The 50225-nt window shown below is 57.3% G+C and carries 43 protein-coding genes and 1 pseudogene (1 of these 44 running past the window's edge); 20 read left to right on the forward strand and 24 right to left on the reverse strand.

The features are described from left to right. Nucleotides 1-1569, forward strand: partial view of an NAD(P)/FAD-dependent oxidoreductase gene (locus tag DK254_RS01245; protein WP_058490435.1) — the 3' portion only. Its footprint begins 15 nt before the window's first position; only the last 1569 of its 1584 coding nucleotides appear in the window; its start codon lies off the left edge, out of view; its stop codon occupies nt 1567-1569. Between the two features lie 24 nt (nt 1570-1593). After that, nucleotides 1594-1836, forward strand: a complete 243-nt coding sequence (locus DK254_RS01250; RefSeq protein ID WP_058490436.1) for a hypothetical protein — start codon at nt 1594-1596, stop codon at nt 1834-1836. Nucleotides 1837-1874: 38 nt separating this feature from the next. On the opposite strand, the gene DK254_RS01255 is transcribed toward DK254_RS01250, so the two are convergent. From DK254_RS01255 to DK254_RS01275, 5 genes are all read right to left on the reverse strand, one after another. Further along, nucleotides 1875-2225, reverse strand: a complete 351-nt coding sequence (locus DK254_RS01255) for a nuclear transport factor 2 family protein (RefSeq protein ID WP_058490438.1) — start codon at nt 2223-2225, stop codon at nt 1875-1877. Continuing rightward, nucleotides 2222-3556, reverse strand: coding sequence for an MFS transporter (locus DK254_RS01260; protein ID WP_058490441.1), 1335 nt, complete (start codon nt 3554-3556; stop codon nt 2222-2224). The genes DK254_RS01255 and DK254_RS01260 overlap by 4 nt, the downstream gene beginning before the upstream one ends. Nucleotides 3557-3605: 49 nt before the next feature. Beyond that, nucleotides 3606-4394 (reverse strand): SDR family NAD(P)-dependent oxidoreductase, encoded by a 789-nt coding sequence (locus DK254_RS01265; protein WP_058490443.1) that lies wholly within the window; start codon nt 4392-4394, stop codon nt 3606-3608. 71 nt (nt 4395-4465) lie between these two features. Beyond that, entirely contained in the window at nt 4466-5497 is a 1032-nt protein-coding gene (locus DK254_RS01270; RefSeq protein ID WP_058490445.1) for a hypothetical protein, read from the reverse strand. A 57-nt stretch (nt 5498-5554) separates the two neighbouring features. Beyond that, nucleotides 5555-6835, reverse strand: a complete 1281-nt coding sequence (locus DK254_RS01275) for a cytochrome P450 (protein ID WP_058490447.1) — start codon at nt 6833-6835, stop codon at nt 5555-5557. 261 nt (nt 6836-7096) lie between these two features. Between DK254_RS01275 and DK254_RS01280 the strand changes: the two genes are divergently transcribed. After that, nucleotides 7097-7732: a TetR/AcrR family transcriptional regulator gene (locus DK254_RS01280; protein WP_058490449.1), complete on the forward strand. Its 636-nt coding sequence runs from the start codon at nt 7097-7099 to the stop codon at nt 7730-7732. Between the two features lie 36 nt (nt 7733-7768). On the opposite strand, the gene DK254_RS01285 is transcribed toward DK254_RS01280, so the two are convergent. From DK254_RS01285 to DK254_RS01320, 8 genes are all read right to left on the reverse strand, one after another. After that, entirely contained in the window at nt 7769-9385 is a 1617-nt protein-coding gene (locus DK254_RS01285; RefSeq protein WP_058490451.1) for an NAD(P)/FAD-dependent oxidoreductase, read from the reverse strand. Nucleotides 9386-9851: 466 nt separating this feature from the next. Next, a complete protein-coding gene (locus DK254_RS01290; protein WP_058490453.1) occupies nt 9852-10673 on the reverse strand; it encodes an SDR family NAD(P)-dependent oxidoreductase in 822 nt (273 codons plus the stop codon). Between the two features lie 36 nt (nt 10674-10709). Next, nucleotides 10710-11528, reverse strand: a complete 819-nt coding sequence (locus DK254_RS01295) for an enoyl-CoA hydratase/isomerase family protein (RefSeq protein ID WP_058490455.1) — start codon at nt 11526-11528, stop codon at nt 10710-10712. Further along, on the reverse strand, nt 11525-12496 hold the full coding sequence (locus DK254_RS01300) for a hypothetical protein (protein ID WP_058490457.1): 972 nt from the start codon (nt 12494-12496) through the stop codon (nt 11525-11527). The genes DK254_RS01295 and DK254_RS01300 overlap by 4 nt, the downstream gene beginning before the upstream one ends. Before the next feature lie 72 nt (nt 12497-12568). Beyond that, a complete protein-coding gene (locus DK254_RS01305) occupies nt 12569-15064 on the reverse strand; it encodes an RND family transporter (RefSeq protein ID WP_058490463.1) in 2496 nt (831 codons plus the stop codon). 32 nt (nt 15065-15096) lie between these two features. Beyond that, nucleotides 15097-16254: a YCF48-related protein gene (locus DK254_RS01310; protein ID WP_082816377.1), complete on the reverse strand. Its 1158-nt coding sequence runs from the start codon at nt 16252-16254 to the stop codon at nt 15097-15099. A gap of 103 nt (nt 16255-16357) precedes the next feature. Beyond that, nucleotides 16358-17725 (reverse strand): DUF1329 domain-containing protein, encoded by a 1368-nt coding sequence (locus tag DK254_RS01315; protein WP_109931692.1) that lies wholly within the window; start codon nt 17723-17725, stop codon nt 16358-16360. 24 nt (nt 17726-17749) lie between these two features. Further along, nucleotides 17750-19414 (reverse strand): DUF1302 domain-containing protein, encoded by a 1665-nt coding sequence (locus tag DK254_RS01320; protein ID WP_371921087.1) that lies wholly within the window; start codon nt 19412-19414, stop codon nt 17750-17752. Nucleotides 19415-19849: 435 nt separating this feature from the next. Between DK254_RS01320 and DK254_RS01325 the strand changes: the two genes are divergently transcribed. Together DK254_RS01325 and DK254_RS01330 are read left to right on the forward strand one after the other, a co-directional pair. Then, entirely contained in the window at nt 19850-20692 is an 843-nt protein-coding gene (locus DK254_RS01325; protein WP_058490467.1) for an SDR family oxidoreductase, read from the forward strand. A 41-nt stretch (nt 20693-20733) separates the two neighbouring features. After that, nucleotides 20734-21282, forward strand: a complete 549-nt coding sequence (locus DK254_RS01330) for a glutathione peroxidase (RefSeq protein ID WP_058490469.1) — start codon at nt 20734-20736, stop codon at nt 21280-21282. Nucleotides 21283-21352: 70 nt separating this feature from the next. Here DK254_RS01330 and DK254_RS01335 read toward each other — a convergent pair whose 3' ends face one another. Continuing rightward, nucleotides 21353-22264, reverse strand: coding sequence for a LysR family transcriptional regulator (locus DK254_RS01335; protein WP_058490471.1), 912 nt, complete (start codon nt 22262-22264; stop codon nt 21353-21355). A 161-nt stretch (nt 22265-22425) separates the two neighbouring features. On the opposite strand from DK254_RS01335, the gene DK254_RS34685 reads away from it, so the two are divergent. Continuing rightward, nucleotides 22426-22752 carry a hypothetical protein gene (locus tag DK254_RS34685; protein WP_225617173.1) on the forward strand — a complete coding sequence of 109 codons (327 nt, stop codon included), beginning with the start codon at nt 22426-22428 and terminating at the stop codon, nt 22750-22752. Then, nucleotides 22749-23342 (forward strand): AraC family transcriptional regulator, encoded by a 594-nt coding sequence (locus tag DK254_RS34690; RefSeq protein WP_225617174.1) that lies wholly within the window; start codon nt 22749-22751, stop codon nt 23340-23342. The genes DK254_RS34685 and DK254_RS34690 overlap by 4 nt, the downstream gene beginning before the upstream one ends. Nucleotides 23343-23428: 86 nt before the next feature. Here DK254_RS34690 and DK254_RS01345 read toward each other — a convergent pair whose 3' ends face one another. The 4 genes and pseudogenes from DK254_RS01345 to DK254_RS01360 all read right to left on the reverse strand — a co-directional run bounded on the left by DK254_RS01345 (nt 23429) and on the right by DK254_RS01360 (nt 26392). Continuing rightward, complete coding sequence (locus tag DK254_RS01345; RefSeq protein WP_058490473.1) at nt 23429-24355, reverse strand: zinc-binding dehydrogenase; 927 nt, start codon at nt 24353-24355, stop codon at nt 23429-23431. Nucleotides 24356-24530: 175 nt separating this feature from the next. Beyond that, nucleotides 24531-25001: pseudogene (locus DK254_RS01350) on the reverse strand (MFS transporter); the annotation flags it as partial. A 33-nt stretch (nt 25002-25034) separates the two neighbouring features. Continuing rightward, the gene (locus DK254_RS34075; protein WP_158546392.1) at nt 25035-25211 is read right to left on the reverse strand and encodes a hypothetical protein; all 177 of its coding nucleotides are present in this window, start codon (nt 25209-25211) and stop codon (nt 25035-25037) included. 131 nt (nt 25212-25342) lie between these two features. Further along, on the reverse strand, nt 25343-26392 hold the full coding sequence (locus DK254_RS01360) for a DUF1302 domain-containing protein (RefSeq protein ID WP_225617176.1): 1050 nt from the start codon (nt 26390-26392) through the stop codon (nt 25343-25345). A 293-nt stretch (nt 26393-26685) separates the two neighbouring features. On the opposite strand from DK254_RS01360, the gene DK254_RS01365 reads away from it, so the two are divergent. From DK254_RS01365 to DK254_RS01375, 3 genes are read left to right on the forward strand one after another with little or no spacing between them, the layout of a single operon-like run. Next, nucleotides 26686-30252, forward strand: a complete 3567-nt coding sequence (locus DK254_RS01365) for an indolepyruvate ferredoxin oxidoreductase family protein (protein WP_058490477.1) — start codon at nt 26686-26688, stop codon at nt 30250-30252. 47 nt (nt 30253-30299) lie between these two features. Then, nucleotides 30300-30923 (forward strand): hypothetical protein, encoded by a 624-nt coding sequence (locus DK254_RS01370; protein WP_058490479.1) that lies wholly within the window; start codon nt 30300-30302, stop codon nt 30921-30923. 2 nt (nt 30924-30925) lie between these two features. Further along, on the forward strand, nt 30926-31597 hold the full coding sequence (locus DK254_RS01375; RefSeq protein WP_082996347.1) for a TetR/AcrR family transcriptional regulator: 672 nt from the start codon (nt 30926-30928) through the stop codon (nt 31595-31597). Nucleotides 31598-31780: 183 nt separating this feature from the next. Here the strand turns inward: DK254_RS01375 and DK254_RS01380 are convergent, their stop codons facing one another. Both DK254_RS01380 and DK254_RS01385 read right to left on the reverse strand, forming a co-directional pair. After that, complete coding sequence (locus DK254_RS01380; RefSeq protein ID WP_058490483.1) at nt 31781-32218, reverse strand: MarR family winged helix-turn-helix transcriptional regulator; 438 nt, start codon at nt 32216-32218, stop codon at nt 31781-31783. Nucleotides 32219-33088: 870 nt separating this feature from the next. Further along, the gene (locus DK254_RS01385) at nt 33089-33460 is read right to left on the reverse strand and encodes a histone-like nucleoid-structuring protein, MvaT/MvaU family (RefSeq protein WP_082816379.1); all 372 of its coding nucleotides are present in this window, start codon (nt 33458-33460) and stop codon (nt 33089-33091) included. Between the two features lie 395 nt (nt 33461-33855). Between DK254_RS01385 and DK254_RS34080 the strand changes: the two genes are divergently transcribed. After that, nucleotides 33856-34782, forward strand: coding sequence for a hypothetical protein (locus DK254_RS34080; RefSeq protein ID WP_064987638.1), 927 nt, complete (start codon nt 33856-33858; stop codon nt 34780-34782). 715 nt (nt 34783-35497) lie between these two features. On the opposite strand, the gene DK254_RS01395 is transcribed toward DK254_RS34080, so the two are convergent. Continuing rightward, nucleotides 35498-36085, reverse strand: coding sequence for a hypothetical protein (locus DK254_RS01395; protein ID WP_141679809.1), 588 nt, complete (start codon nt 36083-36085; stop codon nt 35498-35500). A gap of 15 nt (nt 36086-36100) precedes the next feature. Further along, on the reverse strand, nt 36101-37027 hold the full coding sequence (locus DK254_RS01400; protein WP_058490489.1) for a site-specific integrase: 927 nt from the start codon (nt 37025-37027) through the stop codon (nt 36101-36103). A gap of 172 nt (nt 37028-37199) precedes the next feature. On the opposite strand from DK254_RS01400, the gene DK254_RS01405 reads away from it, so the two are divergent. Further along, entirely contained in the window at nt 37200-38216 is a 1017-nt protein-coding gene (locus tag DK254_RS01405; protein WP_061562293.1) for a DNA-binding protein, read from the forward strand. 22 nt (nt 38217-38238) lie between these two features. Here DK254_RS01405 and DK254_RS33685 read toward each other — a convergent pair whose 3' ends face one another. Continuing rightward, nucleotides 38239-38961 (reverse strand): hypothetical protein, encoded by a 723-nt coding sequence (locus DK254_RS33685; protein ID WP_146219547.1) that lies wholly within the window; start codon nt 38959-38961, stop codon nt 38239-38241. Nucleotides 38962-39366: 405 nt separating this feature from the next. Between DK254_RS33685 and DK254_RS01410 the strand changes: the two genes are divergently transcribed. The 8 genes from DK254_RS01410 to DK254_RS01440 all read left to right on the forward strand — a co-directional run bounded on the left by DK254_RS01410 (nt 39367) and on the right by DK254_RS01440 (nt 49173). Next, on the forward strand, nt 39367-39996 hold the full coding sequence (locus tag DK254_RS01410; protein WP_082816380.1) for a TnsA endonuclease N-terminal domain-containing protein: 630 nt from the start codon (nt 39367-39369) through the stop codon (nt 39994-39996). Then, on the forward strand, nt 39993-41912 hold the full coding sequence (locus DK254_RS01415; protein ID WP_082816381.1) for a DDE-type integrase/transposase/recombinase: 1920 nt from the start codon (nt 39993-39995) through the stop codon (nt 41910-41912). Before DK254_RS01410 ends, DK254_RS01415 begins: the two co-directional genes overlap by 4 nt. After that, a complete protein-coding gene (locus DK254_RS01420) occupies nt 41899-42840 on the forward strand; it encodes a TniB family NTP-binding protein (protein ID WP_109931694.1) in 942 nt (313 codons plus the stop codon). The genes DK254_RS01415 and DK254_RS01420 overlap by 14 nt, the downstream gene beginning before the upstream one ends. Before the next feature lie 2 nt (nt 42841-42842). After that, nucleotides 42843-44783 (forward strand): TniQ family protein, encoded by a 1941-nt coding sequence (locus tag DK254_RS01425; protein ID WP_256595806.1) that lies wholly within the window; start codon nt 42843-42845, stop codon nt 44781-44783. A 484-nt stretch (nt 44784-45267) separates the two neighbouring features. Next, entirely contained in the window at nt 45268-46305 is a 1038-nt protein-coding gene (locus tag DK254_RS01430) for a ParA family protein (protein WP_109931696.1), read from the forward strand. 4 nt (nt 46306-46309) lie between these two features. Continuing rightward, nucleotides 46310-47002, forward strand: coding sequence for a hypothetical protein (locus DK254_RS33690; RefSeq protein ID WP_146219548.1), 693 nt, complete (start codon nt 46310-46312; stop codon nt 47000-47002). 379 nt (nt 47003-47381) lie between these two features. Beyond that, nucleotides 47382-47846: a Bro-N domain-containing protein gene (locus tag DK254_RS01435; protein ID WP_109931698.1), complete on the forward strand. Its 465-nt coding sequence runs from the start codon at nt 47382-47384 to the stop codon at nt 47844-47846. Between the two features lie 268 nt (nt 47847-48114). Further along, nucleotides 48115-49173, forward strand: coding sequence for a hypothetical protein (locus tag DK254_RS01440; RefSeq protein ID WP_146219549.1), 1059 nt, complete (start codon nt 48115-48117; stop codon nt 49171-49173). Nucleotides 49174-49672: 499 nt separating this feature from the next. Here DK254_RS01440 and DK254_RS01445 read toward each other — a convergent pair whose 3' ends face one another. After that, the gene (locus tag DK254_RS01445) at nt 49673-49960 is read right to left on the reverse strand and encodes a helix-turn-helix domain-containing protein (protein WP_089394610.1); all 288 of its coding nucleotides are present in this window, start codon (nt 49958-49960) and stop codon (nt 49673-49675) included. Between the last annotated feature and the right edge of the window lie 265 nt (nt 49961-50225).

Here is a 50225-nt window from a genome sequence, read left to right on the forward strand (position 1 = left end):
GACATCGTCATCGCCGGCGGCGGCCACAACGGTCTGGTCGCCGCCTGCTACCTGGCCAAGGCCGGGCGCAGCGTGTGCGTGGTGGAGAAGAACGACAAGGTCGGCGGCGGGGTCATGACCCGCGAGCTGACCATTCCCGGCTTCAAGCACGACGTCTGCTCGGTGGCGCACACCCTGCTGCAGGCCAACCCGCTGCTACGCAACGACGAGCTGGAGCTGAAAGCGAAGTTCGGCCTGAAATACATCAACCCCGACAAGATGACCGCGATCTTCTACGACGACGGCAGCACCCTGGAGTTCTACACCGACCTAGAGCGCACCTGCCAGGCCATCGCCAAGTTTTCCGAGCGTGACGCCGACGCCTACCGCCGCTTCAACTACCAGGTGTTCCAGAACCTCGACATGCTGGTCATGGGCATGTTCAACACGCCGCCTAGCGCTTCGCACCAAGCACTGATGATGGAACAGAGCCAGGTCGGCCAGGAACTGATGCGCACCCAGGCGATGAGCGCCTGGGACTACATCAGCGAATGGTTCGAGAACGACAAGGTCAAGATCGCCCTGGCCCGCTACGCTTCCGAGGCGATGATGAACCCGTTCGACAACGGCACCGGCTTCGGCTTCTACATCATCCTGCCGCTGATGCACCGCTACGGCGTGGGCATCCCGGTCGGCGGTTCCGGAGCCTTCGCCGACGCCCTGCGCGCCTGCCTGGAACACCATGGCGGCGAGGTGCGCACTGAGGCGCCGATCAAACAGTTCAAGATTGACGGCGGCAAGACGACCGGCGTGATCCTCGACAGCGGCGAGGAAATCCTCGCTCGCCAGGGCGTGATCTCCACCCTGCATGCCAAGCAGGTATTCCCCGCCATGGTCCCCGGCTGCGAGTTGCCCGAAGGCTTCGAGCAGCGCATCCGCACCCTCAAGCACAGCAGCTTCCAGCCGTTCAACATGCACGTCGCCCTGCGCGAGGCACCGCGCTATAAGGTCGGCCCGGCGGTGGACGACTTCTTCTGGGTGGAACGCTCGCATTCCGACCCCGAGGAATTCGCCCGCGCCTTCCGCGACCTGGAGTACGGCATCCCGCGCCGCGACTTCATCGCCTACGTGACCCAGGACACCTACGATAAGACCCGCGCCCCTGAAGGCAGTCGCGTGCTCAACATGTACGCCTTCTGCCCCTACCACCTCAAGGGCGGCGCCCAGCGCTGGGACGAGATCGGCAAAGAGGTGGCCCACGCTTTTCTCGATGATCTGCGCAAGCTCACCACCAACATGGACGACGACAACATCCTCGGCTTCTCGTGGATGACCCCGCTGGACATCGAACGCCACAACAACGCCATGATCGGCGCCGACATCCTGCATTTCGGCTCCTACTCCTGGCAGATCGCCGGCAACCGCCCTGCTCCCGGCTACGCCCAGTACAAGTCGCCGGTGGCGGGCCTGTACCTGGCCGGCGCCAGCACCCACCCCGGCGGCGGTGTCACCGCCGCCTCCGGGCGCAACGTGGCGCGGGTGCTGCTGGAGGAATCCGGCCTGGACTTCGACGAACTGGTCGGGGCCTGAGCCCCAGGCAGGAGCAAGCGCAGCATGAAGATGTTCAGCAAGGAAGGCGTGGAGATGGTGGACGTCAAATCCATCACTCGCGAGGGTCAACGACTGGTGATCAAGGGCAAGGTCATGGGTGCCATGAGCACCACCATCCTGGTCCACCCGCAAGACTGCTGGCAGGCCGCCCAGCTGCTCGGCATCGGCGTGATCCTACGCCTGCCGCTGCTCCTGTTCCAGGGCTGGCGGGCAGCGCGCAGGCAGGAGCGGGCCGCTCGCGGCTGAGCGTCAGGGGCGCGCGCCTGCGTGCCCCGTGGCTTCCTTCACGCCTTGATGAAATATCGCACCCACAACCTGCCGTCCTGGAAACGGTACAGCTCGATGGTCTCGATACCGCCATTGCCGTCACGCAACGCATTGCGATGATGGCAGGCGGCTTCCTCGCCGTTGATGATGGTTTCCTTGACCTCCACGCGAAAACGCGGCTGCTGGTTTTCCCACATGCCTTCGAGGATCTGCCATGGGTCGGTCGGCAGAGCACGGCCAACGTACTCGATGTTCAGGCCAGCGGGCGACATCCGCCGGTAATGCTCGAAGAACCCCTCCTTGTCGCCGTTGTTCCAGCAATCGATCTGGCCATGCAGGAAATGCTCGATGGTTTCTTGCGCACTCATTGCTTACTCCTAGTATCCGCAGACGGGCAGGCCCGCCGGACGTTCGCACACCGCTTCAGGCATGCCGTTGCTTGGACCGCGACCACCGCTGCCGGCCGCAGCCAGAGCAGGATCGACGGCCCGATGAGGGAACAGGCCAGGCAGCACAGCAGCACCGCCGAATAGCCCTGGTACGCCTCGTAGAGATAACCGAAGAACACCGGCATCAAGCCGGACATGACTGTGACCAAGGCCAGGTGCAGGCCGAAGATACGCGCGTAGTCGCGCAGCCCGAAATAACGCGCTATGAGGAATGCCGCCAGGTCGAATTCAGCACCGGCGCTGACACCGACGCACAGGGTGGCGAACACCAGCAGCGCGGTACTCTGCACACCAGCGAACAGAAAGACCGCGCAACCGATGGCCGGTAGCGCCAGGCTCGTCACTGCGACCAGGACCGGAGGGTAGCGGTCCAGCAGATAGCCTACCAATAGACGCCCGGCGATGATGGAAATGCCGAAGCTGCTGAAGATCTGGCTCGCTACTTGGGCGGAAAGCCCCTTGCTCTGCAACATGGGCACTATATTGGTGACCATACCGACGGTAAGGCACACCGATAGGATCAGCGCGACATTGAAACTCCAATATACCGGCGAGCGCAGTGCCTGGCGGAAGCTGAAACCGTTCAGTTGTGTAGCCAACGCACGCTCCGTCGAGGACATGGACTCGACCTCCGTTGGCAAACGCATCCATGCCAAGGCCATAGGCAAGGTAAACAGCAAGGGCAGCGCCGCTAGGGCGAAAAAGCCAGCCTGCCAGCCGAACCGGGCGATCAGGCCGGCCAGTAATGGCGGCAGCAGCAGCGCCATCATCCCAGTGCCGCAGAGGATAGCCGCCAAGGCCAAACCACGGTTGCGCTCGAACCACAGGTTGACCAGTTGCGTCCAGGTAATGGCAATAGTGCCTGCACAGACCAACGGCATGGAGAAGAACGCCAGGTACAGCCAACCGATGGAATGCTCGATCCGCGTGATTGCCACATAGCCGACCACCTGCAGCAGGATCGATACGATCGCCACCCGCCGCAGGCCGAAACGGTGATACAGCGGGCCGACCAGTTGGGTGGAAACGGCCACACCGGCAAACAGGAAGGTGATAGACGCTTGTAGCTCGCCCCGGCTCCAACCAAAGGCCTGCTCAAGGGGAATGACCAGGGTGCCGAAGCCATAAAGCAAACCGGCGCTGATACTGGTGCAGATCCCCACGAGACCGAGTAGCAGGATGCGCCAGCCACGCCTGAACTCAGCAATGTCGAAAGCTGAGCGCCAGTATGAATTGGAGGTATCGGACATACAGGGACTCCTGACGCAATCGCCCGTTGGCAGCCTGCGCAATCCGGGCTCAATGCCCCTTGAGGATTTCTTCGACCTTGGGCATGGCCACCATAGTGGCGCCGCCGTCGACCAGCAGGGAGGTACCAGTGATATAGGAAGCGTCGTCGGAGGTCAGGAACAACGCAGCGGCGGCGATATCCGCCGACTGCCCCAAACGGGGCACAGGGAAGCGCTCGGCCAGGCGGTGCGGTAGCTCTTCCCCCAGGGACTCGAACATGTGATCGGTGCCTATCAGCCCCGGCTCGATCACGTTGACCAGAATGTTCAGTGCGCCGAACTCCACCGCCAGCCCACGGGCAAAGGCGTTCATGAACGCCTTGCTGGAACTGTACGGGATCAGCGTTGGCGTGTACTTGCGATTGGCCTCGCCAGAGGAGATGAATACGATCCGGCCCTTGTCCTGCGCCTTAGAAAGATGGGGTGCCGCATCCTTGGCCAGCCAGAACAGCGACTGGATATTGCTGCGCACCAAATGATCGAACGTCTCGTCCGTCATCTCGACGACCAACCCGGATGATGTATCCGCGGCACAATGGACAAGGATGTCCAGTGCGCCAAAATGCTCCACACCACCCTCGATCATGGTCTTGACCGACGAGCGGTCGGCAATGTCACCACCGACCAGGTGAGCCTCGCTGCCCAGTGCCGCGATCTGCGCGACGGTTTCCTCGCCATGGCGTGGCGTACGAGCAGACACTATCACCTTTGCCCCTTCGCTCGCGTACGCCAGCGCGATGGCTCGCCCCATGCCTCGCCCGGCACCGGTGACCAGCACCACCTTGTTCTTGAACCTCATCGGCTGTTTCCCCTGTTCTTGTACGGAACACTCCCGCGGAGCTTGGGCCGCACGGAGCCCGAGCGGCCAGATCAGATATCCCGGCCCGGCATGTTGCGCGCCGAACCGTTGCGCCGGTCGGACTCTCCCCAGCCTAGCCAGTGCGAAGGCTCTCGGGTGTCTCCGACACGGCGCCAGCGCCCCTCCTGCTGTGCGGTGATCGGGAAGCCACCGACAAAGTCGATCATTTCACCCCTGGTGTCGGGAAGAAACTCCCACTCCTCCTCACCTTCGAGCACAATTCGAGCCGACTCAAGGAAGTAGCTACCTTCCTTGTGCCGGGTTTGTCCTTCGATATCGGTGGTCACACGCACCTCACCTTTATCGTTGGTGAAGATCGCATAGCCCAGGTGATCGTGGCCAACCATGAAGGAACCGGCGTCCCAACTGCCGTCCTTGTAGACAGTGACAAACGACCACCAGAGCACGTGCTTGTTGTTATTGACTACAAGGTCCTTCTTGAAGTGGATTGCACCGCCCTCTGCCATGTAGAACTGGTCCAGCGCCATCGCCCCCTTCACCGGCCGTCCTTCGCAGATGCCGGCCAGTTCCCAGAGTTGGGACACATAGAAGGTGCCCCATTCCACTCCCGGCAGATACCACTGCAGGCCCGGGCCGAGCAGCCGTCCTTCCAGTTGGAACAGGCCGTCCTCGCGCCAGCTCAGGCGTTCACTGTTGGCCGTGATTTCCCAACCATTACCGGCCTCGCCGGGTTGGCTGGTCCAGCGCACGGTGTCGCCCTCCAGGGTCTGCACCGGCATCGGCGTCGACGCCTGGCGAGCCATCTTCTCGTGATCCATGCGCAGGTTGATACCGTCGACATGGTTGTTCAGGTAGAAGAACTTGGTCGGGTTCGGCGTACCGCCCGGCGCCATCAGCGAACGCACGAATGAATAGATGTTGCCCTCCTCGTCACGCACCGAGCCGAACGGCGAGGATTTGCTCAACTGCAAGCCGAAATAACCCCGGATACCACCCATCGAGGCACCGCTGACTTGATGCGGGCCGACCAGTTGCTGGAAACCAAAGTCACCACGCACGGGAATCGTCTTGAAAGTTCTCATGGGGATTCTCTCTTGTCGTAATTGTCGAGGGCACGCAAGGCAAAGGGGCAGCGAGGCTCAGTCCCAGATCACCGGGAGCGACGAGGCACCGCGTAACTGTGCACCCTCGATGACCGGCACCGACTTCGACGGATCCAGACGGATATTGGGGAACAGGTCGAGGATGGCGTTGATCGAGCAGTTGATCTCGACCTTGGCAATGAACTGACCAATGCACATATGCGGGCCAAAACCGAAGCCGAAGGAAGGCTTGAGCTTGCGGTCGATGTCAAACACGTCAGGGTTCTCGAAAGCGTCCTCGTCGCGGTTGGCGGAAACCACCATGCATTGAACGAAGGAGCCCTTGGGAATTTTCACCCCATGGAACTCCACGTCCTTTGCTGTCTCACGAACCTTGAAGGTCGCCACCGGCTCAAAGCGCGCGGTTTCGTCCATCAACTTGGGAACGAGTGAGCGATCTGCCTTCACCCGCTCCAGCAAGCCCGGAGTGGTGAGCAACAGGGCCATCACCGAGCTGAACATGCGCGTGGTGGTTTCACCAGCAGCGGGCAATAGCGAACGGGTGAAGGTGACTACCTCATGATCGTCCAGAGTGCGTCCTTCGAATTCGGCACGCAGCAGGCGGCCGACCACATCGTCGCCGTGGCTGCCCTCGGCACGCCGCTGCACCACGACGGCGTGGATAGCGTCGTAAAGTCCCTTTACTGCGATGCCGGCACGCTTACGCGCTTCGTCCATCTTCGCTGGGTCGATCTGATTGCCACCAACCATGGCCAGTGCCCAGGCAGCGTATTGCTTGTATTTCGACGGATCGTCTGTGGGGAACCCCATCAGCGCGTACATGATGCGAATCGGCAGCTCCAGGCCGAACTCCATCAGGTCGGCGCTCTTCTTCGATACCAGCGGCTCAAGAAACTCCCTGCGAATCACCTCGTCGATCTGTCCACGCCACTTGTTCACATTCTCCGGCATGAATGCCGGTTGCAGCAGGGCACGCACCTTTCGGTGCGGCTCGCCGTCCATGGCCAGGATCACCAGGCCGTCGAAGAAGGCGCCCAGGCCTTCGGCGATGAAGCCGTTGGTGAAGGTGCTCCCGTCGCGCAGCACCGCCAGCACGTCCTGATACTTAAACAGCGCGAAAGTTGGCCGGGTACCTTGCTGGATACCCGCATTGGTCGGCACCCCGAACTGAGTGATGAAGTCACCTTCGTAGATCGGTGACTTCAACCGCTGCTCTCGGCAAACGGCATGGATGTCCAGGTCGGTACCACGATAGGTTTCGGAGACTGCGGAGTAGTTTTCCTTGAGATCAAGGGCAGAAGCGCTATTAGTGCTCATGAGATTAAACACTCTAAATTGTTGTTGTCGAAGTCGACCGACGCCGGCACGGTGGCAGGCCATCAGCATCACGGGGTAAGGGTCCCGCTGCGATATTTCATTTGGAAACACCCCGGCTTGCTCGCCAGGCCGCAAGTAGCGGTATCCTTTCGGAATCACCAACTTGGGATACTAACGAGCTGCCTCTTTTCTGCGACTCGATTCGTTTTACCCAAGGTCAAACGAAGTACGTCAGCCCATCGCTGCCATAAGGAGCCCAGGGTGAAAACCGCGGTGCAGAATGAACCCGGAAAACGCAACACGATCCGCCGCCTGATCGAGGTAGCCCGCTTGGAATTCGCGAAGAAGGGTCTCACCGGCGTGCGCATGGAGGAGCTCGCCCGCGAAGCGGGGATCACCAAACAGTTGGTCTACCACTACTACGGCTCCAAGGAAGGTCTGTTCATCGCCGTGCTGGACGAATGCTCCGAGCGCGTCATGTCCGAGCTGGTGGAGTTGGATGTCGACTTACTACCACCGATGCAAGCCATGCAGGGAATGCTCAACCACTTTTTCGACCAGTATCGTCACGATCCGCTGCTCGGCGCACTAGCCCTGGAGGGCATCCACTACCACAACACCCACGAGACACCGCGCAACCGCTTCCTGGAGCTGACGCCAAGGCTGATAGACAAGCTCGACGGCATCCTGCGACGCGGCGCCGAGGCTGGGGACTTCAAGGCCGGGATCAACCCCCGGCTGTTTCTCGCCACCGCCGCGCTGGTTACTACCGGCTGGTTCACCAACCGCTATTCGATGTCGGCGCTGGCCGGCCTGGACACCACCTCAGAGGAAGGCATGACCACCTGGCGCCAACATTCTGCGGACTTCATCCTCGCCAGCATCGCCCTGCACTAGAACGACCGTGCCAGAGGACACCTACACGGCCATCGGCTACTTTCTTCCGACTTGCGCCAAGTAGCGCTTCACCCGGCCGGCCGCCAGCCGCCCGGCCATGCCGTTGACGCCACCGCCTGGGTGGATACCGGCGCTCCCCAAGTACAACCCTTCGACCGGGAGAGTCTCTCCACCGAGGCCATAGGCTGGCCGCATGGCACTGGAGCGCATGGACGTGGTGTCGATATGCACCACGCAACCGTTCACTGTATTCAAGCGTGCAGTGAAATCCGGCGCCGCCTCGATCCAGCGCCCAATTACATGCCCCTGAATACCCTCGACGTATTCGGACAGTTGTTCGACCACTTGGTCAGCCACTCGCTCCCTGAGCGCATCCCACCCTTCAAGAGGAGCGACCGGCATTACCGGCGGGTAGATATAGAGCACGTCCTGTCCCTCCGGCGACTGCGAAGGATCCACCGAGTTGGGAGCTACCATGGTGATGTAGGGCAGGCGCGGCACTTCTCCCCGGGCGCTAGAGGCGAAGTTCTCCAGTACCGCCTCTTCGGTACCTATCATCAGGCAGGCCTTGCGCAGGTCGACACCATCGCCTCTGGCAGCCTCGAAACGAGGTACTGCGATCTGTCCATCAAGTGCCAGGTCCACCTTAAGCGGCCCAGAGCCCCTGGCGTTGGCCGGTGCCATGGCGATACGGGTCAGCAGGTTGCGTGGCATTTCTCCGGCGCTGACCATTTCCAGCGCGACCTTGGGATGGCAGCCGGCAACAACCGCACGGGCCGTGAACTCACGTCCATCAGCTAACCGTACACCCCGAACCTTGCCCCGGCTGGCGAGGATTTCCTCGACACGGGCCAGGGTCAGGACCTGGCCACCAAGCTCCTCCAGGCGCGCGCGCATGGCGTTACTGAGCTGCTGCATGCCACCGATCACCCGACCAACACCGAAGCGATGGAGGAAACCCAGCAGGGCGTAATAGATGCCACCACCATCGGCACTGATGTCGCCGGCCAGGCCAGTGAGCGCACACATGGCAGAGATGGTCACCGGGTGCTCGAAGCGCTCCCGCGCGGCCTGGTGTGCCGAACCGGTCATCAGCGCCATCAGCTCGGGCTTGAGCTTGCGGTGTTTGAGTGCAGTACCTACGACCTTCAGCTTGGTCATGATGTTGGTCCGAGCCGGGTCGATCCGCATCATCGGCAAAGCGATGTCGAGGAACAGGTCGATGACCGCCATGAACTCAAGGAATGCCTCAGCGTCCCTGGTGCTGTAACGGCGGATTTCCGCGGCCGTCTTTTGACGATCACGCCAGAACACCAGCGAGGTGCCATCCGGGTGCAAGTACACGTAGCCCGGCGACAGCTCGATCGACTTGAACCCATGCCGTTCGAGCTGCAGCTCGTGGGGTACGTGGGCATGAACGCGCATGGACATCATATCCATCGCGCAAGGGTGTACGAGGTGTTGCGGCGCCTCGGGAATCAGGTAGCCCGATGAGGCCATTCCGCCAACCTTGTCCAGCGCCTCAAGCACCAACACCTTCTTGCCATCCATCCCTAGGTAGCAACCCGCCGACAGGCCGTTGGTACCACCACCCACGATAATTACATCGAAATCCGTGTTGTCATTTTTCATGGCTTGATTGTTCTTGTTCATCGCTGTTTTGAGTAAGTGCCTGGTGGCTCTGGCAATCTCTCACCAGACCACTACTACCTGCTTGGCAGAAGGCTAGGGTCCTGCCTTTCACCGGGAAGGCAACGCTAGCAACAACCAACCGGCAGTGGTTGGGCATCGTTTTACCGGCGGTCAAACAATTCTCCAGCGACTCTTGCGGCGCAAGGCACAGCCCTCGCCGATATCGACATCGGTGACCACGAATAAAAGTTTTCTAAAGGGAACGGTCGATGCGGGCGCAAGGGCATGACTATCGGCAGCTACAAGGGCTGCTCATCCAGGTGGCCAGCAAATTGCCAAGCTACAGCAGGTAGTGGCCAGTCGGGGGAATGCTTGGCGTCTCCGGGCACTGACGACCACACTTCTCGCCCGGGTCCATTCGGATTGGTGCGGATTGAGCTTCAGCACGCAGGCGTGAGGCCTGACCGCCCCTACCGGCCCGCTTCGCTCACATGCTATTGCGCCCCATCTGGTCGAACAGCTTGCGCACCGCTACCAGTGACGGAGTGTGGCTACTGAAGCCGCCATCGGCCACCACGGTACTGCCGGTGATGAACGAGGACTCGTCGGAGGCCAGGAAAGCCACCACGTCGGCGATCTGCCGAGGGGTGCCCAGCTCCGGCGTGCAGTGGTTGTCACGCATGATGTCCAGCAGGGCGTCAGGCAATGGGTGCTGCGGCGCAAGACCGATCTGTACAGCGTTGCCGCGAACCCCCTGCTTGCCGTACTGCGCAGCAACCAGCTTAGGCAGCATCAGCAGCGCCGCCTTGGAGGTGGCGTAGCCTGTCAGCGACATATCCCCCTGCACACCCAGACCGGAGGTGGCGAAAATAATCGAGCCGCCACCTTGCTCCAGCATCACCGGAACGACGTGTTTGGTGCATAGCACCGCTCCACGTAGGTTGACAGCGATGGCCCGGTCGAAAGCGTCCATGTCGAGATTAGCCAGGTCGCGATCGCGCTGTCGCTGCCCGGCATTGAGCACTGCAGCATTGTTATGCAGCACGTCAATGCGACCGAAATGCTCCTTGACCTGGCCAACCATGGCGTGGACGTCCTCTTCCGACGAGACATCGGTGCGGATGCCCAGCGCGTCGTGACCAGAAGATATCAAGGAGGCCGCCACTTCCGCGGCAGCCTCTCCATTGATGTCGACTACGGCAATGGAGGCCCCATGGGAGGCCAAAACCCGCGCGCATTCGGCCCCCAGTCCGCCACCGGAGCCAGTGACGATCGCAACGCGTCCAGATAGTTTTCCCATACTGGTCATAACCTTGTTCTCCACACTACTTTCAACTCATTCCCGTCATTCACCGGTGAAGCGCGGTACACGCCGCTCGGCAAACGCTAGCGCGGCCTCTCGGCGGTCCTTGGTTGGTGCCAGGAGCGCAAACAGATCTAATTCAAGATCCAGTCCGCGCTTGATGTCCAGCTCCAACGCAGCCCGCGCGGCCTGCTTGACGTAAGCAGAAGCGGCAGGCGGCTTGGTGGCTATCAACCGGGCGAGTGCCGCAACCTCATCAAGCCAGTTGGTCTCGTCGCTCGCCAGGCGGGTGATCAGACCAACCCGGCGGGCTTCATCCGCTCTAATCCGCTCACCAGTCAACAGGAGGTCCATGGCTAGCCCCGGAGCAACGACTCGCGCCAAGCGCTGGGTTCCGCCGCCACCGGGAATGAGGCCGAGCCCGGTTTCCGGTAGGGCAAATACCGCACTTGGCGCGGCGAAGCGGATATCGCAAGCCAGAGCCAGCTCCAGACCTCCCCCCATGCAGTAGCCATGGATGGCGGCTATCACTGGCTTGGAGATGCGGTCCAGGGACTCTATCCAGCGGGAATGCTCCATACGCTGACGAACCTGTATGGCCGACTCATCACCACGTTTTTCCTTGATGTCCGCACCGGCGCAAAAACCTCGGTCACCCTCGCCGCGAATTAGGATGACCCGCACCTGCGGGTCGGTCTCCAGCTGCGCCAAAGCCTTCGGCACGCCGATGCGGATATCGTCATTAATAGCGTTGATCTGTCCGGGCCGGGTCAGCACGATCCAACCCAGGGTGGAATCGCGCTCGATGCGAACAGCTCCATTGATCACCAGCGGATCCAATACCTCCGAACTGGAAGTCATACAAGCACCTCCTCGAACTCGAACACCTGGCCGTCCAGTTCCTTCGGGTCGACCTTGATCAGTGGCCGACCACCAACAGCTTCGCTCGACTCGATCCACTGGAAGGCAGTCCCCCGCGCGCGCAACTCCTCAGCCTTCGCAGCCAAGTCGTTGACACCAATGCGGATGTAGTACGGGCCCGGGCCCCAGTTGTTCAAATAGTGACCGGCATCGGTGTTCCAGTGGGTCGCTTCGAGCACATCGAGAGTCGCGCTGTTGGCCACAGTAAAGCCCATGCGCGCTCGGCGATAACCTTCCTCACGCAGTTGCTCCACCGGACCGCTGGGCTCCCAGTCAAGATTGGCGGACACCTTGCGCAAGGTCTCGTCCAGATCACGCACCAGGAAGCCGCGGGCAGTCACCCGCACCATACCGCCGGGCGCCAGGTCACGGGGCTGCACCGGCGGCAGCGCGTAGGTTTCCGCCGGCATCTGCAGCGGCTCGGTCTCCATGATCTCGATGCATAGGCCTCCGTCGACCGAAGGCTGGTAATACGGCTGCTCCGGCGTGGCACCGAGCCATAGGCGATCAAACGGCATCTCCGGCGTGCGCTGCGCCATGCGGAACGGCAGGCGGCGGCGCATCAACTTATCTACCAGCACAGAGAACTTCTCGCGGTGCAGGGCCAGGACAATGGAGTGGGTCATCATCGGCCGATGATGCCCCTGATAGTCCTTGAGGCTTTCTAGGAAATCGTGGAACAACGGGTCTCCGGGGTTCGGCTTGTCGAGGTGCCACTGCGGCTCGATGCGCGTAGGCGCCACCGCCAAGGATTTGTGCACCCGCAGGAAATGCGCGATGTAGGGGTGGTTATCGAACGCCTGCCGCCAGCGCTCATGCTTATAGACACCGAGCTTGTCCACTAGCTTCTCGGTCATCCCGTCGGGGTCCGGCACCATCATGTCGGCGCTCATCAACAATTCGAACATGCAACTTTCCTCTAGTCGTCGGCCAGGCGCGGAGACATACCACCGAGCATCCGCCCCTGTAGGCCGGGTTGATCAATGGGCGGTAGCAACGTGGACGTTTACGTCCGTGCCTTTCCCGAGAGGGCCGGGCACAGTGTTGCCAGCCATCAAGGGTTCTGCGGGACGAGCTTTCGGGTTGAGCAGGAAATGGGACAGGGCCGGTATGAGCACAAGAGCGCCGAGCATGTTCCAGAGGAACATGAAGGTCAGCAGGATGCCCATGTCGGCCTGGAACTTGATGGGTGACCAGGCCCAGGTAACGACGCCCGCCGCCATAGTCAAACCGATCAGGGCTACCACTCTGCCAGTGAAGTCTAGGGAGCGCCGATAAGCCACAGTCAGGCTGCCACCACGCTCCTGCACCGCCAACTGCACGCTGAGCAGGTACAGGGCATAGTCGACGCCGACGCCGACGCCGACGGCGATGACCGGCAAGGTCGCCACCTTCAAGCCAATACCCAGCCACACCATCAGGGCCTTGCAGATGATGGTTGTCATCAGCAACGGAATCAGCGCTACCAGCGTGGCACGCCAGCTACGGAAAGTGAGCAGGCAAAGTAATGCTGTGGCGCCATACACCGCCAGGTACATGGTGACGATACCCCGCTCCACCTCGATGTTTGTAGCAGCCTCGATACCGGCGTTACCGGCGGCAAGGAGGAACTCGACCGGTTGCTCTCCGGTACTGATGTTGTTCTGCCTGGCGAACTCCTCAGCAACCCGCAGCACGCGGTTGAGCGTGTCGGCCTTGTGATCGGCCAGATAGGCAATCAGCGGTGTGATCGAGCACTTCTGGTTGGTGATCCCCGGCGAGGAGATCATCGCCGAGTCTACCGAGGAATTAGTGATCGCCTGGTCACGACTGATGGTCAGCCACTTGCCGCTGCCTTCGGCCATGCCCGCAGTGAAGAAACGCACAGTCTCGGCCAGCGAACTGGTGGTCTGCACGCCCTCGGTCTGACGCAATTGCCAGGCCAGCCGGTCCATAGTCTGCAACGGCTGATAGAGGCGGCAGTTGTCCTCGTTGGTCTTCATGATCACCACGAACTGGTCGCTGGACAGGCCATAGTTGGCGGTGATGAACGCGTTGTCCTGATTGTAGCGCGAGTCAGCGCGCAACTCCGGCGCCCCAGGGTCAAGGTCACCGACCTTGAGATGAAGCATTACCACACTGCATGCAGCGGTAACGATAACGGACAGGGCGATCACCCCTATCGACCAGGGACGTTCGGTGAAGCGGTCAAGACCGTGCCAGATATGGCCGAGGAAACCGCGGTTGGCTTCCCCGGCGCGATCCTTCTCGATGGCGATCCGCGCGGCCTTCTGACTGACCCCGAGATAGGACAGCGCTACGGGGATCAGCAGCAGTTTGGTGAAGATCAGCACAGCCACACCGATACTGGTGGTCAAGGCCAAGTCGCGGATCACCGGGATATCGATGATCACCAGGACGGCGAAGCCGACGATATTACACAGCAACGCTGTCAACCCGGTCAGGAACAAACGGCGGAAGGTGTAGCGGGCAGCAATGTACTTGTGTGTACCACGCCCGATGTCCTGGAGAATGCCGTTCATCTTCTGCGTGCCATGGGAAATCCCGATGGCGAAGATCAGAAACGGCACCAGGATCGAGTAGGGATCCAGTTCGTAGCCGAGTAGCTCCATCAGGCCGAGCAGCCAGATTACGCCAGCCACGGCGATGCCAACCAACAGCAAAGTGCTGCGCAGGCAGCGGGTATAGAAGTAGACGAAGACTGCGGCGATGATCACCGACGCGCCGAAGAACAGCATTACCGCGTAGAGACCATCGATCAGATCACCGACCAGCTTGCTGAAACCAACGATATGGATACCAACCGAGTCGTTCTCCATCGACCGTAGTTGGGTCTCCAACTGGCGGGAGAACTCGCGGTAGTTCAGCGGCTGGCCAGTCTGGGGATTGGTCTCCAAGAGGGGGGCGACGATCATGCTGGAGCGACTGTCGTTGGCCACCAAACTTCCCAGAATGCCTGCGCGCGCGATATTGCGCCGAAGCTTGTTAATGGACGCCTGGCTACCGTTGTAATCGGCGGGCATCACCGCACCACCGTCGATGCCTTCCTCGGTAACCTCCTTCCAGCGCACGATCGGCATCCACAGAGACTTCATCCAAGAACGATCGACCCCGGGAATCAGGTACAGGGTGTCATTCACCTTCTGCAGCGCGGTCAAGTAGTCATGGTCATAGATGTCTCCCTTCTTGTTCTCCACCACGATCCGCACGCTGTTACCGAGCCCAGGCAACTCGCTCTTGTAGGCAAGATAATTCTTGATATACGGGCTGGCGCTAGGAATCATCTTTTCGAAGCTGGCGTTAACCTGCAATCGAGTCGCATGGAAGCCCAGTACCAGGGTGGCAACAAGGCATGCCAGCAACACCAAGATGCGATTGTTGAAGATCACTCGCTCGAGAAACCCGCCGGAGGTCATGTCGAAGTCCCGAAGGTCAGGGATCACCGGCATTCCACTGTTGTATTTCTGCTCGACCATTTCTACGTTCTCTCTGGAGGGGAGCCGCAGGCTCATTCCGCTGTGGCGATCTGCACGACCCGTGCGCCGGCGTAGGTAGCCACAAGCAAGCGGCCATCTCGGCCAGTTCGGCTCGCCGCATAAACTTCGCTGGAGCGTACCGGCTCAAGGGCCCGTACCAGCAATGAACTCGGGGCCAGTACCGCCAGTTGCCCGCTCTGGCTGACCAGCACCAGCGAACCAGCCTCATCAACCAACCCCACCACACTACTGTCCAACCCGGTTTCGACCTTGCGCCAGTCCCGGCCATCATCCTGGCTCGCATACAAGTTGCCGCGCAGGCCATAGGCAAGCAGAAGACCGTCACGAGCGGCGATACCAAAGAAGGTACCGCCATAGGGCGTCTCAACCTTGACGAAATGCTGCGACTCGGGGTTCAGGCGCAGCAGCAGTCCCTGCTCGCCACAGGCGTAGAACTGACCATGGTCCTGGGCGAGTCCATAGAGGTGCATACGCCGCTCGTTATCCGAGCGCTCAATCCAGGGCTCCCAAGTGGCGCCGGCATCCGTGCTGTGCAGCATCAGGCCGAAAGCGCCCACTACAAAGCCATTACCCTTGTCATCGAAGGCAACATCGAGCAACGGCGTGGGCAAGACATCCGACGTTGCCGAGGTTTTCATTGCCAGGTCGATTTCACGCAACAGGTCGCCAGCCTGCTGATCTCCAGCTTTCTCTGCTCGCGAGTAGTGCTCGCGCAGGAGCACCAGTACCTGCCTTCCATCCAGGCGTATCTGCCAACTCCGGCCGCCATCGCCACTGTGCAATAGCAAAGCGTCGTGGCCGACGATCCAGCCATTCTTCGTATCGGTGAAGCGTACTTGCACCAGATCGCTGGAAACCGGACTGGGAACCTGGCTCCAATTCTGGCCATTGTCTTCCGAGCGTAGGATCACACCATGTGGACCGACACCGAGCAGTGCCTCGCCAGAGTGGGTCACAGCAACAATTGGAGGGCGTATATGAGGACTTACCTTCGGAGCAGGCTTGCTCAGGACGTCATTCCCGACAATCGTCGCCGCGCCAGCGAACAACGGGGCGAACAGCAACAGAGGAGTCGAAGCCACAGCCAACAACACCTGCCGGCGAACTTGCCATCTGCCAGTCAGCAGGCAGTGCATCGAATGGATCAGGTCACGGCAAGGGCTTGTCATTGTTATTTTCCTCAACCACCGGGCGCGTCCGGCCAAAGCAAGCACACCGACGCGCCCATTTCTTGTCATCTGCCCACGCAAGCAATGTCGCGCGGGCTCACAGTCAACGCTGGGTGACGCGGGAGACGATCGCCTCCGGGTTCATCTGACGCTCCGAATAGGGCTCGTCAGTGAAGCGATAACCACCTTTCAGCGCATCGTTCAACAGTGCCCACATCCCCTTGTTGAAGTCGTACACGACGTTCTTCACGTTGTAAGGGATGTTCTTGTCGTAAATCTGCACGCCGCTGAGGAAGATCGCCCGGTACAGCGCACCGCTCTTGTCCCAGGCGTCGTACAGGCCGATGCCGAAGGTGTCTTCATCGAGGTAGTAGGTCCGTTTGCTGTAGACGTGGCGCATGCCAGGCTTGAGAGTTGCCTCGACCACCCAGACACGGTGCAGTTCCCAACGCTCGCAGGCAGGATTGGCGTGGTTCTTGAGGAATTGCTCGTCCTGCTTGCAATCGAAGTAGAACTTGTACGCGTTATAGGGAATGTACATTTCCTTGCGGCCTACCAGCTTGTAGTCGAAGCGGTCCTGGCTGCCGGAAAACATCTGCAGTTCGTCGAACAGAGTTACCCCGCCCTGGCTGGCAACGGGGGTGTCGAAGTTGAACTCAGGAGCCAGCTTGACCCGGCGCTGCCCTGGGGTGTAGCTGAAGGAACGACGTGGCTTGGCTTCCGGGTCGAGGTAATCGTTGAGGACGATCACCTCCCCCGCCCGCCGCGCCGGGAAGTTGTTCAGCGAGAACACCCTGGAGTACATCATCGGATCACGATCGGTCTGGCTGGTCTGGTAGAACGGCGTTTCCTCGAAGGTCGCCTGCTCGGCAGTCTTGGTCACCTGGCCATTGGTATCGATCACCCAACTGTTGGAAGAACTGGTAGTGGAATAGCCCGGACCGATCTTGTAGCGCAGCTGCTGGTTCCACATCACCTCGTTGCCGTTTTTCGGGATAGGGAACGGCAGGCCGCCACGACAGGCGGGGTCGACCGCTAGGCCATCCTTTTGCACCTGGCAACCGGTGGCATTGCGTAGCGTCGCGTTGACCACGGCGTCGGGATAGGCGGTTGTCCGATGACTCGGGTAGACGTCCATGTACCAGGTCTCGGGATTGCGCTTGAGGAGGGCCTTTTGCCCCTCGCTGAGCTTGTCTGCGTATTTGTCGGCATTCGCAGCGGTGATGCGGAACAGGGGCTTCTCATCCTTGAAGGGATCGACCCAGAATCCGCTGTCCGGCTGGAACCCTGGCGGGGCCTTCTTCAGGCCACCCTCATAGGCAGGGATGGTACCATCGGCATTACCAGCTTTGATCGCCCCCCAGGGCGTCAGGTCCTTGCCGAGTTCGGCGGCCTCCTGCTGGCTCACGGCAGCCAGTACCGGCAAAGAGAGTCCACCCAAGGCAAGGGCTAAGGCGAGTCGAAGTTTCATGACCAGTCTCCGTTCTTGGAATTATTAAAAGGAGGTTTTGTAGGTGAAGACCAACCAACCACGGTCGGTACCGCCAACGTTACCGTTGCCATTGACCATCCGCTCTCCATTGGCATTCAGGGAATTCTTCTCCTGCGCGGATACGTCGGCGTAGCGCAGGCTGAATTCGTGTTCCTGACGGTAGGTCATCTTCGCACCGACCGACCAGGAAAGCGCGCCCTCGCTACCACCACCGGCGCTGGCAGCATTACCGTGCAGGCCATAGTTAATGGTCAGCGGCACATCAAGAGTCCATGACGGCAGGATCTCGACATATTGCGGGGTGTAGTTCACCGCCACGGCGTAGTAGTCACGGGTAGAGCAGCCATCGGATTTGTCACCCTTGCCGCCGGTTTGGACATCCACGCAGTTGTAGCCTTCGCCTTTGTAAAGCTCCTTGTGCTCCGTCACCTTGTCCAGATGGCTGTAGGCGAACTCAGTGACCAGCGTTGCGTTATCGGCGATGAAGTTGCGCGGTACGCCGTACACGGCGTTGGCCACGAAGTGGATGGTGTCACCACGTGGCCCCTCATCGTCCAGCAAGCTGACGCCAGTAGCATTGAGCGCCCCATCCTTGCGATAGGACAGTTCTGCACCTACTGCGGCGCTGCCAATGGCCCGGGAAGCGCTGACGCCCACCAGCTTGACGTCACGCGGATAAACCAGTCGGTATTGGCGATGGGCAGCATCAATCTGTGGCGATAGCCAGGGTTGGTAGTCGTCGAATTGGCGATAATAAGCACCAAAGGTAGTTTCGATAGCCTCGACATTTAGCTTGGCCATCACTCCCCAGTTCTCACCATCGCGCCCACGCTTAGAAGACGCATGATTGAGGTTGAAGCCTGGAGCCGCAGGCAACCTATCAGGGCCTTCGAAGAAGGGATCTGCTGCGCCGAAGTAAGTTCCACCATAAGGGAAGCGGGTATTGTCCCACTCGTAGAAGTACTGACCGGCAATGGAAAGGTTGTCGGTGACCTGGGCTTTCGCGGAAATCTGCCCGATCGGCAGGAAGACTTCCTTGGTCTCGATACCGGGGCTAACTACTGCCTTCATACCATCGGTTGGTGCCTGGGAGTAGGACACAGCATGGGCACCGAACAGCAGCCCCTCCCCCCAGTAATTGGTGTGCCGGCCGACCTTTACGTTGATGGGCGTCTGCCCCAGCTGGAAGTTGCTCCACACAAAGGCATCGAGGATTTCACCGGAGGGTCCGAGCGCATAGCGCTTGGTTTCGGAACTGTAGCGATCCCGGTTGTAACTGGTCGAATAGCCCGGGACGTTACTCTTCACATCAGTATCGTGGTAGGCATCGTCGTACCAGGCCGCGGCGCTCAGGCGTGCGCCGTACTGATCGCGGAAGGAGAGGTCAAGTTCACTGAGCAAATCCAGGCGATTGGTGACGACATCGCCCTTGTCGAATTTGCCGTCGGACTCGTCGTAGTTCGGGTTGTTCATGATCTTGTGGTCCTGACCCTCGGTCCGAACCCCGAGGTTGTACCGCACAGTGTTGTCCCATCGCAGCCGTAGGTCGGGATTGCCGACATCGATGTCCATCGCCATCACACCACCGACCTGCCCCATGACAGCCAGGGCCAGACCACTGAGAACGAGGGACTTGCGCCCAGACCTCTTCATTGCCATCGCGTTCATCTCAGATCCTTTTATTTTTATTTTCAAACACTTAGGAGAAGAATCGTACTAATACTCCCATCGGCCTCGCCTGGGGCCCCTTGGCAATTTATGCACACCAATCGCAGAAACGTTCCATCAAACCTATCAGCACCCTAGCCGATCAGCGCAAATAATTCCATATGCAGATTTCAATTCTATATTCAGAATCATGTGCACAGACTGAGGTCCCTGCTTAGAGGCGCCCCACGCTCCCGGAATGCGCGCAGTTTGGCCCCATACGGGACCTTCACAGACACCGGGTCAGGCAGAATGCGAGAGGCGAATCCAAAATAAACACAAACATATTTTTTGTTCAATATTTTCTTTAAAAAACCCGCTCTCTGGGATTTAATGCGGCGCAACAGGCCGGCATCCATCGGATACCCCCGGCCATCGGCCACAGCAGGAGGCTCCATGCACATCGATCTCAGAGGTAAACGAGTCATCATAACCGGCGCGTCACGAGGCATTGGCAAGGCAATCGCCCAGGCATTTGCCAACGAAGGCGCGAAAGTGGCTATTTGCGCCCGTACCCTGGAAGCTGTGACGACCGCTGGCCAGGAACTGGAAAGCACCGCGCAGGCAGTCATTGCTCGTGCCGTCGATGTCACCAATACAACAGGGGTCAAAGCATTTGTCACCGAGGTCGCCGAGACCTGGGGTGGCGTGGACGTCCTGGTCAACAATGCAGGTCAGGGCAAGGGCGGCAACCTGGACACCCTGACACCAGAGGCCATTCTCGAACACGCCAATATCCTGCAGCTGGGTCACTATCGTTTCGTCCAGGCAGTGGTTCCATACATGCGTGCTCAACGCTGGGGACGGATCATAGAAATCAACGCTCTCGCGGGGAGCGTGCCCACCCCGGACGGCATCCCCTCGGTGATCAACCGAGCCTCCTGCATCGCCCTCTCGCGCTCATTAGGCATGTCCCTGGCGCAAGACAACATCCTCGTCAACAGTCTGAACATGGGCTGGATCGACACCGGGCAGTGGGAGCGCCATTACAAAGAGATGCCGCCCGGCGTAAGCCGCGAGGAGTTCAACGAGATGGTGCTCAAGGTGGTTCCACTCGGTCGCTTCGGCAAGCCCGAGGACGTCGCCGGCATGGCTCTGTTCCTGGCCAGCGAGTACGCTTCGTTCATCAGCGCCGCGTCCATTGACATCAGCGGTGGCATGGGTGGGCAGATAGCCTATTTCCCTACCCTCAAACGCGATTTCGTCGAAACAGCCCGGAAGCGCAACGAACAAGCCTGAAAGAGTCGACTCCCCGTCCCAAACGAAAGGAGCAGAACAACATGACCCAGACGATCTACGACATCCCACTCAAGAGCATCGAAGGCGATGCCCTGACGCTCGAGCGCTTCAAGGGCAAGGTACTTCTGGTGGTGAACGTTGCTTCGAAGTGCGGGCTCACCCCCCAGTATGCCGGTCTGGAAAAGCTCTACGAGGACAAGGGGCCGGCCGGGCTCGAGATCCTGGGCTTCCCAGCCAATGACTTCAGGGAACAAGAGCCCGGCAGCGACGAGGAAATCAAGGCATTCTGCGAACTGAACTACGCCGTCCGGTTCCCCCTGTTCTCCAAGATCGCGGTGACCGGCGAATACCGCCATCCCCTGTACCGACTGCTGACGGAGGCGCAACCACACACCGTAGGCGAAGGTCCGATGCGCGAACGCCTCAAAGGCTATGGCATAGAAGCGGGACCGATTCCCGCGGTACTGTGGAACTTCGAGAAGTTCCTGGTCAGCCGTGACGGACAGGTGGTTGGCCGCTTCGCCCCGGATGTGGCGACGGACGATTCGCGTCTACTTCAGGCCATCGAAATCGAACTGGACAAGCACTAGAAACCGCCCCTGATCTCATCGAGCCGGGGTGGGCTGTGCATTCCCTCTCGGCCGATGCCTATCAGCGCGTTTAGGAAGCACATGCCATGATCAGGAACTGCCGGAATGCCTGGGCGGGCTCCGGTAGGTCGGCGTCGGGACGCCAAACCAATCCGAGTTCCATGGGCGGAATGGCATCGGCCAATGGACGTGCCTCGATTTTCTTGCCCTCCAGGGACCAGGCGCGATAAAGCATGTCGGACAGGATGGCGACGCCAAAACCGTGCGCCACCAGACCACGCAGAGCTTCCATCGAAGAGGTACGGAACGCCACCTGTGGCGCTAGCCCCTGCGCCTCCCAGTAACGGTTAGTGGAGACGTCACCCTCGTCCACTGTTGCCAGAATATAGGCGTGCCCGGCGACATCCTCGAGAGTGACCGAGCTCGCCGTCATTAGAGGATGCTGACTAGCAAGCCAGAGCTGGCGCCGAGAACGGATCAGTACATGATGCTCGAAGCGAGACAGGTCCTGACTATTGGAGGTGATCACCAAACCCAGGTCAAGGCAACCGTCGGCCACTGCAGCCTCGATGCTCGAACGGTCCATGTCAATGAGGTCGATTTCCACCTGAGGGTAACTGCGTTTGAAACGCGCCAGAAGCGCCGGTAGGAAGTAGCCGAGCACCGTGTAAGACGCACCGACCCTCACGACTCCCTGCATCGAATGACCGAGTAACAGCGGCTCACTAAGGGCGTCCTGCAGGGTATCCAGAATATGTCGGGCATGCAGGGCAAACTTGTGCCCCTCGGCAGTCAGTGCCACTCCATAAGGTAAGCGCTCGAACAGACTAGCCCCCAACGTTTCCTCAAGCTGCAGGACGGCCGCAGTGATTGCCGATTGCGACACATGCACCTTGAGTGCGGCCTGGGAGAACTGGCCGGCGTCAGCTGCCGCTACAAAGTAACGGAGTTGCCGCATGGAAATGTCCTTACCTCTCGCCATCTGCTTTTCCGATACCTGCCTCTTATTTTTATGAATCGCCTTCGTGATCTCCCTGGGTAGACTCGGGCTTAGACGAAAGCACCACCGAGCGAGCCTGCGCTCGGTGCTCCTGCGACCGTTCGCATTTCAGCGCCAATAACAAGAATTGCTGAAGGTTGAAGATGAACGCGATCAATTACTGCGAGTACGAATCCGAGCAATCGGGGGCTTTCGTGACAGAAGCATCGCTTTGCAAGAAAGGCTTTGACGTGCGCCAGGAACATGCCTTCTGGCCTAGCGCCGGAACTGCACTGATCGAGACCCGCAAGGGCTGTCTGATACGCATGCACTCACCCCTTCGGGCTTCGGGTGCAACGAAAAAGCGCACAACCTCGGTAGCTTCCGCGGCCACATTCAGCACGAATTCAAACCACTCGGCCAACTTCTATTCATTCCCCATGGTACCGAGTTCCATCTCAAACATGACGCCTGCCAGCAAAAAGCCGTGATCTGCCTATTCGATCCGGCAGACCTCGGTGACCTGGCAGCCTACCGTTGGGATTGGGCAGGCCGCACCGACGAGAACATGCTCGACCTACAGAGTCACTACCTGCAAAGCACACTGCAACGCCTGGCCGAAGAAGTTGTCGCACCGGGCTTCGCCAGTGAGCTGCATACCGAATGCTTGCTAACCAGCATCGCCTTGGATCTGCGCCGGGAGTTCCTAGGCAGCCATCGCGACGATGAGGCATGCGGCAAACTAACGCCCCGTCAGCTGAAACTACTACGTGAAATGCTAGAGTATGGATCTGCCGAGGACGCTTCCTTGCATCGCCTAGCAGATGCCTGCTCACTGCCAGTGAGAAAGCTATCGGCGTATTTCAAGCACACCACCGGCAAGACTCTACGCTGTTACGCGGCGGAAATCCGTATCCGCAAAGCCATGGTGCTGCTAGCCGACAGGCATCTGCTGATCAAGCAGGTCGCCCATGGTGCCGGTTTCCAGAATGCTGCTGCTTTCACCGCAGCCTTTCGCAAGGAGGTTGGAATGACACCAGAGGAATTCCGTCATCAGCGCAGCAATTACAGTCCCTCTTAGCGGACCAGCAGTACATTCCGCTCCGCACCCCGGCAAGCATTAGGCTTCTTAACCGCCGGGATGCAGGCCGCGGGCTCCCAAGCGACTCAGCGTTTGATGCTTGCAGTGATCTTCGCGTGCGGGCCGGCCACTTGTGCAGCCCAGGCCTCGGTGGCCTGGTCCAGGGTGTAGTCCATATAGTCGATCCAAATATTCTGTTCCTTGGCGATCTTCAGAAGACGCCGCCAGATCTGCTCGCGCTCAGCCGGTGGACGCTGACCGGTGCCGATACAAGACAACGAGCGGAACAGCAGGTCGGCAATGTCCAGGTTGACTTGCCGCCCCGCCCCGGTACCGATAGTCATGATCCGCGCTCCCCAGTTGGTGGCCTTCAGGGCGGTGAGCATCGGTTGGCCACAGACCAGATCGAGGACCACGTCGAACCCACCGTCGGCGGCGTCCTTTAGGGCGGCCACGTCGTCCGCTCCCCCCAAAGTCACCACCTCATCAGCGATACCACGCGTTTTCAGGCCCAACAGGGCTTGCTCCGAGCGTGCGGCACCCACCACCTTACCCGCCCCCATACCACGAGCCAGTTGTAGAGCTATTTGGCCGAGGGTACCAGTGGCACCAAGGATGAGCACCTTCTCGCCCTTCTGGATCTCGGCTTTCTCCAACGGCACTATGGCCCCGGTAGCGGCGATGCCCATACTGATGGCGGTCTTGTCGTCGACGTCATCCGGTACCTCCCACACCTCGGGAGCAGGTACCAGGGTACGCTCGGCCCAGGCACCAAACGGCGCTACCGAGCGCTCACCAAAATACACGCGGCGGCCATCGGTGGTGTGCCCCACACCCTCTCCACGGATCACGCAGGGGTACTCCACCCCTAGGCGATAGGCACCGAGCACATCCCAGCCGCCGAGACCGGCAGTGTCGACGTCGATCAGGACCGCACCGTCCTGCAGCTCGGGTTCACAGAAATCGCCCACCAGCGGCGGAACATTGCGTTCGGAAATCACAGCAGCGCGCATACAGCCTCCTTCTTATTTTTTCTACACGATTTCAGAAGCCAATTAATTGAACACATTTTAATAATTTGTCCAGAAAATTATCCATGCACTACCGCCGACTCCTGCCTGAAGCGCGGATACACCCCCAGCGTCAGCAGCAATAACGGGCCGACCAGAAAGCAGACGAAGCAGAAGCCAAACCGATTGCGGCAAGACCGGAGCCGCTGAGGATGATTGCCAGGGCAAGCCCGCGATTTTCTTCGAACCATAGATTGACCAGATGCGACCAAGTGATCTGCAAGGTACCCAGCCCGGCTAGCGGCACTAGGAAGAACCCCAAGTAGAGCGTCCAGATAAAACCACCGATGCGCGCTAGCGTGCAGACACTCAGGGCTAGCGCGACCAGCGAAACCAGCGTGACGGCGCGCAGGTCATAGCGCAGGTTGAGCCAGCCGGCCAGTTGCACGCCGACGATGGTGCCCAGTGACAGGGCAGTGATCGCCGCCTGCAGGTCAGTGCGCGCCCACCCCATGGCCCGTTCCAGCGGTATAACCATGGCGCCAAAGCTGTACAGCAGCAGCGAACTAGAGCTTGTCGCCACTCCGACGACTACCAGAATTATCACGTGCCAGCCCCGCTTGAATTCCGCGTTGTTGAAACCTTTCATGAGCAGGCCTCGTTCACTCTCGTGGTAAGTGTGTCAGTCGTTGCCGATGAAAACCGCGGCCTCGGCACTCTTGGCGATCACGTGCTCGCGTCGCACCCGGCCCGGCGCCTGCCCGGAGCCAGTAATGTCGACGTATTGGGGATGGACCAGGGTCGGACCGTTAGGCAGCTCCTGCAGAGCCAAGGCGACAATGTCTTCGGCCTGGGGCAAGGGCATGTCCAGTGCATTGGGGATGTTCAGGTGTCACCACGGCCTCCCGCGTTGTCGGCCATACTGAAGTTGCTCGATACCAGCGGGGCGTTTTGCCGATAGGAAAGGTCGACACCAACCGACCCGCCACCTTATACCGGTCCCACCGACCACCCCAGGCCGTAAAGTCGAACGTCCCTGGCGTAGACGTAGCGTGCGAAGTCACTGCCGACCTGCAGCCCCCACGGGTTGTAGTCGTCGAACCGGCGGTAGAACAGACTGAGGTCCGAGTGCAGGAAATCCAGGCTATAGGTGCCCATCCCCCCCCAGTTGCTGCGGTTTCGCGGCGTCACCGGATCGTTGATCGGTCGGGCGACGCCGGTGAACAACGGCATCCGGTCAGGGCCCTCAAGAGCGACGCCGGCAGAAGCGAGATAGGTGCCACTCTCCGGCGCGCGGGTCGACTCCCACTCGAGGAAATACTGGGCGGCGACGGACAGGTTCTCGGTGAGCTGGGCCTGGGCGGATAACTGCCCCAGGGGCAGAAATATCTCGCGTGTCTCGGTCCCCGGGCTGCTAACCGCCTTGCGTCCATCCAACGGGGCCTGCGAATAGGACACTGCATGGCCGGCGATCAGCACCCCATTGCCCCAATACACCGTATGACGACCTGCACGTACGCTGATCGGTACGTCGCCGAGGTTGAAGCGGGTGAAGGCAAAAGCATCAAGCAGCTCGCCGCTCAAGCCTCGGTGATAGCGCTTTGTGAATCCGGAGCAGTGCCTGCCGCTGTAACTGGAGGTACTCGAGCCAGCCCCCGCGCCGGCGTAGTAGACGTTACCGGAGGCCGTCTCGACATCCGTATCGGCATAGGCCTGGTCATACCAGGCTGCACCGCTGACGCGGAAGCCATGGTACTCCCGGCAGGTCAGTTCGAATTCGCTCATCAGGTCAACGCGGTTGGTCACCACGCCCCCACGATCAAACTTCGAATCGGACTCATCGTAGGTGGCGTTATTGGCCAGGGCACTATCACGCCCTTCAGTCCGGACCCCAAGGTTGTAGCGCAGAGTATTGTCCCTGCGCAGCTTCAGGTCCGGGTTGGCAGTTTCGAACTCCTGCGCCTGGACCATGCCCCCACACGCCAGAGCCGCCAGCATACCCAGCAGCAAATGGCCCCAGATCAGGTTGGCACTCGACATCAGCAGTCTCCGTCTTGCTCGTTGTTATTTTCAGCCGGTGCTGACGGTCTCTCGGCACGACCGCAGTACTAGTAGACGGGAAGGGCGGGGCCGGAAACAACGAATCGGGGTATCGCCGAAACACAGAAATCTATTGCCGAAAAGCACAGGCGAAAACCAAGGCATTAGATTTTCAGATACCTATAAGTAATTTTTATCACTCAACAAAAAATGAACACTAACCAATAATTCGTTCAACAAAATGCGAGACGTCCTGGCGCGGTCGCAACGACAAGAACAATTGGAGGTTAGCCGTGAGCACACCACTCTCCTTGGAAGACAAGTACGTCCAGCAGACCGGAAAGGCCCTGATGACAGGGATCCAGGCACTGGTCCGGCTACCATTGATGCAACGCCAGCGCGACCTCGACAGCGGCCTCGACACCGCAGGCTTTATCTCCGGCTATCGCGGCTCCCCCCTCGGCGGCTTCGACCAGGCGCTGTGGAAAGCCCGCGACCACCTCAAGCAGCACCAGGTGTTGTTCCAGCCGGGGGTCAATGAAGACCTCGCGGCCACCTCGTTGTGGGGTACCCAGCAGGTCAACCTGTTCCCCGGCGCCAAGCACGACGGCGTGTTTGGTATCTGGTACGGCAAGGGCCCCGGCGTGGACCGCTGCGGCGATGTATTCCGTCACGCCAATGCCGCCGGTACCTCACGCTTCGGCGGCGTGCTGGCCATTGCCGGCGATGACCACGGTGCTCGCTCCTCCTCGCTTCCGCACCAGACCGAACACATCTTCAAGGCCGTGATGATGCCGGTGCTGGCACCATCCGGCGTGCAGGAGTACCTTGACTATGGTCTGCACGGATTCGCCATGTCGCGTTACTCCGGGTGCTGGGTAGCGCTCAAGGCGGTAGCCGATACCGTAGAAAGCGCGGCCATCGTCGACCTTGACATCAATCGCGTGCAGCCGGTCACTCCCGATTTCGCTCTGCCCGAAGGCGGACTCAACATCCGCTGGCCGGACCCACCGCTGGCCCAGGAACAGCGATTGCTGGAGCACAAACTCTACGCAGCCGCCGCCTATGCCCGGGCCAACGGCCTCAACCGAGTGACTCTGGACTCGAGTCGGGCACGCATCGGCATCATCACCTCCGGCAAGTCCTATCTGGATGTGTGCCAGGCGCTGGAGATTCTCGGAATCGACCAGGAGCAGGCCGAGCGGATAGGCCTGCGAGTCTACAAGGTCGGCATGGTCTGGCCGCTAGAGGCCGAGGGAGTGCGCCAGTTCGCCGAAGGGCTGGAAGAGATCGTGGTGGTCGAGGAAAAGCGCCACATGATCGAGTACCAGCTCAAGGAGGAGCTGTACAACTGGCGCGAGGATGTGCGCCCGCGCATCGTCGGCAAGTTCGACGACAAGGGCGAGTGGAGCCTGCCGCACACCGATTGGCTGCTGCCGGCAATCAACGACTTGACGCCGGCGCAGATCGCCCGAGCCCTGGCCAAGCGCATCTTGCGCATGCACCCGCACGGTCCGTTACAGATGCACCTGGCGGTGCTAGACGCCCAGTTCGGTTGCAAGCAGCAATTCAGCAACCTGATGGAGCGGGTACCGCACTACTGCTCCGGATGTCCTCACAACTCCTCAACCAAAGTACCGGAGGGCAGCCGAGCTCTGGCAGGCATCGGCTGCCACTACATGGCGGCCTGGATCTATCCGCGCACCGAGACCTTCAGCCAGATGGGCGGCGAAGGCGTGGCCTGGGTCGGCCAGGCGCCATTCACAGAAACCCGCCACGTGTTCGCCAATCTCGGCGATGGCACCTATTTCCACTCTGGCCTGCTAGCCATCCGCGCGGCCGTGGCGGCCAAGGTGCCGATCACCTACAAGATCCTCTACAACGATGCTGTGGCGATGACCGGAGGGCAACCGGTGGACGGCAGCCTGAGCGTGGCGCAGATCTCCCGACAACTCGCCGCCGAAGGCGTTCAGCGTATCGTGGTAGTCAGCGACGATCCGGACAGATACCAGGAGGTACACGACCTGGCAGCCGGGGTACCGGTCCGGCATCGCGACCTGATGGAAGAAGTGCAGAAGCAGCTGCGTGAATTTCCCGGTGTATCCGCGATCATCTATGACCAAACCTGTGCTGCCGAGAAACGCCGCCGTCGCAAGCGCGGCAAATTTCCCGATCCAGCGCGACGGGTAGTGATCAACGAGGCGGTTTGCGAAGGCTGCGGCGATTGCAGTAATAAGTCCAACTGCATGTCGGTAGTCGCAGTGGAGACCGAGTTCGGTAGCAAGCGAGAGATTGACCAGTCGTCCTGCAACAAGGACTTCACCTGCCTCTCTGGATTCTGCCCAAGCTTTGTCACCGTCGAAGGCGGCCGGCTGCGCAAGCCCAAAGCGCTGGTGCAGAGCGCCGGGGATGTCTGGGAGCTTCCCGAGCCGTTGCTGCCCGACCTCGGGCAGCCCTACAGCATCCTAGTCACCGGCGTCGGTGGCACCGGAGTGGTCACCATCGGCGCCCTCCTGGGTATGGCAGCTTTCCTTGAGGGCAAGGGCGTGCTGAACCTGGACATGGCCGGGATGGCGCAGAAAGGTGGCGCGGTTTGGTCACACATCCGCATCGCCGCTCGCCAGGAACAACTGTTCGCCCCCCGCATCGCAGAGGGCGAGGCCAGCCTGTTGCTGGGCTGCGACCTGGTGGTGAGTGCCAACACAGAGACCCTGGCCAAGCTGCGCCAGGGCGTCAGTCAAGCCCTGATCAACAGCGAAGAAAGCATCACCAGCGCCTTCGTCCGCACCTTCGCCCGCCAGGCGGAAACCGGTGACCTGCTGGAAAACCCCGACCCTCGCTTCCGCAGTCACGAAATGGCCGCACAAATCAACGAAGCAGTCGGCGCGGAGCGGGCGGAATTTGTCGATGCCAGCGCGATCGCTACCGCTCTGATGGGCGACTCCATCGCCACTAATACCCTCATGCTCGGCTATGCCTACCAGAAAGGTTGGTTGCCGATAGGCGAGACGGCCCTGCTGGAGGCCATCGAACTTAACGGCACGGCGGTTGAGTTCAATCGCACTGCCTTCGTCTGGGGCCGCCGCTACGCAGTTGACTCGCAACGAGTACGCCAGTTGCTCGCAGCGGGCAGGGTCGAGAGCCGCGACCGGCAGTTGTCGCAGAACCTGGACGAGATCGTTGCCCGGCGCACCAAGTTCCTGACCGACTATCAGGACGCTGCCTACGCCGAGCGCTATCGTAAGCGCGTCGAACGCTTCAGCGTCGCGGAAAGCACCCTCAATGGCCAGCCCGGCGCCCTCACCGAGGCAGTGGCGCGCTATTACTTCAAGGCACTGGCGATCAAGGACGAGTATGAAGTAGCCCGTCTTTTCGCCAACGACGAGTTCATTCGTAAGATCGAGGCAACCTTCGAGGGCAATTACCACCTGAACTTCCATCTGGCCCCACCACTGCTCAACAAGACCGCACCGGGTGTAGAACCGGCCAAGCGCAGCTTCGGTCCATGGATGCTCAAGGGCTTCCGCCTGCTCGCCCGTTTCCGGCGCCTGCGTAACACCTGGCTCGACCCCTTCGCTCGCACCCATGAGCGCAAGGTCGAGCGCGCATGGCTGGAAAGCTACGAGGCGATCCTCGACGAAGTGCTGGCCCGCTTCACTACCGACAACTTTGCCGCTGCGGTGGAGCTAGCTCGATTGCCGGATGCCGTACGCGGCTATGGCCAGGTCAAGGAGCGCTATCTAGCCCACGCCGAAGAGCGCAAGACACGATTGCTAGCCCGGTTGCGTGGTGAAGCACAGTTCCACGACGCCACTCAGACAACTGGCATGAGTGCACACATCCAGGTCACCCAGTTGTGACCACGACGAGAGCTCGGGCCGAAGACAGTTTTATTCGGAGAGGTAGCATGCAAGACGTCGTCGCCGCCGACCGTACCGCCATCGGTGTCTTCCAGGACAGCCTGGCCGACTTCAGTGCCGTCGAATTAGGCAGCGCCGTAATCCGCACCCTGCTAGACAAAACAGGCTTGGCTACAACCTACGTAGATGAAGTGATTCTCTGCCAGGTGCTTATCGAGGGCTGCGGACAGAATCCGGCACGCCGGGCGGCAATCACTGCCGGGCTGCCTTATGTCGTGCCCGCCCATGAGCAAGCTGTGCGGGTCGGGTCTGAGACAGTCGCCATGGCGGCCCAGACGATCCGCTGCCGCGATGGGAATCATGGGTGTTGGCCGGTCCCAGCCAGCCGCAAATACCTGGAAAAGGCCGGCTGGGCACTGGCCGATCTCGACCTGATAGAAGCCAACGAAACCTTCGCCGCGCAGGCTCTGTCAGTTGGCGGGGAGCAGGGTTGGGACATCGACAAAGTCAATGGTGGTGCCATCGCTCTTGACCACCCGATCGACCCTTCCGGCTGCCAGGTACTGGTTCCCCTCCTGTACGAAATGATCCGCCGCGATGCCAGGAAGGGCCTTGTCACGCTGTGCATCGGCGGAGGCCAGGGGCTTGCCTTGACGCTGCATCGAGATTAATCGTGAAACAAACCATATCGACTGCCGAGTCCGACTGCCCAGCCGCCGAATCGATGCTATATCGGCACGAGGAATACACAAAGCCGCAATTGGTCAAACAGCCTTGCGCTCACGAAAGACTTCGTCGGGTGGCACTCCAGCTGTTCGTCGAGCAAGGCTTCCAGAGCGTCAGCCTGCGCCAGCTCGCCAATGCTCTCGGCATGCAGGCCGGATCGCTATACAACCACATGGACAGCAAGCAGGCATTGCTGTTCGAGCTAATCGAAGAGCATGAGTCAGATCTGCTGGACACACTCCGGGCAGAAGATCCGAGTAATGCCAGCGGCTTGCAGCGCCTACGGCAATATATCCATTCACATGTGCACTTCAGTCTTGCTAATCACGGCAGGCAGGTATTATCTCGCCTAGAACTCCGCCAGCTCACCAACGAGCAAAAGAACGCGATAATGGTAATTCGACTGGCTCAGATTGAGCATATGCGGGGAATCATCAAGCAAATATCGAGCAAGTATGTTAGGGATGAGGGAAAACTGACGTTGGTCGTTCGTAGTGTAATGGCTATCCTTGACGATTATCCGGAATGGCGCCTACCAAGCCGCCGGCTCGACGCGTTGGTCGAATTTCTGACACAACTTGCAGTAGTGGGTATTACATATCAGAAATTTCAAAAATGAGTACTGCCGGCGCATGGTGAACCTAGCCCCCAAGACGGATGTACCACGTGCAGTCTACATAGGGGGCTAAGCAAAGAAAATTGGCCGATTCAGCTTCATCCTGGCAAACCACCTCGCTTGAAAGAAGCCCACGAATTCGCATTCACATCTGCATCGTAAGCACACAGCCTATTTCTCTAATGATCAGTCAGATAGAAACATCTGAAGAAAGCGGAAAAATTCGGAGAACTCTTCCTCACTGAACCTCGATAGCCGAGAATTCAGCAAAGGGACTATGAACTCAGTCCCCCTGTCAGCTATTCGCTCCCCCTCCGGAGTCAGGCGCAGGACGATCACTCGACGGTCCTCGGTACTCCGGATGCGACGAATGAGTCCTTTGCTCTCAAGCCGGTCAAGCATGCGTGAGACCGAACCAGTGTCGATACAGAAGAGTTTGGATAGCGCCACCGAGGTAATCGCCTCACCTCGGCGTAGAGTTAACAGCACGCCCATTTGCTGCCCAGTAACCCCCAGTTCCTTCAGGGCAGCATCCGCCTCACACGAGACAATGTTCCGCGCCTTGACCAACATGAAACCTATATTCTGGCCAGGCACGAAGTTTTTATTTGAATAATGCACCATCAGTTTGCCACCCTATCTAACAAATCCATCTGATCGAAAAGACTGGAAGCTGTCATTTCTCGCTATGGGTCATTGCTGGCAGACAGCATTAGGAGCCCCAAAATCATGAACGAAATACAAAATACTGTTCAAGTGTATCGTAATAAACAATCGATGACATCATGCGTAACGCTGCCCATATAGGTATCTTCTGGACTCTCGCCGGCCGCTTCGAAACCTTCTGCTCGCTGGTAGCGATGTGCCAGCCAAGGGTCCTCCCCCCCCGATCAGCGCATGGCAGGTGGTAGGAAACACCATGGCCAACGGGCACGCACAGATACTACTGCACCCCGAACAGCTTCACTCGAGCCACAGAGCGATGCTCCCGAAAAGCACGGATGACAGCTGCGGGAGTGATGGTTGGCGGTGACTTTGGTGGGGCTAAATGCACGGCGAGGGCTAAGCTCGAAGCAACTGTCTGCAGCAGTTGCCACCTCAGGCGATTTGACGACTCCTAACAGGGTGCCAGCAATGGACTGCCCCCGACATAGGAGCAAGTGTTCACATCTTTTTTCAGCGGAGCTGCTCACCTCTTCTTAGCTGGCATACTGGCATAACGATCAGCCTACTCTGACCACCACCATACATATGCTTGAAACCATTGAGGCTGGCTTCGCGGTTTGACTGTGTTTGGTGGCGCGACTCAAGGGGATCAGCGAAAACCAGGTTGCCATGCCAATACAAAAGAGTAACAAGCAAGTCATTAGGATGCAGCGGAAGATGAAGTACAGCTCCGGAGTCAATACTGCGACAGGAGTGGTCGTTTCTATACTGCCTCCTCAACTTCCTGTCGCAGCCCCTCACGCTGCAAAAGCGTAGCGAGCCAGCGGATCAGCTTTGTAACCAGGACTCAACGACATCGTTGCCATACTCCGCTTTCCAGGCTTTCAATACCTTGTGGTTACCACCTTTGGTTTCTACCATCTCACTAGTATGCGGATTCCTATACACCTTGACAGCACGCGCACGTCGCGTCGATTGAGATATGCGAGCGCCACGCACACCGGCTTCACGTACCGTCTCCGGATCGAGAATCGAAACTATATCTCGTAGCGATTTTCCATAGGCCGCCATCAGTTCCTTGATTTTCGTTTCGAACTCGATTTCTGCCTTGAGCGCGGCATCGTTTTTCAGTGACTCCAAGTGTGCCAGCTGTTCAGCCAGCGCCTTCTCTGCGGCTCGGAACTCGACAAGCTTTGACATTTAACTATCCCTACCCAAGGGATTAACTCAGCGTTCAGACTATACCGTAGAAGTAATCTACGCACCAAAGGTAGATCATCGCCAAGTATTTCTCTTCTCTGTCCAGTGCGCTGCCAACCAACGTCTCTACAAAAAGACACGCCACAACAAGCGCCAACTTCACAAGCAGTACGACCGCACAGCCACACCAGCATATGGGATGACCTCTACGGTAGTCGAATCGAGTATTGGTGCTACGATTCGTAGCAGTGATGCAAAAGTTACCCTCACAGTTAGCTCTCTTCGGAAACAAACACAACGAATGTCTAATCCCTAGCAGGGTAGCGGAGGCTTGCATTCCTCCGCAAAACACAGGAGTGTATTCAGTAGAGATACAGTCATAGCAAGGAGATCCTGTGGGGAGCAAGATACCTCGAGCACTCATCCAAGGGTTGGGCGGCATCACTGCGCTACAGTATGAAGCGCTCAGCACAAGCCCCCAACCCTACTGCGACTCCCATGTGTGCAATGCAGAAATAAGCTTTGTCAAACGACACCTTCGAAAATGCGCTGACCAGACGATAGAGGTTCTCCCTTGCTATCGCCTGAAGAAGAGCTCAGAGCATCACCAGAACTGTAAATACAACTTGAAAGGTGCGCTTTCGGTTGTTGCAAGAGAATCTGATTCCGACTTATTTGGCGCGATCGAAAACGCACGCTACGAATTGCGTCTCCACATTCTGCAAAATGCATATTGGGAGTCTACAAAGGCGGCTTTCGAACGAAAAGCTAGACCACCGCGCCCAGACACCCCAGAGAAGAGCTACTCCAGTCATGGGAAGCTCAGCACCTATTTAAAAACACTCAAACAGATACTTGAGCTTCGCAATCTTTGCGCAAACAATGAAGAACTAAAGGAACTCATCACCCTAGATCACAAAGGAATGAAAGTCCCGTGGTCAAGATTTTTCTTTGACCATGAGAATCTCCATACTTTTCTCAAGTACTACCCCAAAGACCAATACACCATTCCCCTAGCTATTAACGGCCACATTGACAGAATCGAGCAGCCTTCGACCCAACGGAAATATCATACACTCAAGCTCGTCCCCCCATTTGTCAGCCCAAACGCCCAGAACGTCATCAAGAAACCTCAACCCCAGATCGTTGTCACCACTCCCGATCTCGCCACACATTTCAACCCAGGGGAGGAGTACATCTTTTTCGGTATCTGGAAACCATCCATTTCATACAAGAAAACAGAAAAATATCATTGGGAAAACCAACGAATAGAAATGTACATCAAGAACAGCGAGCACTTTATACGCTGCGAAGAGAACTAAAAACAGCGAGAACAGACAACTATGGCCCAATATAAATATTCGCAAATCTTGCAGCAGAACAATCATCCCGCCTTTGATGAAACACACGCGCCCGGCGCAACGGCAACCAATCCGGGAATTTACCGATGCACCGCCTGCGGAGATGAAATCGCAATTGCCAAGGGGCACACACTGCCGCCACAAAACCATCACCAACACGCACCAGGGGCCGGTAAGATTCAATGGCAGTTGGTCGTCTTCGCCCAACAGCGGTCATAACCTCACCTCGGGAAAGACTAAGCGCACTCTCCTCGCCACATGCAAGTATGGCGCGCTCCCATGCCCGAGTCATCGAACAACGAGACGGTTGCAGCCTTCAAGACGGCGCAACCGCTTCCTCCAGGAGATTCAACAGACCACGCCCCCAAGACTGGTAGACGTTAATCAGCGCCTGTAGAACTAACGCTCACTATTCGGTTCGGCCCCAGCAGTCCCATGGCCCCATAGAGTAGCCAAGTTGCCATGCGCTCCAGATAATCAAGGGCCTCATCTTGGACAAACTCCCGGTAACAGCATCGTCTTGCCGGTGGCAGCCGGCCATGATTCGCGAGGCATAGCAGCACCATGTCATGCAGTAGATAGCCACGAACGTCATAACGGCGATCCACTGCCCTGAGGAGTGTTCGATAACACGCCACATAGACATAGGCAGAGGGGCCAAGGGAAGCCTTGCGACTCATCCTTGAGCCCCTGCTAGCCAAGACTCGATGAACTGGAGTACGTGGTCGGTCTTGCCCGCACTGACCAACTCTTCTGCCGTTCGATAATCGAAGGCCGGCAGCGGCTCGTTACGGAAACAGAAAATCACGCGGTCGAGCGAGGAACCACTCTCCGCTAACATCAGTACCACCCGCAGCGCATCCCGGATAAACGCCTGCACTGGCGCCGACTCCGGCGTATGCGAGAGCTCCCTGCACGTCACGCCCGCCCGAGCCGCCAAGGTTTCCGGGTGCATGGCGAACACCTGAAGGTAGCGCTCCAGCGAAACGCTTACTCCATCCGCAGCGCGCAGGTACTCCATCAGCGCTGGTACCGACATCCTCGGTAAATCCACGGCGTCCATAACACCCCTCGTTGTCCGCCCCTTTGAATGCAGCATGCGCGCAAATGGCCAACCTGAGTAGTACGACTCCTCGCGCAATGCTTGTCGGCAGTCCTCTTGCCGCAAGGAAATCTTCACGGCCGCCGCCCGCCTGAAAGTTTTCCTCACTCCCCGCAGAAAATCTTCACTTCGGGGGTTCTGGTCGATTTTTTCTTCAGCCACCTTCCCCCTGGCGCGTCACGACCGGGAGGGCTGGCGCAGCAATTCGCCGAAGGGCATCTCCGGCTCGATATAGCGCAAGGCCGAACGCCCATCACGCCAGCCGACATACTCCATCAGGGCCTTCTGACTCCAGCGATTGTCGCTGGCCCAGGTCGCAAAACCACGACGCAGCGAGTGGCTGCTATAACGCTCAGCCGCCAAACCACTGTGCAGCAGCGCCTGGCGCAAGATGCGAGACACGCTGTTCGGGTGCAGCGCCTCCTCGGCCAGATGCCCCCAGCGATCCAGCGCCCGAAACACCGGCCCCTGCTGCAGGCCAGAAACGGCCAGCCAGGTCTCATAGGCCTGCACCGGGCACAAACGCTGCAAGGCCGGTACGCTGAAGTGTTGCCCGCGGTTCTCGCGATCCCCCTTGCTGCGCGGGACGAAGACCACGAGCTTTCGCGACGGCTGCACGTGGATGTGTTCCACCTGCAGTCGGCACAGCTCGTCGCTGCGAAAGGCCCGCCAGAAGCCCAATAGGATCAGCGCGCGATCACGGTGAGCGCGCAGTCGTTCAGCGGCATCCTCCGACTGCTCGCACTGCTCCAACCATTCCACACATTGGTTCAACGCCTGCAGTTGCAACGGTTCTGCCTGCCGCTCCACCTGCGGATGTTCGGCTCGGATACCACGAAACACCTCGCGCACCCGCAACGATTTGGTGGGATCGACAAAGCCATTGCGCGTATGCCATTTCGCCAACGCCGCCAAACGCCCGCGCAGCGTGCTGCTCGACAACTCACCGGCGTAGTCCGCCAGGTAGGCCGCAACAGACTCGGCAGTCGCCGGCAGGAAACCACCCCAGACCACCTCGAAATGCTCCAGGGCCTGGCGATAGCGGCGCAGCGTACTGTCACGCGTGCCGGCCTGGATATAGTGCGTCACCCGGTCAGTCGCCATGAGCCACCTCCCGCGTACCGAATAACCGCCTATAACGGTGCTTTTCACGCCTCACGTTAGAGAAATCCCAATTCTCTAACGTCAGCTCGTCAGCTGTTGATGCCAAAATTCGGCGGCAGTACACCTGTAATTCCATACTCCATGACACGCTACGAAATTGTCGGAGGTCGCCATGGCCAATGCCGGAGTCAACAAAGCCTTGGTCAAACAGGCTCGCGATGCGCTGCTTGCGCGAGGCTTGCGCCCTACCATCGACAACGTCCGTATCGAGCTAGGTAACACCGGATCCAAAAGCACCATTCAACGCTATCTGAAGGAACTCATTAATCAGCCTAGACCTGATCCAACGCCCTCGTTGATTCGGGAGCTCGAGCATCTCTTGCTACCCGTGGCGGAACGTCTGCAGGCCGCGGCCGAGGACGCGATCATCACGCAACGCGAAGCCCTGGCGAGAGAGAAGGAGGAGTTTCGCCATCAACGACAACTTCAGGTCGAGCGGATCCAGCAGTTGCAGGAGCAAGTCAGCCAGCTGAAGCAACTGGCGCAAGAGCAACGTGAGCGTGAACACCTGTTGCTGAATCAACAGCAACACGGGGAAGTCGAGATTCGCCGCCTACTGCAAGCCGACACCAATGCTCAACTGTTGCTGGAGGAGCGTGCGGCACAGCTGCGATCGCTAGAAGAGAAGCTTCGACATGCGCGCGACTCCCTCGAACATTATCGGCAACACCAACAGGAGCTAAGAACCCAAGAACTGAGCCGCCATGAAGCGCAACTCCAACAGTTAAAGAAGGAGCTTCGCATCGTGCGAGACCAGTTGATGAGCCAGCAAAACGATGTCGTCGCCCTCAATCGCGCCAATGAACGACTCATCGCCGAAGCTCAAATGCTGACTCAGCGGGAGTTTGAGAAGGAGCGGGAACTGCGCGAACTGCACGCGCAAATCGAACAGAGCCAAGCGGCATGGAACACCGAACAGGCACATCTGCAACGCGCGCGGTTGGATGCAGAGGAAGAAGCATCATCGCTGAAAAAGCGCCTCCGTCCGCACCTAACAGCGCTACGCGTGCAACAACACCAGTTGCGTGACCAGCGCCGTCAAATCGAACAGTTGCAGACGGTACTGCAACACACGCTTCCTGAACGAATTGCTCAGGCCAGTACCCTCGCCAGACAAGAGACCCGGTAAGAGTGACGCCTTGGTGTGCACCCTACGCGACAAACTGCAGTTGAGTTCGCCGCTGGTAGTCTAGTGCCCGTCTCGCACTTTGCAGCAACGCAGTGGAACAGGGCCTTCTACTCCCCTGCGTACTGTCAATCAGCAGCACCTTGAGTTCGCAAGCCCAATGACGATCCATTAGCTTCCAGAGTAGTTCATAGCCTCGATCATCCGCGTCTTTTGCCCACTGCATTTCACGCATCAGGCAAAACAAATAATTCCTGAATTTGATGGATTGATGAAGTGCTTCGGCGGTTTCTGGCCAATTATTTATGACGATATCCTGACGCTTAGCGAGCAGAGAACTCAGCACTTCATACAGTTCCGTCGAAACGAAGCAAAGTGGTTCGCGCAAACAAGCTATCTCAAAGTAATTCGAAAAATTCTTCTGCAACCATAGACTGTGCAGCTGCCACTTCAAAGAGAATGAGAAAAGCATCGCCAATAGCAATCCAAAGCGCTGCCAGCTCGGCACGCCGCAAAGGCGTTCCATGTCTGGATTGGAGAAGCCGGCAATATCATGACCGTTCAGTTTAAAGTGTTCCACAAGGCTATCGGTAGGTTGTTGAGTGGCCAGCACCCTTAGAACATCCCAGAGTGGATTATTATAGACCTCGGACAACGTCTGAAACTCCGCGCACAAGCGAATACGCACTTCATCTCGGATTTTTCCGCCCCGAAAACAGACCCGCCAGTCTTGATAAGGATTGTCCATCAGTCCGTTCAGTACTTGACGATCAGCCCACATATTCCCTGCGGTCATTAGGGCATAGGGTTTATGCGCACAACCAAACACCTGAGGCAACGAGTGCCCCATGAAGAGCGAACGCAAACGCGTGACATGCCGCGTTGGCTGCCTGCCTAGCTCCATCGACCCATACCGTACCAAGCAGAACACCCCCTCACCATACGCCTAGCAAATGCTAAAGCAACACCCCTATCTAAGCCCCGGTTTAGACGCATTTAGCCTCAAGAAAAAATTCGAAATTCCGTATTACACCGGGCCGTAAAGAGGAGGACTCTCGACCTTGAGTGTCGACACATGGCGAGGATGCGAATTGCTCTCGTCGCGTACTGAGTACGGCACCTGGTTAGGCCCATCCAGCCCAGGGGACTCATCATGGCTGCAGCTAATGAAACAGCACGAAACGTGACTCGCTGTCACTATGGAAAAAATGTTGTTTTTTTCCCGTCCCGTAAGAATAACTGTCAAGTAATCTGCGAAAGCGTGCTGGAAGCAGATTACTGCCTCCTACTTGAGTTCGATAAGCAAGTCTTGGACTATCGGAGCCAACCTGAAACCTTGACGCTTCTCGATGACGGCGAAACTTTTATCTACACACCGGACTTCTGCGTAAACAGTAGTGAAGAGCTATTTTATGTAGAGGTAAAACCAGATCGAAATCGATTACCCTCAAAATATCTTCGAAAATTAACGGCTGCAAAAAAATTACTCAACGAGCGCGGTAGCGAACTTCAACTTTTAGACACCAGTGATATCCGCCCACACCATCTATTGAGAAATCTAAAACTGCTGTACTCACGCTCGTTCAATACCCGCCCCGAAGAATACGCCTACCTCATTAGCCAAATACCTCTTTTGCCGAGACATCTGACACTCGACGCCTTGCTACGAGAACTACCAGCCATCAGCTGTTCGGCCAAATACTTGGCCATTTTCAACGAGGTCTTCGGCGTTGATCTGGACCGTTTATTAACAACAAGCACGACGCTGGAGGTATTATCATGAGCCATTCAAGCCCCCCAATGGTCGGTGCCCAGTACGATCTGGAACACGACACCTATGTCGTCACCTGCGTCTTGGATGACCAGATCTCTCTGTGCTCACTTACTGGATTCCAGCGACGCTACCTCTCACGCGCGGAGTTTGCCGTGTTGGAACATCAGGGCAGCATCACTAAAAAGGTGGCCGCCCCTGGCGAGCTCAGCGACGCTTCTCGGTTGCTCCGCTCGGCAGCCGACCGGCAGAAATATGACTATCGCCGTGCCTATGTAGAAGCCTATCTGGAACAGAAAGAACTTACGGGCTGCACGAGAAGCCGTCTGCGCAAACTGATTGACGTGACCGCCGCCTCTCTCGGCGATCAGCGCAAACCCTCCCCCGTCACAGTGTACTGCTGGACCATGCGCTATCTGCGCAACAATCGTAATCCGTTGGCATTGCTACCCAACTATCCCACACATCGGTCACGCGCGATCAAACTAGCCGTAATCGAAATGATGAAACATTACATCAACACGGTCTATTTGACTCGCGAACGCCCGACCATTCAATACACCTACCGTTTGCTGAAAGGACATATTCAGGCGGAAAACGTTAAGCGTGCGAAGGCGGACATGCCGCTACTAAAACCGCCCTCCTATGCCACGTTCTGGCGGCAAGTGGTGAGCACCGACCGCTACCTCGCCGTACGTATGCGCGAAGGAAACAAGGCGGCACAAAGGACCTTTAAACACGGCCGAGCTCTCTATGTGGAGGACGACCTGTACGCCACAGTGCAATTTGATACAAAAACCATGGATGTGGTGGTTGTCGACGAAACCGGCCAACCCTTGGGACGGCCAGTCCTGGTCGCAGGACTCAACCCTAGCACGCGAGAATGCACGGGCTGGCACATGTCGCTTGGCGCCGTCTGCGCAGAACACGTGGTTTTAGCTCTCATTAATGCCATTCAAGGAGACGAGGATGATCCTGACAGCGGGGGAAAGATGCGTAACGCTGATCTGGATAATGGTTCAGAAAACGCCAACGACTGGCTTCAGAACATTGCCAATACCCTGGGCATCTCGCTGCGCTACGTCCCTCCAGGACAACCGGACGCGAAAGCCTTTATTGAGCGCTTCTTCCGAACCGTTGATCAGGGGTTGGTGCATATGCTGCCCGGTACGACCAAGGAGTCGCCCGCCAAGCTGGGTGATTACAAGTCAAAAGAGCATGCCTGCCTCACACTCCAGGAACTTCGCACCGCATTTATCAAGTGGCTGAAGATTTACCATAACAGTTACCACGATGAACTGTACATGTCGCCTCACCAAAAGCGCCTGGAACTCCTTCAGAAATCACCACCGCCAGAACGCTACAGTTCATCCGACCTCAAGCAACTGACACGTAGCATCTGTTATCGCAGACTGTCCAATGGCCGTGTGAGAATGTTCAATCTCTTATGGACCGGGCCTGGAATTGCAGAAACTGCCGCACGCTTGGGAAAAAAACAAACCGCTATCGTCTATTACGACCCATGTGACCTCTCTGAGGTCTGGGTTGCTCATCGCAATTCGCCTAAAGAGATGATTCCGGCATTTGCAACCCGACCAGCATATCAGCATGAATTGACCTTAAGCGAACACCTCAACGTCATGCGAGAGATCAATGAGAGCCGGACAAACTTCAATGAGAGCTTGGCATTGAAAGTGCGCAAGGAACTCTTCGAGGACATCCAAGAGATCAAAAGGAAGGCTGCTCAACGCTCTGCCAAGCAACGAGGCAAAAAGAGTTGTCCCTCCGGGAAAAACAAATCGCTGGAACGCCCTTACGTACACTCTGAGGAGGCCAATTTCCGCCCAATTTCAGTTTCCTTGAGCATCATCGAGACCGAGAAGTTCGAAACATTTAACGTCGAGGATATTCAGCATGAAGAGTCCTGACACAACAGACATTCTTACCAGATTTTCCTCATTTACCGTGGTCCACCCGTATTTCAAGAATGCGATGGACACCATCAATGAGGCAATCGAAATGACCCGTGACCGCCACGAGCCAAGTTCGGTGCTATTGCTCGGCGATGCCGGCACCGGCAAAACGCGAATTTGTCAAATCCTCACCGCCCGGGTCGGTGACTCCCGAGTTACCCGCAGCAAGGACGGCGTCACGATCCTGCAGCCGGTTATCAGCTGTGTAGTCCCACCTCATGCAACGATCAAAGGCCTCGTCGATCGTATTCTTAAGGAGCTGGGCTCACACAAGAACAATCAATCTCTCAGTAACCTGGAGAGTCGATTGTTTACCTTGCTAGCTACTTGCTGCACGAAAATCATCATTTTGGATGAGTGGCAACATCTAATATCACGAGGAGCCGAGCCCACACGCAACGGAGTATGCGACTGGGTTAAGGTATTGATCAATACGTTCAAAGGCACTGTCATTCTCTCCGGCACTCGAAAAAGTGAGGAGATCGTGGATGAAGATGAGCAACTGGCGGGCAGATTTCCGTTCAGGGCTTACCTGTACAACTTCTCGCTGGGCACACCAGAGGAACAGGACGTTTACGCCACACTCGTGGCGGCCTTTGCCCGAGAAATCAGCAATGCCATGCCGTTTGATGAAGTGTTGGTTCTTTGCGACGAAAAACTTCTGTTGGCACTTTTTATTTTCACTGCTGGAAACCTGCGCATCCTCAGGCTATTGCTACACTCCGCCTTGAAACAGGCACTGGAAAGAAACGACCGAAAGTTTATCCGTGAAGACCTGGCTTATGCCGCGACACGAATTCATTATGCGCGACGCCTGACGAAGAAGAACCCCTTTGAACTTTCGCTAGCAGAGCTGCAGGGAATTCTTTTTGGTAAGCGATAATGATGAGAATCCCTTATGTCGCCCTTCCACTGGATGAGGAAAGCTTTGCAAGCACCATCCTGCGAATGGCTCAAAGAAATGGTTATCTCTGCGTGGACCAATTCCTTAAGTCTTTTGGCCTGGGGAATAGTGGGATCCCCGCTAATCAATGGGTAGGATCGAATCTATATAGATTGATATTGGGGCAACCCACACTGAGAAACGAAGATCGAGAACTACTTAAATCTATATTTAACACCAAGCCCATGCGCTATCGCACCGACGTATTCACGATTAACGGGATACGGTTACCGACTCACATGCTGCGCCAAGATCTGGCCATATGTCCAGACTGCCTGAGAGAGGGCTACTTACACCATATGCATGCTTATGAGTTCTGTGATATCTGCCCCAAACACAGCCAATATTACTATCTGACGTGCCCTAGCTGTAACGTCCCTATTAGCTGGCGCAACCTAAAAGGCTGGATTTGCGCCTGCGGCCAAGACTTACGCCAACTCACGACTCAACCCGCCAATAGTTACTCCACGATGCTAGTTGCGCAGGCACTCCAAGAGGCTGACCATATTTATATGAAAAACCTCTGCACAGCGATAAAATGCACACGCTATCTAGAAAGCCCAATACGCAGCCATGACTTGCTAGCCGATTGCCAAAACGTCGCCACCGGTGATAAAGACTACTTCTTCAGCCATATCAGAAAGCAACAATCTCTTTACCCTTGCCTACATCGGCGGGCAATTCTGGCACCATGGCTACTGACAGACAACACCCAATTGCGCACTTATGCCATCGAGTACTTTTTTGCCGCATCGCAGCAGAAACCCTCATCCCGAGCTCACGCCTGTGAGTGTAGCCAACTATTATTCAATCCAGCAGAGCTCAGATTTACCTTCAAGATTGAAAGATCCCAGAAGAGCAAGATCCCAAATCAGAGCAGGCCTACCGGAACCACTATCAAACTATTCCAAGTACAGGATCTCTGCCGCTTACTGATGGAGTGTCCCAAAATCAGTTGGGATGACTTCGATCATCAGCCCTATCCGTGCAACGCCAATAGGCTTATGAATGCAACGGAAGCAGCATACGCATTGACCACGAGTAAGCAGACGATAAAGCGTCTTCACTACTTTGGCTTACTTAAGGGAGAGCGGTTTCAGAGGAAAGTTGGGGTGCTATTCCCTTGCAGTGAGGTCGAAAGGTTCCACCAGACCTATGTACTCAACCGTGAAATCTCCAAGAATCTAGGAATCAAACCCAAGACTGTACAGAAACTATTGACTTCGGCGGGTATCCAGGAGGTACGTAACAGGGCTTTCGGCTCATCACTCGTCGCCTATCGAAAGGACGAAATCTCCGCAGAGCTTCTCTCATTTCTTACCACTCCTAGGCCTCCTACAGCCCCCAGACTCCAGACCTCCTCCTGCTCAGGAATATTATTTAGCGAAGCAGCCAGCAAACTACGATTGGGCGTCAAGGATATCCCGACCCTCATCAAGATGGGCATTTTGGAGACTGCTCCGGCCATTCGGAGCACAGGACTTCCTGGCAGGGATCTATGTACCCGCAAAAGCCTGTATCAGGCCCTACGCTGGAGAAGTCGGCTTCTCACGTTTTTGGAGGTTGAGAAGCTCTCAGGCTGCTCAACAATCATGATCCATGCCCGATTTGTTTCTGCAAGCTTCATTAAAGAAATCAAGCTAACAACTACATCACTGATGAGTTCTCTAGACGCCGAGAAGGTGAAAAATCACTTCAAAACCTACACTACTGAAAAGACGGCGAGAACTGAGTACCGACTAAGTCCAAAAAGAATTCAGCAGCAAATAGCGAAAAATAGAATTCATCCTCTTCCTCCCTCCCACAAGGACTTTCTCAAAGGTCAAAATACAATTTTAAGAGCAGAGCTTGACGCTATCTATAGAGCATCCCCTGAGTATTAATCCACTTCCCTCTTAGTTTCTCCTCTCCGTCACACGCTCTTCCCCTACCAGCACGCAGCGTGCCCCAATGATCCGCCACAACCGTCATTCACCCTCGTGGCCAATTCCGACTCCCTATCAGTCCAGTACTTAGCGCAAAAGAAAGCACATATTCCAGGAATTGGTGAAACGGAGCAAATCCAGCCGGTTGGTAACCTATTGATAATATTCGACACCTGGGATAAATCCATCTGAAAAGGTACGGTAGTAGCAAAGCAGCAAGTCAAGACCATTAGAAACGCTGATACTCGAAATGGAATTTTGGGGCAGTGATTAGAAAGACAAAAGCCCCGCCTAGTGCGGGGCTTTTCTTTAATAAGAAATTTTTTCCTTTTCTAGTTGCCATCAATATAGTGGCATTGTAAATTCAGAATACTACGCAAGCGGTTCTCAAGCAGACCAATCGAAACTCTTTTAGTACAGACTTATTTTTGGAGTTTAGTTAGTGACAAAGATTATTACGCTCTACAATCACAAGGGTGGCGTCTCAAAAACTACAACCACTTACCATTTGGCTCACGCACTAGTGGAGCACCTTGGAAAGAAGGTACTTGTTGTAGATGCCGACCCTCAGTGCAACATTACTGAACTATTTCTCTTCAAAATAATAGAAGAATTGGACGAGAGGGAGAGTAAAGGAGAGCAAACCTCACTACCTGGCACCTCCCTTAAAGATGCTCTCTGGCCCCGCCTAGACGGCGAACGACCTGACGTAGATGTTGCAGGGATTGACCTTATAAAACCCTGCGACAGCGAAGAGCTATATATTTTCAGGGGAGACATCGCTCTTAGCGAAGCTGAAGACAGGCTCTCGTATGCCCACAGTCAGCGAATGACATCTGATATGCATCAGAAAAGAAATCATATCGCAATCCACGACATGCTACGGCGTCTTGGGGCAAGGGATTCATTTGACTATATATTGGTCGATGTAGGGCCTAGCGCAGGAGCTTTAACTAGAGCATTCTTCTTATCTTGCGATGAGTTTCTCACCCCCGTAGCACCAGACCGATACAACTTTCAAGCAATCAACTCGCTCTCTGAAATTCTGAGTAAATGGATAAGCGAGCAATTAGACATAGTCAGCGACTTCAAAAAACTCAAATTGAATATTGCCGAAGGCACACCAATATTCAAGGGCTTGATAATGCAGCGTTTCCAACGTCACAATGGAAATGCCAAGCCAAGCTATCAATTGTGGATTGATAAAATCTCCGAAAGAACAGTAGAAAAGCTTCTACCGTCATTAATTGATGCTGGAGGTAAAGAATCTGTTTACCCAGCGACTCTTAGCGCACCCGCAGCAACAGCTATTCCCGACTTCGCAAGTATTGCTCCCATGATGTTACAACTTGGTAAACCTGCATGGCGGCTTGAAAAGAAAGAAACAGGCTGGCAAGGGGCAGTCTGGGACGACCGCGAAAACGCAATGCAAGAAATCAAAGAACTATTCTTCAAATTAGCAGAACTGGTTGACAAATAACAGCATGTATAACTGGGAATATGGAGTTGTAAGCTTTATTGATATTCTCGGATTCTCTAGCATCGTAGAACGCGATGCTAGGAAGCTCGACCCAGAAAACCTAAAGAGAATCGATGACGGTAATGAAGTCAGGCAAACATCCAAAGATTCCGGAATAGAAATAATACTTTTCTCGGACAGTATCGTCTTATCCGCCAACCTTGAAAACCAAGGAATCATAGAAATCCTAAGAAATAGCATTGCCATTCAAAAAAGCTTATTATCAAGAAACATTCTAACCAGAGGTGGAATTGCCTTTGGGAAACACTATCAAGACGATAAAACCTTATATTCGGAAGCCTTAATTAAGGCATACAACCTTGAAACAAAGATAGCAAAATTCCCTAGAGTAATAATTGAACACGATCTACTTGACTGGTTAAGAAACGACCAAGATACGACTCCAGAGCAAATTAAGCAAGCAGCTAGTCTGACCTTAATTGATAAAGACGACCAAATCTTTCTAGACTACCTAACCCCCGAATTACTGAGCCACTCATTAGAAATACTAAACAGCACTACAAAATTAAAATACACTTCCGGCGTCCTAGAGAAATATCAATGGCTGGACTCATATCACAATCATAAATGCATTCCAGACTTCCCCGAACTACGATGCAGAGCATATATGCAGGGCTTCACAAAACCGAATACATAAGCAAAGCCGATGACGTATTATCGATCAAATGCTCAATAATGGTTGACCTATAACTACATTATCCTTACGATTTCCCGGCGCCTAAGAAACGCCTGTCACCTAGCGGCCTGACCGCTCCCGAAAGCTAAGCGGCTTTTTTGAGCCTGCGGGATTTTCTCGTTCTCAAAAAACCTCTGCGACGCCGGGAGTGGGCTAATACAAGACCCGAAAGGGGAATACGTCCGGCCCTCTAGGTGGGGTTTCTTAACTCCCGGCACCCAGCCCTAAGAAAGCTGTTCTGACCTAGCAGAGGTAATGGATATGCCTATCACCCCCAGCCTTCAGCCCGAAGGCGCTTCGCCGCACCTGCCCTCTTCCCCCTCCACCTCGGAGGTGCGCCATGTCTGAAGAGATCCTGATTCCCACCCTGTTCACCCGCCACAAGCGCCAGCTGCGCGCCCTGCTGCTGGAAGACCAATGCTGGTTCAGCACCCGCGACCTCGGCCGGCTGATGGGCGTGCCGATGCTGGAAGAGCGCGTGCAGCGCAACCTCGATGACGACCAGCACCGCCGCGCCTGGCTGCGCGGCGGCAATGGCGACTACGAGGACGAACTGCTGCTCAGCGAGTCCGCCGTATACGCCACGCTGATCCACCACTTCCACCCGGAAAACCGCTGCATCCGCCAATGGATCACCCAGGAAGTGGTGCCAACCCTGCGCGACAGCTACCGCCACGACACCCGCCAACCCCGCCGAGAAACCCTCCACGGCCCCACCCAGGCTCTGACGGTGCTGCGCTGGCAAGGCATGCTCTGGGTGCCCTACCGGCAATGGCCGCAGGTGAACGCCACCCCCACCTGCTGAACACCGGACCTGTTCGTAGGATGGCGTTGAGCGCAGCGATACCCATCGATGGCGAGGCAGTATGGGTATCGCTTCGCTCCACCCATCCTACGGGGCGGCATCTTTTCGTAGGAGCGAGCTTGCTCGCGAACGGGCCGCATGCCCAAGGTTGTTCGCGAGCAAGCTCGCTCCTACAGGGCTCGGCGCTACAGGATGCACATGCACAGGTGACAGGCCGAATACTGGCCACTTACCATGATAGGTATTCGCAACGTGGTGGATGCCCAGCATGGATGCACGAGTGGAAGAAGCAGCAGAAGTCGACTTCATTGACCGGTACGTACAGAAGACCGAGGAATTCTCGAAGCGATACGCCAGACAACTGGTTAAATGGCTGCCGGCAGTGGTGGGGTTCTCAATCTTCCTGACCTACTTCTTCGGCAATCACTTCTACCCCAGCTTTGACCTGTTCCAGTTTTCCTCATTGCTGATCTCGGCGGCGGTGATCGGCTTCGTCTTTGTCGGCCTTCTTGCTGCGGGAATCGCTTCACCAGGGCTGATAACGGTTCACCTCTTCGTGAACAGAAAAACGCTCAGAGGAAGCCTGCGCCACGTGGGCGCTACTGACGAAGAAATAGAGCGCAATGCGCTCTGGCTGGTGTTCCTCTGTTTCGTCATTCCCTATGCACTCAGCTCACTGGCAACGTCTGCCCTGATCGTCACGATTAGATCGTCCATGCCATCCGCTCACGCCCTCGTAACGGCGCTGATTTCGTTGTTCTTTGGCGTGCTTTTGCAGGTGCGCTTCAAGCTGCCTAAATGGAGCTTCCTTCGATATGCCTATACGGCTTTCATCGCACTACTGATCGTCAAGGCGGTCGTGCTCCAGTCCATATCCATTTCCCAGTCAGACTCGGCGTTCGGAGGCATGCTTTCCGGCCAGCTTCAGACGCTAGGCATCTTTCTGGTCCCTCTGTTCCTCAGCGTCATCATTGGGTTCTTTACCATGGCGGCCTTCGGTGGATTCACCCATTCCTTGTGTATTTCCGTACCGTTAGCCCTGGCCATCGCCTTCTACAGCGGCGCATTGACTTCTATGCCTGAACGAGTCGTCAAAGGTCTCGGGCTGGGGAACTACGAAGCGGCAAGCCTCATTATGGAACCGGAATTCTGCGAAAAGAACCTGCCGGACTTCATGCCCTCGGCGGCCCCCTGTGTGCTGAAAAACCCAACTGTCATCTGGTCACTGGGCGATACACTCACCTTGCGCGTGGGCAAGGACACCACCGCCCGCCAGGTCCAAATCCCCTCGCGCTTCGTCAAAGCCATCGTCCGTAATCCTGGATAACCTTGGCATCCGCGAACGGTTATTCGCCCTACGTGGCGCACCGGAAGATATGGATGTTTCTTTAGAAACCCATAGGGTTCCAGGGAAGCCCGGTCGTAGGAGATACACTCTTGGCGCCGAGACGTCGTTCGCAGGATGGGTTGAGTTTACGAAACCCATGCAGTCGTGGTGATGGGTATCGCTTCGCTCCCCCCATCCTACGGGGCGTCTTTTCGTAGGAGCGAGCTTGCTCGCGAACGGGCCGCGTGCCTGAGGTTGTTCGCGAGCAAGCTCGTTCCTACAGGGCTCGGTGCCAAGGGATGCGCGGGCACGGTACGTAGGGCGAATAACGCTCCGCGTTATCCGCCGTTTGACCTCGGTCCAATCCCGCTCGCTGCCGGCCACGGAGCCGCCCTCGAAACCGCGCCAAGTCCAACCATGGCGTTGCCGACAAGGAAGGCGCAACGGCGGATAACCGCGAACGGTTATTCGCCCTACGCAACCTGCCCTCCGGGAGCGATCACGCCGCCTGATGTTCTATGGTCAGGCCGATGGACAGTCCGGCGTGAACGGCGAGTACAACCAGGGCATCCAGGCTGAACTCACCCAACTGGCCGCGCTTGAGCAGGGTATAGCGCGGCGCAGTGATACCCAGACGCTGGGCGCGGCTGCGGTCGGTGCCATCCCAACTGGCTGCCTCCTTCTGGATCGCCTGCAGGAGGGTCGCGCGCAGGCGCAGCTTTTCCGCCTCGGCGGTGGTGTCTGCAATGGCGTCGAAGACGCTGTTGAACGCTTGGACCTCGATCATTTTCTTTCCCTCGGTCAATCGCGCAGGCGGCTCCTGGCCAGGTCGATATCTGCCCGCTGATAAAGCCAGGCAAGCAAAGTTATCGGAACCGATAACGCGGCACAATTTTCCTGTCAACCAAAAGCGGAGTTTGGCGTTAAGGATGCGGCCCAGCACCGTAGGGCGCAGGGAAGCACGGTCGTAGGAGCAACTGTCTTGCGGCCCGCGCCGAAATGCTCTTCGTAGGAGCGAGCTTGCTCGCGAATAAACCCCGCTGCGGAGTCCG

This window comes from Pseudomonas sp. RW407 (genome assembly GCF_003176655.1).
Classification (GTDB): domain Bacteria; phylum Pseudomonadota; class Gammaproteobacteria; order Pseudomonadales; family Pseudomonadaceae; genus Pseudomonas; species Pseudomonas delhiensis.

Coding starts and splice junctions, on each gene's coding strand:
- DK254_RS33685 (WP_146219547.1), bottom strand. CDS start 38,961: ATGGACAATCCTTATCAAGACTGGCGGGTCTGTTTTCGGGGCGGAAAA.
- DK254_RS01285 (WP_058490451.1), bottom strand. CDS start 9,385: ATGAACAAGAACAATCAAGCCATGAAAAATGACAACACGGATTTCGAT.
- DK254_RS01330 (WP_058490469.1), top strand. CDS start 20,734: ATGACCCAGACGATCTACGACATCCCACTCAAGAGCATCGAAGGCGAT.
- DK254_RS01435 (WP_109931698.1), top strand. CDS start 47,382: ATGTCTGAAGAGATCCTGATTCCCACCCTGTTCACCCGCCACAAGCGC.
- DK254_RS01345 (WP_058490473.1), bottom strand. CDS start 24,355: ATGCGCGCTGCTGTGATTTCCGAACGCAATGTTCCGCCGCTGGTGGGC.
- DK254_RS01310 (WP_082816377.1), bottom strand. CDS start 16,254: ATGACAAGCCCTTGCCGTGACCTGATCCATTCGATGCACTGCCTGCTG.
- DK254_RS01295 (WP_058490455.1), bottom strand. CDS start 11,528: ATGACTTCCAGTTCGGAGGTATTGGATCCGCTGGTGATCAATGGAGCT.
- DK254_RS01405 (WP_061562293.1), top strand. CDS start 37,200: ATGGCCAATGCCGGAGTCAACAAAGCCTTGGTCAAACAGGCTCGCGAT.
- DK254_RS01425 (WP_256595806.1), top strand. CDS start 42,843: ATGAGAATCCCTTATGTCGCCCTTCCACTGGATGAGGAAAGCTTTGCA.
- DK254_RS01380 (WP_058490483.1), bottom strand. CDS start 32,218: ATGGTGCATTATTCAAATAAAAACTTCGTGCCTGGCCAGAATATAGGT.
- DK254_RS01290 (WP_058490453.1), bottom strand. CDS start 10,673: ATGACCAGTATGGGAAAACTATCTGGACGCGTTGCGATCGTCACTGGC.
- DK254_RS01275 (WP_058490447.1), bottom strand. CDS start 6,835: ATGAGCACTAATAGCGCTTCTGCCCTTGATCTCAAGGAAAACTACTCC.
- DK254_RS01260 (WP_058490441.1), bottom strand. CDS start 3,556: ATGTCCGATACCTCCAATTCATACTGGCGCTCAGCTTTCGACATTGCT.
- DK254_RS01315 (WP_109931692.1), bottom strand. CDS start 17,725: ATGAAACTTCGACTCGCCTTAGCCCTTGCCTTGGGTGGACTCTCTTTG.
- DK254_RS01335 (WP_058490471.1), bottom strand. CDS start 22,264: ATGGCGAGAGGTAAGGACATTTCCATGCGGCAACTCCGTTACTTTGTA.
- DK254_RS01300 (WP_058490457.1), bottom strand. CDS start 12,496: ATGTTCGAATTGTTGATGAGCGCCGACATGATGGTGCCGGACCCCGAC.
- DK254_RS01440 (WP_146219549.1), top strand. CDS start 48,115: ATGGATGCACGAGTGGAAGAAGCAGCAGAAGTCGACTTCATTGACCGG.
- DK254_RS01370 (WP_058490479.1), top strand. CDS start 30,300: ATGCAAGACGTCGTCGCCGCCGACCGTACCGCCATCGGTGTCTTCCAG.
- DK254_RS01385 (WP_082816379.1), bottom strand. CDS start 33,460: ATGTCAAAGCTTGTCGAGTTCCGAGCCGCAGAGAAGGCGCTGGCTGAA.
- DK254_RS34685 (WP_225617173.1), top strand. CDS start 22,426: ATGAACGCGATCAATTACTGCGAGTACGAATCCGAGCAATCGGGGGCT.
- DK254_RS01320 (WP_371921087.1), bottom strand. CDS start 19,414: ATGAACGCGATGGCAATGAAGAGGTCTGGGCGCAAGTCCCTCGTTCTC.
- DK254_RS01410 (WP_082816380.1), top strand. CDS start 39,367: ATGGCTGCAGCTAATGAAACAGCACGAAACGTGACTCGCTGTCACTAT.
- DK254_RS01255 (WP_058490438.1), bottom strand. CDS start 2,225: ATGAGTGCGCAAGAAACCATCGAGCATTTCCTGCATGGCCAGATCGAT.
- DK254_RS01360 (WP_225617176.1), bottom strand. CDS start 26,392: ATGTCGAGTGCCAACCTGATCTGGGGCCATTTGCTGCTGGGTATGCTG.
- DK254_RS01270 (WP_058490445.1), bottom strand. CDS start 5,497: ATGAGAACTTTCAAGACGATTCCCGTGCGTGGTGACTTTGGTTTCCAG.
- DK254_RS01265 (WP_058490443.1), bottom strand. CDS start 4,394: ATGAGGTTCAAGAACAAGGTGGTGCTGGTCACCGGTGCCGGGCGAGGC.
- DK254_RS01400 (WP_058490489.1), bottom strand. CDS start 37,027: ATGGCGACTGACCGGGTGACGCACTATATCCAGGCCGGCACGCGTGAC.
- DK254_RS01325 (WP_058490467.1), top strand. CDS start 19,850: ATGCACATCGATCTCAGAGGTAAACGAGTCATCATAACCGGCGCGTCA.
- DK254_RS01250 (WP_058490436.1), top strand. CDS start 1,594: ATGAAGATGTTCAGCAAGGAAGGCGTGGAGATGGTGGACGTCAAATCC.
- DK254_RS33690 (WP_146219548.1), top strand. CDS start 46,310: ATGTATAACTGGGAATATGGAGTTGTAAGCTTTATTGATATTCTCGGA.
- DK254_RS01305 (WP_058490463.1), bottom strand. CDS start 15,064: ATGGTCGAGCAGAAATACAACAGTGGAATGCCGGTGATCCCTGACCTT.
- DK254_RS01420 (WP_109931694.1), top strand. CDS start 41,899: ATGAAGAGTCCTGACACAACAGACATTCTTACCAGATTTTCCTCATTT.
- DK254_RS01445 (WP_089394610.1), bottom strand. CDS start 49,960: ATGATCGAGGTCCAAGCGTTCAACAGCGTCTTCGACGCCATTGCAGAC.
- DK254_RS01415 (WP_082816381.1), top strand. CDS start 39,993: ATGAGCCATTCAAGCCCCCCAATGGTCGGTGCCCAGTACGATCTGGAA.